Source organism: Aliiroseovarius lamellibrachiae, assembly GCF_018599245.1.
GTDB classification, from domain to species: domain Bacteria; phylum Pseudomonadota; class Alphaproteobacteria; order Rhodobacterales; family Rhodobacteraceae; genus Aliiroseovarius; species Aliiroseovarius lamellibrachiae.
Window position 1 is genome coordinate 114,409 of record NZ_JAHEVJ010000008.1, and the last position, 56,654, is coordinate 171,062.

At 57.3% G+C, this 56,654-nt stretch carries 57 protein-coding genes, 1 tRNA gene and 1 riboswitch (1 of these 59 running past the window's edge); of the genes, 27 read left to right on the forward strand and 31 right to left on the reverse strand.

All coding sequences use genetic code 11. From position 1 onward, the window contains the following. From dapF to KKW20_RS14460, 10 genes are all read left to right on the forward strand, one after another. A protein-coding gene (gene dapF / locus KKW20_RS14415) for a diaminopimelate epimerase (RefSeq protein ID WP_214568604.1) crosses the window boundary here: on the forward strand, positions 1-730 show its 3' portion. Its footprint begins 104 nt before the window's first position; the window shows 730 of its 834 coding nt (coding positions 105-834); the start codon falls outside the window, past its left edge; it ends in the stop codon at positions 728-730. After that, positions 731-1,993, forward strand: coding sequence for a tRNA (N(6)-L-threonylcarbamoyladenosine(37)-C(2))-methylthiotransferase MtaB (gene mtaB / locus KKW20_RS14420; RefSeq protein WP_214568605.1), 1,263 nt, complete (start codon positions 731-733; stop codon positions 1,991-1,993). A gap of 54 nt (positions 1,994-2,047) precedes the next feature. Beyond that, a complete protein-coding gene (locus tag KKW20_RS14425; RefSeq protein WP_214568606.1) occupies positions 2,048-2,665 on the forward strand; it encodes an FMN-binding negative transcriptional regulator in 618 nt (205 codons plus the stop codon). A 58-nt stretch (positions 2,666-2,723) separates the two neighbouring features. Beyond that, complete coding sequence (locus tag KKW20_RS14430; protein WP_214568607.1) at positions 2,724-3,002, forward strand: hypothetical protein; 279 nt, start codon at positions 2,724-2,726, stop codon at positions 3,000-3,002. A 119-nt stretch (positions 3,003-3,121) separates the two neighbouring features. Further along, positions 3,122-3,721, forward strand: coding sequence for a glutathione S-transferase (locus KKW20_RS14435; protein WP_214568608.1), 600 nt, complete (start codon positions 3,122-3,124; stop codon positions 3,719-3,721). 90 nt (positions 3,722-3,811) lie between these two features. Then, positions 3,812-4,138, forward strand: a complete 327-nt coding sequence (locus KKW20_RS14440) for a type II toxin-antitoxin system TacA family antitoxin (protein ID WP_214568609.1) — start codon at positions 3,812-3,814, stop codon at positions 4,136-4,138. After that, positions 4,131-4,661, forward strand: a complete 531-nt coding sequence (locus tag KKW20_RS14445) for a GNAT family N-acetyltransferase (RefSeq protein WP_214568610.1) — start codon at positions 4,131-4,133, stop codon at positions 4,659-4,661. Before KKW20_RS14440 ends, KKW20_RS14445 begins: the two co-directional genes overlap by 8 nt. Positions 4,662-4,989: 328 nt before the next feature. Continuing rightward, on the forward strand, positions 4,990-5,553 hold the full coding sequence (gene petA / locus KKW20_RS14450; RefSeq protein WP_214568611.1) for a ubiquinol-cytochrome c reductase iron-sulfur subunit: 564 nt from the start codon (positions 4,990-4,992) through the stop codon (positions 5,551-5,553). A gap of 11 nt (positions 5,554-5,564) precedes the next feature. Continuing rightward, positions 5,565-6,878 carry a cytochrome b gene (gene petB, locus KKW20_RS14455; protein ID WP_214568612.1) on the forward strand — a complete coding sequence of 438 codons (1,314 nt, stop codon included), beginning with the start codon at positions 5,565-5,567 and terminating at the stop codon, positions 6,876-6,878. A gap of 14 nt (positions 6,879-6,892) precedes the next feature. Further along, positions 6,893-7,699, forward strand: coding sequence for a cytochrome c1 (locus KKW20_RS14460; RefSeq protein ID WP_214568613.1), 807 nt, complete (start codon positions 6,893-6,895; stop codon positions 7,697-7,699). Between the two features lie 363 nt (positions 7,700-8,062). Here KKW20_RS14460 and KKW20_RS14465 read toward each other — a convergent pair whose 3' ends face one another. From KKW20_RS14465 to KKW20_RS14485, 5 genes are all read right to left on the reverse strand, one after another. After that, positions 8,063-8,548, reverse strand: a complete 486-nt coding sequence (locus KKW20_RS14465) for a tRNA (cytidine(34)-2'-O)-methyltransferase (RefSeq protein ID WP_425514280.1) — start codon at positions 8,546-8,548, stop codon at positions 8,063-8,065. 174 nt (positions 8,549-8,722) lie between these two features. Further along, a complete protein-coding gene (locus KKW20_RS14470; protein WP_214568614.1) occupies positions 8,723-8,899 on the reverse strand; it encodes a hypothetical protein in 177 nt (58 codons plus the stop codon). A 58-nt stretch (positions 8,900-8,957) separates the two neighbouring features. Beyond that, positions 8,958-9,662 (reverse strand): thiamine ABC transporter ATP-binding protein, encoded by a 705-nt coding sequence (locus KKW20_RS14475; RefSeq protein ID WP_214568615.1) that lies wholly within the window; start codon positions 9,660-9,662, stop codon positions 8,958-8,960. Continuing rightward, positions 9,649-11,217, reverse strand: coding sequence for a thiamine/thiamine pyrophosphate ABC transporter permease ThiP (locus KKW20_RS14480; RefSeq protein WP_343207599.1), 1,569 nt, complete (start codon positions 11,215-11,217; stop codon positions 9,649-9,651). Before KKW20_RS14480 ends, KKW20_RS14475 begins: the two co-directional genes overlap by 14 nt. Before the next feature lie 22 nt (positions 11,218-11,239). Then, positions 11,240-12,223: a thiamine ABC transporter substrate-binding protein gene (locus tag KKW20_RS14485; RefSeq protein WP_214568616.1), complete on the reverse strand. Its 984-nt coding sequence runs from the start codon at positions 12,221-12,223 to the stop codon at positions 11,240-11,242. A gap of 42 nt (positions 12,224-12,265) precedes the next feature. Beyond that, a riboswitch (TPP riboswitch) is annotated at positions 12,266-12,373 on the reverse strand. 254 nt (positions 12,374-12,627) lie between these two features. On the opposite strand from KKW20_RS14485, the gene KKW20_RS14490 reads away from it, so the two are divergent. The 3 genes from KKW20_RS14490 to aroC all read left to right on the forward strand — a co-directional run bounded on the left by KKW20_RS14490 (position 12,628) and on the right by aroC (position 15,650). Then, positions 12,628-13,425 (forward strand): SDR family oxidoreductase, encoded by a 798-nt coding sequence (locus tag KKW20_RS14490; RefSeq protein ID WP_246534624.1) that lies wholly within the window; start codon positions 12,628-12,630, stop codon positions 13,423-13,425. 85 nt (positions 13,426-13,510) lie between these two features. After that, on the forward strand, positions 13,511-14,473 hold the full coding sequence (locus tag KKW20_RS14495) for a DMT family transporter (RefSeq protein ID WP_214568617.1): 963 nt from the start codon (positions 13,511-13,513) through the stop codon (positions 14,471-14,473). A 55-nt stretch (positions 14,474-14,528) separates the two neighbouring features. After that, the gene (gene aroC / locus KKW20_RS14500; RefSeq protein WP_214568665.1) at positions 14,529-15,650 is read left to right on the forward strand and encodes a chorismate synthase; all 1,122 of its coding nucleotides are present in this window, start codon (positions 14,529-14,531) and stop codon (positions 15,648-15,650) included. A 127-nt stretch (positions 15,651-15,777) separates the two neighbouring features. On the opposite strand, the gene KKW20_RS14505 is transcribed toward aroC, so the two are convergent. From KKW20_RS14505 to KKW20_RS14535, 7 genes are all read right to left on the reverse strand, one after another. Continuing rightward, positions 15,778-16,188, reverse strand: a complete 411-nt coding sequence (locus KKW20_RS14505) for a thioredoxin family protein (protein ID WP_214568618.1) — start codon at positions 16,186-16,188, stop codon at positions 15,778-15,780. A gap of 10 nt (positions 16,189-16,198) precedes the next feature. Beyond that, positions 16,199-16,912 (reverse strand): cytochrome c biogenesis CcdA family protein, encoded by a 714-nt coding sequence (locus KKW20_RS14510; RefSeq protein ID WP_214568619.1) that lies wholly within the window; start codon positions 16,910-16,912, stop codon positions 16,199-16,201. A gap of 73 nt (positions 16,913-16,985) precedes the next feature. Then, entirely contained in the window at positions 16,986-17,867 is an 882-nt protein-coding gene (locus tag KKW20_RS14515; protein WP_214568620.1) for a DMT family transporter, read from the reverse strand. A 231-nt stretch (positions 17,868-18,098) separates the two neighbouring features. Continuing rightward, positions 18,099-18,386 (reverse strand): HU family DNA-binding protein, encoded by a 288-nt coding sequence (locus KKW20_RS14520; protein ID WP_214568621.1) that lies wholly within the window; start codon positions 18,384-18,386, stop codon positions 18,099-18,101. A 137-nt stretch (positions 18,387-18,523) separates the two neighbouring features. Then, positions 18,524-20,008, reverse strand: a complete 1,485-nt coding sequence (locus tag KKW20_RS14525; RefSeq protein ID WP_214568622.1) for an AMP nucleosidase — start codon at positions 20,006-20,008, stop codon at positions 18,524-18,526. Between the two features lie 3 nt (positions 20,009-20,011). Further along, on the reverse strand, positions 20,012-21,838 hold the full coding sequence (gene ade, locus KKW20_RS14530; protein WP_214568623.1) for an adenine deaminase: 1,827 nt from the start codon (positions 21,836-21,838) through the stop codon (positions 20,012-20,014). A 63-nt stretch (positions 21,839-21,901) separates the two neighbouring features. Continuing rightward, positions 21,902-22,819, reverse strand: a complete 918-nt coding sequence (locus tag KKW20_RS14535) for a GlxA family transcriptional regulator (RefSeq protein ID WP_214568624.1) — start codon at positions 22,817-22,819, stop codon at positions 21,902-21,904. Positions 22,820-22,922: 103 nt separating this feature from the next. Between KKW20_RS14535 and KKW20_RS14540 the strand changes: the two genes are divergently transcribed. The 6 genes from KKW20_RS14540 to KKW20_RS14565 all read left to right on the forward strand — a co-directional run bounded on the left by KKW20_RS14540 (position 22,923) and on the right by KKW20_RS14565 (position 28,397). After that, the gene (locus tag KKW20_RS14540) at positions 22,923-24,083 is read left to right on the forward strand and encodes an acyl-CoA dehydrogenase family protein (RefSeq protein WP_214568625.1); all 1,161 of its coding nucleotides are present in this window, start codon (positions 22,923-22,925) and stop codon (positions 24,081-24,083) included. 1 nt (position 24,084) lies between these two features. Then, positions 24,085-24,393 (forward strand): Rdx family protein, encoded by a 309-nt coding sequence (locus KKW20_RS14545; protein WP_214568626.1) that lies wholly within the window; start codon positions 24,085-24,087, stop codon positions 24,391-24,393. Positions 24,394-24,477: 84 nt separating this feature from the next. After that, positions 24,478-24,654, forward strand: a complete 177-nt coding sequence (locus KKW20_RS14550; protein ID WP_214568627.1) for a hypothetical protein — start codon at positions 24,478-24,480, stop codon at positions 24,652-24,654. Continuing rightward, positions 24,654-26,681 (forward strand): acetate--CoA ligase family protein, encoded by a 2,028-nt coding sequence (locus tag KKW20_RS14555; protein WP_214568628.1) that lies wholly within the window; start codon positions 24,654-24,656, stop codon positions 26,679-26,681. Before KKW20_RS14550 ends, KKW20_RS14555 begins: the two co-directional genes overlap by 1 nt. Beyond that, a complete protein-coding gene (locus tag KKW20_RS14560) occupies positions 26,659-27,468 on the forward strand; it encodes a carnitinyl-CoA dehydratase (protein WP_425514281.1) in 810 nt (269 codons plus the stop codon). Before KKW20_RS14555 ends, KKW20_RS14560 begins: the two co-directional genes overlap by 23 nt. 89 nt (positions 27,469-27,557) lie before the next feature. Continuing rightward, on the forward strand, positions 27,558-28,397 hold the full coding sequence (locus KKW20_RS14565; RefSeq protein WP_214568629.1) for an SDR family oxidoreductase: 840 nt from the start codon (positions 27,558-27,560) through the stop codon (positions 28,395-28,397). 16 nt (positions 28,398-28,413) lie between these two features. Here the strand turns inward: KKW20_RS14565 and KKW20_RS14570 are convergent, their stop codons facing one another. From KKW20_RS14570 to KKW20_RS14600, 7 genes are all read right to left on the reverse strand, one after another. Further along, positions 28,414-28,608 (reverse strand): hypothetical protein, encoded by a 195-nt coding sequence (locus tag KKW20_RS14570; protein ID WP_214568630.1) that lies wholly within the window; start codon positions 28,606-28,608, stop codon positions 28,414-28,416. Positions 28,609-28,805: 197 nt separating this feature from the next. Then, positions 28,806-30,734: a 1-deoxy-D-xylulose-5-phosphate synthase gene (dxs, locus tag KKW20_RS14575; RefSeq protein ID WP_214568631.1), complete on the reverse strand. Its 1,929-nt coding sequence runs from the start codon at positions 30,732-30,734 to the stop codon at positions 28,806-28,808. A gap of 15 nt (positions 30,735-30,749) precedes the next feature. Then, positions 30,750-31,616, reverse strand: coding sequence for a polyprenyl synthetase family protein (locus KKW20_RS14580; protein WP_214568632.1), 867 nt, complete (start codon positions 31,614-31,616; stop codon positions 30,750-30,752). Next, entirely contained in the window at positions 31,617-31,859 is a 243-nt protein-coding gene (locus tag KKW20_RS14585; protein WP_214568633.1) for an exodeoxyribonuclease VII small subunit, read from the reverse strand. Further along, entirely contained in the window at positions 31,856-32,791 is a 936-nt protein-coding gene (locus KKW20_RS14590) for a histone deacetylase family protein (RefSeq protein WP_214568634.1), read from the reverse strand. The genes KKW20_RS14585 and KKW20_RS14590 overlap by 4 nt, the downstream gene beginning before the upstream one ends. Positions 32,792-33,134: 343 nt before the next feature. After that, a complete protein-coding gene (locus tag KKW20_RS14595) occupies positions 33,135-33,833 on the reverse strand; it encodes a response regulator (RefSeq protein WP_214568635.1) in 699 nt (232 codons plus the stop codon). Continuing rightward, on the reverse strand, positions 33,826-34,341 hold the full coding sequence (locus KKW20_RS14600; protein WP_214568636.1) for a MarR family winged helix-turn-helix transcriptional regulator: 516 nt from the start codon (positions 34,339-34,341) through the stop codon (positions 33,826-33,828). The genes KKW20_RS14595 and KKW20_RS14600 overlap by 8 nt, the downstream gene beginning before the upstream one ends. Before the next feature lie 248 nt (positions 34,342-34,589). Here KKW20_RS14600 and KKW20_RS14605 point away from each other — a divergent pair, with 248 nt between their 5' ends. Continuing rightward, positions 34,590-35,456, forward strand: a complete 867-nt coding sequence (locus tag KKW20_RS14605; protein ID WP_214568637.1) for a branched-chain amino acid aminotransferase — start codon at positions 34,590-34,592, stop codon at positions 35,454-35,456. Positions 35,457-35,770: 314 nt separating this feature from the next. On the opposite strand, the gene KKW20_RS14610 is transcribed toward KKW20_RS14605, so the two are convergent. Both KKW20_RS14610 and KKW20_RS14615 read right to left on the reverse strand, forming a co-directional pair. Beyond that, positions 35,771-36,544, reverse strand: a complete 774-nt coding sequence (locus KKW20_RS14610) for a GNAT family N-acetyltransferase (RefSeq protein ID WP_214568638.1) — start codon at positions 36,542-36,544, stop codon at positions 35,771-35,773. A gap of 85 nt (positions 36,545-36,629) precedes the next feature. Continuing rightward, on the reverse strand, positions 36,630-37,052 hold the full coding sequence (locus KKW20_RS14615; protein ID WP_214568639.1) for a cupin domain-containing protein: 423 nt from the start codon (positions 37,050-37,052) through the stop codon (positions 36,630-36,632). Between the two features lie 50 nt (positions 37,053-37,102). Here KKW20_RS14615 and KKW20_RS14620 point away from each other — a divergent pair, with 50 nt between their 5' ends. From KKW20_RS14620 to KKW20_RS14630, 3 genes are all read left to right on the forward strand, one after another. After that, on the forward strand, positions 37,103-37,918 hold the full coding sequence (locus KKW20_RS14620) for an AraC family transcriptional regulator (RefSeq protein WP_214568640.1): 816 nt from the start codon (positions 37,103-37,105) through the stop codon (positions 37,916-37,918). Between the two features lie 138 nt (positions 37,919-38,056). Then, positions 38,057-38,491, forward strand: a complete 435-nt coding sequence (locus tag KKW20_RS14625) for a hypothetical protein (RefSeq protein ID WP_214568641.1) — start codon at positions 38,057-38,059, stop codon at positions 38,489-38,491. Between the two features lie 12 nt (positions 38,492-38,503). Further along, complete coding sequence (locus tag KKW20_RS14630; RefSeq protein ID WP_214568642.1) at positions 38,504-38,917, forward strand: hypothetical protein; 414 nt, start codon at positions 38,504-38,506, stop codon at positions 38,915-38,917. A gap of 402 nt (positions 38,918-39,319) precedes the next feature. Here KKW20_RS14630 and queG read toward each other — a convergent pair whose 3' ends face one another. From queG to KKW20_RS14655, 5 genes are all read right to left on the reverse strand, one after another. Then, the gene (gene queG / locus KKW20_RS14635; protein WP_214568643.1) at positions 39,320-40,378 is read right to left on the reverse strand and encodes a tRNA epoxyqueuosine(34) reductase QueG; all 1,059 of its coding nucleotides are present in this window, start codon (positions 40,376-40,378) and stop codon (positions 39,320-39,322) included. Next, positions 40,375-41,040 carry an FtsZ-binding protein FzlA gene (gene fzlA / locus KKW20_RS14640; protein WP_214568644.1) on the reverse strand — a complete coding sequence of 222 codons (666 nt, stop codon included), beginning with the start codon at positions 41,038-41,040 and terminating at the stop codon, positions 40,375-40,377. Before fzlA ends, queG begins: the two co-directional genes overlap by 4 nt. 54 nt (positions 41,041-41,094) lie before the next feature. Continuing rightward, positions 41,095-41,850 (reverse strand): monofunctional biosynthetic peptidoglycan transglycosylase, encoded by a 756-nt coding sequence (gene mtgA / locus KKW20_RS14645; RefSeq protein ID WP_214568645.1) that lies wholly within the window; start codon positions 41,848-41,850, stop codon positions 41,095-41,097. A gap of 125 nt (positions 41,851-41,975) precedes the next feature. Next, the gene (gene gltB, locus KKW20_RS14650; protein WP_214568646.1) at positions 41,976-46,514 is read right to left on the reverse strand and encodes a glutamate synthase large subunit; all 4,539 of its coding nucleotides are present in this window, start codon (positions 46,512-46,514) and stop codon (positions 41,976-41,978) included. 65 nt (positions 46,515-46,579) lie between these two features. After that, positions 46,580-48,013, reverse strand: a complete 1,434-nt coding sequence (locus KKW20_RS14655) for an NAD(P)-dependent oxidoreductase (RefSeq protein ID WP_214568647.1) — start codon at positions 48,011-48,013, stop codon at positions 46,580-46,582. A 246-nt stretch (positions 48,014-48,259) separates the two neighbouring features. On the opposite strand from KKW20_RS14655, the gene KKW20_RS14660 reads away from it, so the two are divergent. Then, positions 48,260-49,063: an undecaprenyl-diphosphate phosphatase gene (locus KKW20_RS14660; RefSeq protein WP_214568648.1), complete on the forward strand. Its 804-nt coding sequence runs from the start codon at positions 48,260-48,262 to the stop codon at positions 49,061-49,063. Between the two features lie 64 nt (positions 49,064-49,127). On the opposite strand, the gene KKW20_RS14665 is transcribed toward KKW20_RS14660, so the two are convergent. Beyond that, positions 49,128-50,108, reverse strand: coding sequence for a complex I NDUFA9 subunit family protein (locus tag KKW20_RS14665; protein WP_214568649.1), 981 nt, complete (start codon positions 50,106-50,108; stop codon positions 49,128-49,130). 166 nt (positions 50,109-50,274) lie between these two features. Here KKW20_RS14665 and KKW20_RS14670 point away from each other — a divergent pair. The 3 genes from KKW20_RS14670 to KKW20_RS14680 all read left to right on the forward strand — a co-directional run bounded on the left by KKW20_RS14670 (position 50,275) and on the right by KKW20_RS14680 (position 52,013). Further along, a tRNA-Leu gene (locus KKW20_RS14670) sits at positions 50,275-50,361 on the forward strand. Positions 50,362-50,524: 163 nt separating this feature from the next. Then, positions 50,525-51,715 carry a tyrosine-type recombinase/integrase gene (locus tag KKW20_RS14675; RefSeq protein WP_214568650.1) on the forward strand — a complete coding sequence of 397 codons (1,191 nt, stop codon included), beginning with the start codon at positions 50,525-50,527 and terminating at the stop codon, positions 51,713-51,715. Positions 51,716-51,812: 97 nt separating this feature from the next. After that, the gene (locus tag KKW20_RS14680) at positions 51,813-52,013 is read left to right on the forward strand and encodes a helix-turn-helix transcriptional regulator (RefSeq protein WP_214568667.1); all 201 of its coding nucleotides are present in this window, start codon (positions 51,813-51,815) and stop codon (positions 52,011-52,013) included. A gap of 31 nt (positions 52,014-52,044) precedes the next feature. Here the strand turns inward: KKW20_RS14680 and KKW20_RS14685 are convergent, their stop codons facing one another. The 4 genes from KKW20_RS14685 to KKW20_RS14700 form a co-directional block, all read right to left on the reverse strand. Then, a complete protein-coding gene (locus KKW20_RS14685) occupies positions 52,045-52,935 on the reverse strand; it encodes a replication-relaxation family protein (RefSeq protein ID WP_214568651.1) in 891 nt (296 codons plus the stop codon). 19 nt (positions 52,936-52,954) lie between these two features. Continuing rightward, positions 52,955-55,030 carry a helicase HerA domain-containing protein gene (locus tag KKW20_RS14690; protein ID WP_214568652.1) on the reverse strand — a complete coding sequence of 692 codons (2,076 nt, stop codon included), beginning with the start codon at positions 55,028-55,030 and terminating at the stop codon, positions 52,955-52,957. 13 nt (positions 55,031-55,043) lie between these two features. After that, entirely contained in the window at positions 55,044-55,403 is a 360-nt protein-coding gene (locus KKW20_RS14695; RefSeq protein ID WP_214568653.1) for a hypothetical protein, read from the reverse strand. A 183-nt stretch (positions 55,404-55,586) separates the two neighbouring features. Then, a complete protein-coding gene (locus KKW20_RS14700) occupies positions 55,587-56,264 on the reverse strand; it encodes a hypothetical protein (RefSeq protein WP_214568654.1) in 678 nt (225 codons plus the stop codon). Between the last annotated feature and the right edge of the window lie 390 nt (positions 56,265-56,654).

Sequence of the window (56,654 nt, forward strand, 5' to 3'; positions counted from 1 at the left end):
ACGCGCTTTGGCGGCACGCCTTGGGGATCGCAATCGCGGGGTTGGGTTTGACCAATTGGCCGAGATCCGAACCTCCGACGCCGCTGACATTGATCTGGATTTCTGGAACGCGGATGGGTCGCGCGCCGGGGCCTGTGGCAATGCCACCCGATGCGTTGCACGCTATATGATGGACCAGACCGGCAAGACCACCCTGACCATTCGCACCGCGCGCGGCATTCTTGAGGCCCGCGAAGATGGGGATGAGGTCTGCATCAACATGGGACAACCACAGACGCATTGGTCTGAGGTGCCGCTTTCCAAGGACGTCGACACCGCACATCTGCCCATCAAAGGTGACCCGGTCGCTGTGGGCATGGGCAATCCCCATTGCGTGTTTTTTGTCGATGACGCTGACAGCGTGGACGTGGCGGGCGTTGGCCCGACCATAGAAACCCACCCGCTGTTTCCCGAACAAACCAATGTGGAATTTGCCACCATCCGCTCGCGCAGTGACGTTCGTATGCGCGTCTGGGAACGGGGCACAGGCATCACGCTTGCCTGCGGATCCGGCGCCTGCGCCACCGCTGTTGCGGCCCACCAACGGGGCCTGACCGACGCCAAGATGCGGATGGAACTGGACGGTGGCTGGCTGACCCTTGATATCCGCGACGATGGCGTCTGGATGACCGGCCCCACCGCTTTTGTGTACGCGGGCCAATTGACCCCCGCCTTTCTTAAGAGCCTGTAAATGAACGCCAAACCGCCCGTCTTTGCGACCATGGGCTGTCGCCTGAATGCCTATGAAACCGAAGCCATGAAACGGCTGGCGGCCGAGGCTGGCGTTGAGGGCGCGGTGGTGATCAACACCTGCGCGGTGACGGCGGAAGCGGTGCGAAAATCCCGTCAGGAGATCCGCAAACTGCGCCGCGACAACCCGGACGCCAAGCTGATCGTCACCGGATGTGCCGCCCAAACCGAACCGGAAACCTTTGCCGCAATGGGCGAGGTCGACGCGGTGATTGGCAATGGCGAAAAGATGTCGCCAGAAACCTGGGCCGGGCTGGCCCCTGATCTGATCGGCCAGACCGAACGCGTGCAGGTCAACGACATCATGTCGGTGACTGAGACCGCCAGCCACCTGATTGACGGCTTTGGCACAAGGTCGCGCGCCTATGTTCAGGTGCAAAATGGCTGTGATCACCGCTGTACCTTTTGTATCATCCCCTACGGCCGTGGAAACTCGCGTTCCGTACCTGCGGGTGTGGTGGTCGATCAGATCAAACGCCTTGTGGGTAAGGGGTTTAACGAGGTTGTGCTGACCGGCGTAGACCTGACCAGCTGGGGTGATGATCTGCCCGCGAAACCGCGCCTTGGCGATCTGGTAATGCGCATTTTGAAACTGGTGCCCGACCTGCCGCGCCTGCGGATTTCGTCGATCGACAGTATTGAGGCCGACGACAACCTGATGATGGCCATCGCCACCGAACCGCGCCTGATGCCGCATCTGCATCTGTCCCTGCAACACGGCGACGACCTGATCCTGAAACGGATGAAACGCCGCCATTTGCGCGACGACGCGATTGCCTTTTGTGAAGAGGCGAAACGCCTGCGTCCGGGCATGACCTTTGGCGCCGATATCATCGCGGGGTTTCCAACTGAGACCGACGAACACTTCGCCAACTCCTTGAAATTAGTGGAAGATTGCAGCCTGACATGGCTGCACGTCTTTCCCTATTCCAAACGCGAAGGCACCCCGGCGGCAAAGATCCCCACGCAGGTCAACGGCAACATTATCAAGGACCGCGCGGCCCAATTGCGCGCCCTTGGCGATGCCGCCGTCACCCGCCACCTGACCGCACAAATCGGCCAATCCCATAATATCCTGATGGAAAATGCGTTGATGGGCCGGACCGAGCATTTTGCCGAAGTCAAGTTCTCCACGCCTCAAATTGAAGGCGAAATCGTGATCGCGACCCCAACGAAGTCACTGGACGGCCAGCTGATTGTCTGATCCTGTAGACCGATTGATACAAGGTTAAGTTGCAACGAGTCGCACGAGGTCGCCATGCACCCGAATCCCAGTTTTAGAAATGTCGCAGATGCGGCCAGCCTTCGCTTTGCCCAGACCCGTAGTTTTGGGGTGATCAGCGTGAACGGATCGGTTGGTCCTGTGATGGCCCATCTTCCGTTTTTGTTGAATGATAACGGCAAGATAGCCGACATGCACCTTGTCCGCTCCAACAAGATTTCAACATTGTTGACCCAACCCCTGCCGGCCACTTTGGCGGTGTCTGGCCCCGATGGCTATGTCTCGCCGGATTGGTACGGGGCCGACGATCAGGTGCCGACGTGGAACTATGTCGCGGTGCATTTGCGCGGCCATCTTGAGGCGCTGCCGGATGAGGATTTGCGCGATATTTTAGAGCGTCAAAGCAACGCCTATGAGGCGCGCACCCAAGGCAAAGCCCCGTGGACGCTGGACAAGCTGACGGATGAGACATACGCCCGGATGGCGCGCATGATCCGCCCTGCTCGGTTGCATATTGAACGGGTCGAAAGCACATGGAAACTTGGGCAAAATAAAGGGGTTAGCGCCCGTTTGGCCGCCTCGGAACAGCTGGACAACGGCTTTGGACACGAGCTGCAATCGCTTGCCGAGATGATGCGCAATCCCCCCGAATAAGTGGACATTTGCCCGCAGCGTTCCTACATTTAAGTCAGGACACGTAAAGGAGGATCCCATGGCTTTGCCCCTTGCCCCCATCGCCGCTGTTGCCCTGCGCTATGGCACTGTGGCTATGGCCACCTATGCCCTTGCACGCACAGTCGAAAAAGGCCGTCGGGACCAACGGGTTGAGGATGCTTTGGACGATATTGACGAAGGTATCACCACCCGTCGTGACCCGGAACAAGTCAACGCCACCGCGCGCATCATTCGCACCATCCGGTTGGGAAATACCGGCCCTGGCGTGGAAATTGACCTGACCAGCCTGACCCGAATTCGCTTTCGAAAACTGTAAACACTTTACAGTTTCAAATCCGCAAACTTTAAACTGTTTAAAGGTCTGAATCCGGAAACTTTAAACTGTTTAAAGGCCCAAAACGCAAAACTTTAAAGTTTTTACAGACCGGACATACCATGAAACTGATCTCTTCCCCCGCATCGCCTTTTGCGCGCAAAGTCAAAATCCAATTGCTGGAAACCGGCCAAGAGGATGTGGCGATCGACGAGGTGATGTCGACGCCAACCGCGCCCAATCCAGAGCTGACGGCGGCCAATCCGATGTCGAAAATTCCCGCCCTCATCCGGCCTGATGGTTGCACGCTTTATGACAGCCGGGTGATCACGCGGTTTCTGGACGCGCGCTCGGGTGCTGACATGTACCCGGACAGTCGCATTTGGGAAGTGCTGACGCTGGAGGCGACGGGCGATGCGATCATGGATGCGGGCGTGCTGATGGTTTATGAGAATCGCTGCCGACCTGAGGATATGCAATTTGGCGGCTGGATGGACGCACAATGGGGCAAGATCGAAGGCGCGCTGGACGCGCTGAACACCCGTTGGATGAGCCACCTTGCCGGGCCTTTGGATATGGGGCAGATCGCCGTGGGCTGCGCGCTTGGATACCTCGATTTCCGCCATGACGACCGCGGCTGGCGCGTGGGGCGCGATGCGCTGGACGATTGGTTCGCGGTGTTTTCACAGCGTGAGAGTTTTGTGGCGACGAAGCCGGGGTGAGGGGGACGTTCTTATAGTTCATAAATCTCGAATAAATTTTCTCTAGCAACGAAATATTGACACGTACATTCATTGTACGTACATTTATCCATGGAGTGGAGAGAGAAGATGATACAAATCGCAGATTATACTGCGTCTTTGCGCGAGAGTAAGAGTGTGCGCAAAGACCTAAGAATGAAGCCTTCCGTAGTCGCAGCCATTGAACGCGCTTCAACCTGTGTCGGAATGGATACAAGCACCTTTATTGCATCCGCAGCTTATGATGCGGCTCAAAAAGTTGAGAAGGCACAATTTCGAACCTCTTTGAGCGACGAAGACTTCGATACATTTGCGAGTGCCGTCGATCGGCCTGGTCGCCGAAATGAGGCATTAGGGCATTTACTTAAGTTACGGAGCGAGCTCCTTACAGATGACTGAGACAAAGTATGTAGTGCAAAAATTTGAAAAAGCCCTGCATGATCGCGGGGCTTTTTCTTGTGGCATCCCAGAAATGGACAAATGGTTTAAGACCTCGATCTCCCAACAAATAAAGGACTATAGGGTTCGAGTATGGTGCGCAGTCGACACGGAAAAAAAAGTCGTGGGCTTCTATGCTTTGAATGCACACGCCATTGAACCTAGCGAAGCTACCGCACTAGCCAAAAAAAGTGACCGAAACCCAATACCAGTTATTTACCTAGTAGCAATTGCAACCGACGTAACCGCTCGGGGTGCAAATCTTGGGAGTGCTCTTATGGGACATGCTCTCGAAAAGGCGCTGAGTATATCGAAAGAGCTGGGAACTGCAGCAGTAGTTCTTGATGTTTTGGAAGATGAAAACTTTCAAAGGCGCAAAGATTTTTACGAGAGGTTGGGCTTTGCAAAAATCGACCCAGAGAACGAAAAACGCTTCTTCTTATCAATGAAAGACATTGCAGCAGAGTTTGTGGCCACCGCGTGAACTTGCGCTCCACCGAACCAAGTGTATCCCAGCGTGACCGATCGCCGCGCGCGCGTGACTTGAGCAATGTCATGACACCCGGCGCAAATATCGGCAGAATCACCCGAAAATCAGGGAAAAACCCACGCATCATTCAGACTGTCAGCGCCATCAACCGGGGGCATTAGTGTATTTTCTGCACATCAACCGGTTGAAAAGCCGCCCCTGCGCCCTAATGACGTCTGGACTGGGGCGCGATCCTTGGCTAAACAGCCGCGAAGCGGGCCGCATTTATGCGGTCTCAAGTCGTGTTGGTCGCCTTAAGCGGCCCAGCTAAGGAGATGCTCACGTGTCACACGCCGACGACCATAAAGGAACCCGCCGGGATTTCCTTTATTATGCAACAGGTGGCGCCGCAGCCGTTACGACCGGTGTAGCGGTTTGGCCCCTCGTCAACCAAATGAACCCTTCTGCCGATGTGCGGGCGCAAAGCTCGATCCGCGTTGATGTCGCTGACATCGTTGTGGGCAGCCAGATCACTGTGAAGTGGCTGGGCAAGCCGGTGTTTATTCGCCGCCGCACGGAAGAAGAGATTGCACAGGCGCGCGCCGACAATGACGCCGCGCTGGTGGATCATCTGGCCCGCAACGACAACCTCGATGCGACGTTGTCAGCGGATGACCAGAACCGCGCGATGGATGACACCGGCGAATGGCTGGTGATGATGGGTGTGTGTACGCACCTTGGCTGTGTGCCATTGGGCGACGGGTCGGGTGATTTTGGTGGCTGGTACTGTCCCTGCCACGGGTCACATTACGACACATCTGGCCGGATTCGCAAAGGTCCGGCACCACGGAACCTTCCGGTTCCGGTTGCAGAATTTGTCGACGAAACAACGATCAAACTCGGATAAGGGAGGCGTAAATGTCTGGAATTCCGCACGATCACTACGAACCCAGCTCGGGTTTCGGTAAGTGGATGCACAAGCGCCTGCCTGTTATTGGTCTGGCCTATGACACCTTGATGGTGCCCACCCCCAAGAACCTGAACTGGTGGTGGATCTGGGGCATCGTTTTGGCGTTCTGCCTGGCGTTGCAAATTGTCACCGGTATCATTCTGGCGATGCATTATACCCCGCATGTTGATATGGCGTTCGCGTCGGTTGAACATATTATGCGTGACGTGAATGGCGGCCCTATGCTGCGTTATGTTCATGCCAACGGCGCATCAATGTTCTTTGTGGCAGTGTATGTTCACATCTTCCGCGGGTTGTTTTACGGGTCATACAAGGCGCCGCGCGAAGTCACATGGATCATCGGTATGCTGATCTATCTGATGATGATGGGCACAGGCTTTATGGGTTATGTTTTGCCTTGGGGTCAGATGTCATTCTGGGGGGCCACCGTTATTACCGGCCTGTTCGGGGCGATCCCATTGATTGGTGAGCCGATCCAAACGCTGCTTTTGGGCGGACCAGCTGTGGACAATGCCACGCTGAACCGTTTCTTCTCGTTGCACTATCTTCTGCCCTTCGTGATTGCCGCTCTTGTGGCGCTGCACATCTGGGCGTTCCACCACACGGGCAACAACAACCCAACTGGTGTAGAAGTGCGTCGCGGGTCGAAAGAAGAAGCCGAGAAAGACACCCTGCCGTTCTGGCCATACTTCGTGATCAAAGATCTCGTGGGCCTGGGCATGGTTCTGATCGCGTTCTTCGCCATCGTTGGCTTTATGCCGAACTTCCTTGGCCATCCCGACAACTATATCGAAGCGAACCCGCTGGCGACCCCGGCACACATCGTTCCTGAATGGTACTTCTTGCCGTTCTACGCGATCTTGCGGGCGTTCACAGCCGATGTTTGGGCGGTGCAATTTGCCTCCTTCATCACCGGTGGCATCGTCGACGCCAAATTCTTTGGTGTGCTTGCGATGTTCGGCGCGATTGCCGTGATGGCACTGGCCCCCTGGACCGACACCTCGTCTGTTCGTTCGGGTGCCTACCGCCCCGCCTTCAAATGGTGGTTCCGTCTGCTTCTGATCGACTTTGTCGTTCTGATGTGGGTCGGGGCCCGTGACACGAATTTCCCGCATGACTGGATTTCGCTGATCGGCGCCACCTATTGGTTCGCATACTTCCTCGTTGTCCTGCCGCTTTTGGGTCTGTTTGAGAAACCCCAAACGCCGCCGGCCTCTATCGAAGAAGATTTCAAAGCCCACTATCCCGGCGCAGCCGAGTGAGAGGATCTAGCAAAATGATCAAGAAACTCACAGCAACCGCCCTTTTGGCTCCTGTCCTGGCATTTGGCCTGACCGCTGGTGCGGCCCAGGCTTCGGGCAGCGAAGGTCACATCGAAGACATCGCGTTTTCGTTTGAGGGTCCCTTTGGCACCTACGACAAAGAACAGCTTCGTCGTGGCCTGAAGGTCTATACCGAAGTCTGTTCCGCCTGCCATGGCCTGCGTTACGTGCCTCTGCGGACCCTGTCCGACGCTGGTGGACCTGAATACACCGAAGATGAGGTCCGCGCCTATGCGGCCGAAAACTTCTCCGTGTATGACGAAGAGTTGGAAGATGACCGCCCCGCGCGTCCGTCAGACCATTTCCCGCATATCACATCTGCGGGCGCACCAGACCTTAGCCTGATGGCCAAGGCGCGTGCGGGTTTTCATGGCCCCGCTGGTACCGGTCTGAACCAATTGTTCCGTGGCATCGGTGGCGCCGAATATATCGCCAACTTCCTGACCGGGTTCACCGGTGAGGAAAGCGAAGTGGCTGGCAACATCCTGAACGAAAACCACGTCTTTCCCGGCGGCTGGACCAAAATGACCCCCCAGCTTGAGGATGGCACGGTTGAATTCGATGACGGGCACGCCAACGACGCCCACCATCTTGCAGAAGACGTGGCCGCATTCCTGATGTGGACCGCGGAACCGAAGATGATGGCGCGTCAGCAAACCGGCTTTGTCGCCGTGCTGCTGCTGGTTGTCCTGACCTCGCTTCTGTATCTGACCAACAAAAAACTCTGGGCCCCACATAAGGGCAAGAAAACCGAGCTGTAAGCCGGTTTCATCAGATGAGAGAAGGGCGCCTGAAAGGGCGCCCTTTTTGTTTGGGGCGCCACCCATGTTTGATCACGCGTTGTTCCATTGCACAAAACAGGGTTTGAACGTGAATACATTTCGGGGTTTCTCGCCCTAAAGCGTCCCGCCTTTAACCTGAGGCAGGTCAAAAAGGCGGGGCGCGGCGGAACCTCTCGATGTTGTGGGTGTTCCGCCAGAAGTGCGCATGTCTGAGATGTTTTTTGTGAACGGCTATCTTTCTGTCCTGACAGAGACTCCAATGGTCACAAAAGGCTTGACGAAGCTACCGGAAAACACAGCTCTCTCTTGCGAACATTCCGAGGGATGGCAGAGAAAGGACCCTCAGCCCCCCAACTTCCCCCGCATCGCTTGATACACCACCGCCGTGGCGACATTGGCGAGGTTTAAGGATCGCACCTTGGGGCTAAGCATCGGCAGGTTAAAGGTGCGGTCTTCCATACCGTCCAAAACCTCAGCCGGAAGACCAGCGCTTTCGCAGCCAAACACCAGATAGCTGTCCTCGGGATAGGCCGGGGCATACAGCGTCTCGGCGCCATGCTCTTCAAAGAAATGCAGCTTGTCGCGCGTGGGCTTACGCGCGGTCAGAAAATCCTGCCAACTGTCATATTCACACAGATTAACGTGCTTCCAATAATCGGTCCCCGCGCGGCGCACCGCCTTTTCATCCAGGGAAAACCCGTATGGCTTGATCAGGATCAGCTCGAGGTTCAGCGCCACACAGGTCCGCCCAATCGCGCCAGTGTTATAGGGGATTTCCGGGGTCACCAGAACCATTTTCAAGCACGGTTCAATCATGGGATCAGACATGGGATGTGGCCTTTTTACAGTGTGTCACATCCTGTTAGCCCAACTCCACATCGCCGAACAGCACCAAGTTTGTCCCCTGCGGCTGATCACAGAGCAGGGCGAGGCGGGCAAAAGGCCCATAGGCCCATAGGCCCATGATGGGCCGTGCCCTCGCATCCAACGTGCCACGCGCAATCACTTCTTGTCGCGCGCGGCTTTTTCTTCTTTGGTCAAATTGGCGTTCCAGACATTGTTGCTCAGACCCAGTTCAGGCGGGTTGGGCTTTGTCTTGCCTTTGGTGATCTTGCCGCCCTTGTTCAGATACTCCTGAATAAGCGCGTCATCGGTGTTTTCTTTGGGCACATGTTTCATGGGAAAAGCCTAGCGGGTGGGGGAGATTGGGGCAATAGGATCCTGTGGCGCTGCGCTGTTACGTCCGTGGGTGATCGCCCAAATAGTCGCGTAACACCTCTGGCGGGTTGGTGAAAATCTCTGCCGTCTCCACCGGGGCTTCGGCGCGCCCATCTGCGACCAACACCACTTGATCACAGATCAACTTGGCATCTTCCGGCGCGTGGCTGACCATCAACAGCGTGGCTTGGGTTTCGTCCAACAGCTCCGCCACAAGGGCCAGCATTTCCGATTTCAACGCCGGGCCAAGCGCGCCAAAGGGTTCGTCCAGCAAAAGCAGTGGCCGGTCGCGCAAAAGCACTCGCGCCAGCGCCACACGGGCCATTTGCCCGCCGGACAATTGCGCCGGTTTGCGTGGGGCTAGACCCGACAGGCCAACCCGGTCCAACGCCCCTTTGACACGGACCTGTTCCCGATCGGACAGTTTCAAATCCGCCCGCAGGCCCAGCCCGACATTCTGTGCAACCGTCATGTGCGGAAAGAGGTTATTGTCCTGAAACACCATACTAATGGGCCGTGCGGCAGGCGCGCGCGCCATCCCCTGCCCGTCCCAAAGAATGCGCCCAGAGGTGAGCGCTTGAAACCCGGCGATCGCCGCCAACAATGTGGATTTCCCCGCCCCTGACGGACCAAGCACCGCCACCCGCGCGCCCTGTGGCACGCTTAGGTCAGCGGTCAATTGGAAATCTCCCAGATCAATAAAGCCCTGCTCAATGGTCAGCATTCACACGCCCCCCTCGGTCAAATATCCAGAAAAGGGCAAGCGATAGCCCCATCAAAAGCACGGCGGCCCCGGCGGCATCCTCCATCCGGTAGGCCCCCATCAGACGGTAAAGTTGCAAGGGCAAAGTGGCGGCGTCACCATCGGCAAACATCGTAATCACCCCAAGGTCGCCCATCGAGAGTGCGGCGGCAAGACCCAGTGAAAACCCGATCGGACGGCGCAAACGTGGCACCCACAACAGGCGCAGGCGCGCCATGCCGGTCAGCCCCAGCCCATCGGCAAGCGGGCCGTAATCCCGCTCGACCCCAGCCAGCGCAGGCACAAGGATGCGCAGCGCAAAAGGCAAGCTCATCGCCGCATTCACAAGGCCGGTAACAGGCAACGCCAATTTCGACGGCGACATAATGGGAAAGATCACAATGAACAGCCCCGTGCCGATCACCAAGGGCGAGGCGGCGATGGTCAGATAACCGATACCCTCCACCCATTTTGACCGCCTCCGCACCGCAAGGGCCGCGATCGGCAGGGTCAGGATCAGCGTAAATATCGCCGAGCCAAGCGCCACGGTGACAGAGCGCGCGGCGGCAGTCCAGACGCTTCCCGGCAGGCTCATAAGGCTCGGCAAACCCTTCACAAAGATCATCGCAAGCGGCAGGATCAGGAAACCGGCGGCAAGGCTGATGACAAGCCCGTCAAAGCCGCGCTGAACCGGTGTGCTGTCCCAGCGCATCACCGCCCGATCCAGCCCCGCCCCCGTGTCATGCGGGATCGCCACGCGAAACGCGATCAACGCCGCAGCGCCCCCCATGGCAAATTGCACGAGGGCGAGCATGGCGGCACGGCCAAGGTCAAAATCAAAGCGGAACGCTTCATAAATCGCCAGTTCCACCGTGGTCGCGCGCGGCCCGCCACCAAGGGCCAGAGCGACCGCAAAAGAGGTCAGGCAAATCAGGAAAATGACCAGAAACGCGCCGGGCAGCACCTCGCGCAGCATCGGGCGTTCCAACGTGCGGGCAATATCGCGGGGCGTCATGCCAAGGGACGCGGCAAGGCGAAAACGCTCCGCCGGGATCATAAGCCAACCCTGCAGGATCAGCCGGGTGGCCAGCGGCAGATTGAAAAACACATGGGCCAAAAGCACGCCGTGATAGCCATAGATCGAGATCGGCTCATACCCGAAAAATCCCAGCGCTTGTGACACAATTCCGCGTCCACCAAACACCGAAATCAGCCCAAAGATCGCAATGATCACCGGCAGAATAAACGGCGCGCCCAACAGGGTGATCAGTGCCGCACGACCCCGGAACTGACGACGAGACAGCGCACGCGCAACCGGGATGGCAAAAAGGGTCGAAAGCGCGGCCGAGGCCAGCGCCTGCCACAGGGTAAACCGGATCGCGGCAAAATCATGCGGACCAAGCGACAAAAAGGCAAACACGCCGCCCGTGGCCTTGGTCATCACCGCGATAAGCGTGCCCAAAGTCAGACATAAAACCACCCCCAGCGCGAGAACGCCAAGGGCGGTGGTGCGGGTGATCCTCACAAGATCACCCACCGGTTCATCTTATGTCGCGGGATTATTTCCACGACACCGAAAGCCATTCGTCCAGCGCGGGTTTGCGCAGGGCTTCGGCCTCTTCTTCCGTATAGAAAAGCGTCTTTGCAGGCACCGGAAGTTTGGCAAACCCTTCGGGCAGCTTGTCATCCGCCAGTTTGGCCGGGAACGACCAGTTTGAGGTTGGGATCGCGGCCTGGAACTCTTCGCTCAGCACATATTCAAGGAACTTATCGGCCAGTTCGGGCTGATCCGTACCTTTGATTTTCCCCGCCAATTCCACAAAGAAATAATGGCCTTCGTCAAAGATCGCCGCCGATTTGGTCAGATCTTCTTCGGCGATGATGTGATAGGCGGGCGAGGTCACAAACGACAGCACCATGTCGGCTTCGCCATCGGTGAACATGCCGTAGGCTTCGGACCAGCCTTTGGTCACGGTGACGATTTTGGGCGCAAGTTTGCCCCAGGCCTCCGCGGCTTTGTCGCCGTAAATCGACTTGACCCACAGCATCAAGGCAAGACCGGAAATCGAGCTGCGCGGGTCCTGGATCACGATTTTGGTGTCATCGGGCAAGGCCAAAAGCGCATCAAAGCTGGTGGGGGCGTTGTCCATTTTGGTGTTGTCGTAAATGAACGCGGTGTAGCTGTAGTCAAACGGCAAAAAGGTGTCGTCTGTCCAGTCGATCGGCATGGTCAGATCGTCGGTGTTCTGGCCGTGTGGCGCAAACAGGCCGGAGGCGCGCGCGCGGGCGGTCACGTCGGTGTTCAGACCGATCACAACATCCGCTTCGGTCCGTTCGCCTTCCAGCAACAGGCGGGGCAGCACGTCGCCGGTGACAAATTTCAAATCGCACCCGCATTGCGCCTCGAACCCGGCTTCAATACCGGGACCGGGGCCCCATTCCGATGCGAAATAATCGGGGGCGTAAACTTGCAATACGGGGGTTTCAGCGTGGGCGGCGCTGGCCAGCAACAGGGTGCTCGCGGCGAAAAATGTGGTCTTCATATCATCCTCCAAGATGGCGGCGAAAAGTCAGACGGTGTTCGGGTGGGATGATCCGACCTTCCCTCCGCCGGTCTTAACCGGTTCAGGTTCTACGGGTTTGCGTAATCGCGTCTCAGCCGCGCACATGGCACAGCACCCCGAGGTGCGCTTTGTTTGCCCGCAAAACGGGGGGCTTGGCAAGGGGGCAATTTCCGGCGGCGGATCTGGCGCACATCAAACTGGGCGAACCTCTTGAAAATATGGGAAAAACAACGTATATCCTGTTTCATTCAAGGAGTAGGTCCAGTGATCAACTAACACAGCCCAATACCGGCACCGCTGTTTTTCTGACGCTTTTTGCGCCGTCAATCCCACCATTTTGGGGCGGGATTTCTAGGTGCGACCTATGACCCATGAGGATTTCCATGAAAGATTTACACCTGAAACGGTTGCAGCAAAAACGCTGTGTTGTGACCGGAGCGGCGCGCGGTATTGGCGCCGAAATTGCCCGACGGTTTGCCGCTGAGGGCGGTGATGTGATTGTCACCGACAAGGATTTTGCAGGCGCGAACGCCATTGCCGATGAGATTGGCGGCACCGCGCGATTGCTGGATGTTGCAGGTGAAGATCACTGGGCCGACTTTGCGAAGGAATTTCCACAGATTGACGTCTTGGTGAACAACGCGGGCATCACCGGGTTTGAAGAAAGCACCCGCGCGCAGGACCCGGAACATGCCACGCTCGCCGATTGGCGCGCGGTGCACCGGACAAATCTGGATGGCACGTTTTTGGGCTGTCGCTACGCGATTGGGGCGATGCGCGCGAAAGGATCAGGCGCGATCATCAACATCTCGTCCCGCTCGGGTCTGGTGGGTATTCCAGGGGCGGCGGCCTATGCGTCATCCAAGGCGGCGGTGCGCAATCATTCAAAATCCGTAGCACTTTATTGTGCCGAACAAGGCTTGGCCATTCGCTGCAATTCGGTGCACCCCGCCGCGATCCTGACCCCGATGTGGGACCCGATGCTGGGCGACGGGCCGGACCGCACGGACCGGATGGCGGCTTTGGTTGCGGACACCCCCCTGCGCCGGTTTGGAACGGTCAAAGAGGTGGCCGCGGTTTGCGCCATGCTGGCGTCAGATGAGGGTGCCTATATGACCGGGGTTGAGATCAACATTGACGGCGGGCTTTTGGCCGGCAGCATTGCCGCCCCTGTGCGTTGATTGAAGGCGCCCACCCTTGACCTACGCTTCGATATCCGCAATGTGAGCGTTAACAACGCCCACCCGATCAGACACGGAGCCCACCATGCCTGACACCGTCAGATCCCCGCTCAGCGGCCTTGGCTATGCCTTCACTGGCTTTGCCATTTTCGCCACCCATGACGCCGCCATCAAAGTGTTGGGTGCGGAATATTCGGTGTTCCAGATCATCTTTTTCGCGATGCTGTTTGCCTTTGTACCGATGGCGGTGATGATGCTGGCCGACCGTCAGGTGGACAATTTCCGACCGCATCATCCGTGGCTGATCCTGCTGCGTGCGATGATGACCATTCTGGCGATGTCCTCGGCGTTTTATGCCTTTACCGTGCTGACCCTGGCCGAGGTTTATGCGCTTTTGTTTGCAACCCCACTGATCATCACCGCGATGTCGGCGCTGTTGCTGGGGGAACCCGTCCGCGCGCAACGCTGGGCGGCGGTTCTGGTTGGGCTGATCGGCGTTTTGGTGGTGCTGCGCCCCGGCGTGACGGCGATCACTTTGGGGCATGTTTGCGCGTTAACGGCTGCGTTCTGCTCGGGCTTTGGGTCGATCATCATGCGTAAAATCGGCGGCGAAGAACGCACCGCGGTGATGATCCTTTACCCCATGCTCGGATCCATTGTGGTGATGGGCGGCAGCCTGCCCTTTGTCTATCAACCGATGTCGCTGGGCGATTTGGGATTGGCGGCCTCCGTTGGGTTAATGTCGGTGCTGGCGCAGGTGTGCATCATCATCGCCTATCGCGCCGCCCCTGCCGCCGTGGTCGCCCCCACGCAATACAGCCAGATCCTGTGGGCCACTGCCTTTGGTGTGCTGTTTTTCGGCGAGTTTCCGGATATTTGGGTGGGCGTTGGGGCATCGATTATTATCGCCTCTGGCGTCTTTATTGTCTGGCGTGAAACCCGCCCACAAGTGTCAAATCGCAACCCCATTCTGCGCAATCCAAACATGCGCTATGACGCGGGTGTCAGCCCCCAGCCGAAACACCGCAGGCCAGAAAACAACAGCTAACTTTCCTTTCCAAACACATCGCGCTATCACACGCATGAGCAAAAGGGATACGCGCATGTCGATGAACAGCTTTGGCCATATCTTCCGTGTCACCACTTGGGGTGAAAGCCATGGACCCGCCCTGGGCGCCACCGTTGATGGCTGCCCCCCCGGTGTGCCGCTTGAGGCGGAGATGATCCAGGTGTGGCTTGATAAACGCCGCCCCGGTCAGAACAAACATACGACGCAGCGCAATGAACCAGATCAGGTGCGCATCCTGTCGGGAGTGTACGAAGGCAAAACCACCGGCACGCCGATCCAGCTGATGATTGAAAACACCGATCAGCGGTCAAAAGACTACGGCGACATTGAGAAAACCTTTCGCCCCGGTCATGCCGACATCACCTATCACCTGAAATACGGCATCCGCGATCCGCGCGGCGGGGGGCGATCTTCTGCCCGCGAAACCGCGGCCCGTGTGGCGGCTGGCGGTGTGGCGCGCGAGGTGCTGAAGGCGCTGGCGCCGGACCTTGCGATCAAAGGCTATATGACCCAGATGGGCGAGCTGCATCTGAACCGCGACAACTTCGATTGGGACGCGATTGACGCAAACGCCTTCTGGCTGCCCGATGGCACCGCTGTCGCCGAATGGGAAGCGTATCTCACCATGTTGCGCACCAAGGAAAACGACTCCGTTGGCGCAGCGGTTGAGGTGGTCGTGCGCGGCGCACCAGCGGGTCTGGGCGCGCCTGTATACGCAAAACTCGACACCGATCTTGCCGCGGCGATGATGTCGATCAACGCGGTGAAAGGCGTTGAGATTGGCGAAGGCATGGCGGCCGCTGGATTGCGCGGCACCGAAAACGCCGATGAGATCTTTATGGGCAATGACGGCCAGCCGGTCTATTCGTCCAACCACGCGGGCGGCATCCTAGGTGGGATTTCCACCGGGCAAGACATCGTTGTGCGTTTTGCGGTGAAACCCACCAGTTCGATCCTCACCCCGCGCCAGTCAATCACCAAAGAAGGTGACGCCATCGAAGTGATCACCAAGGGTCGCCACGACCCTTGCGTGGGCATCCGCGCCGTACCCGTGGGCGAAGCCATGGCCGCTTGTGTTGTGCTTGACCACCTGATGCTGCACCGCGCGCAAGTTGGGGACGGCCCACGCGGCAAAATCGGCCCGCAAGACGGCTGACCCCACGCATCTAACTTTCTTGCCTTCGGCGAGGATATTTTTAGAAAGAGGAAGGCAGCAGTGGCCTTCTTTTTCTTGCATTAAATATCTCGGGGGCCCGAAGGGCGGGGCAGCGCCCCTCTGACCTTTAGGCTTGCGCGGCGGCCAATGCGGTGTCCAACAACGCTTTGATCTCTGCTTCGCCGGTGCCGGCCACGATGCGACCCAGCTCTGCATCGCCTTTCAGCACCACAAGCGTTGAACGGCGCGGGATGTTCAGGGATTTGGTGAATTCGTGGCGGCCGTATTGGTCCCAATCCACGTTCACAAAGGTGATGGCCGCGCCGTAAGCGGGGTCTGCCGCTTTCAACGCATTAATCACACGTTCTTGCCGCGCGCAGGTGGAACACCAGCTGGCTTTAAAGTCCAGAAACACGGTGTCGCCTTTGGCCAGCGCCTCTTTCACGAGGCCGGGGGCATAGTCGAACACGGCGGCTTTTGCCCCGAGTGGGGCCACAAGGGCGGCGGCGGTGAGGGTGATAAAGTCACGACGTTTCATGTGTGTCTCCTTAAAGCGATACGGATAGGTCGACGAGCCAGGTGGGCAAGCTGTCGACCGCCCAAGCCTCGATGTAGTGGTGAAGTTTAAACAAGATGGCGATGCCAACCGCGATGAACACCGCGCCCATGATGGGGCGGGATTTCTGGGCAATGCTGCGCATCAACGCTTGGCGGCGCATAATGGCGGCGCGGGCACCATAACCAAGGGCAAGGATGATGGTCGACACACCAAGGGCAAAGGCAGCCATGATTGCGCCCGCCCAAAGCAGGCTTTGCCCTTGCGAGGCAAGCGCGATGGCACCGCCCAACGTGGGGCCGATACAGGGGCTCCAGACCGCGCCCAGAAGCATCCCGCCAAGGAATTGACCGCGCAGCGATCCGCGATCGACGTCGTCCAGCCCTTGATCGGCACGGGTGGAAAACCCGGCGGTGAGGGTGGAAAAACGGTTTGACAGCGCGGGGATCAGCAGGATCAGGCCAAAGGCGATCATCAGCACGGCGCCTGCGCTGGCGATATGCCCTTCGTCCAGCCCAACCAGATGGCCAAGCACGGTCACGAGCAAACCAAGCGCCACAAATGACAGGCTCATGCCGGCCGCCAAAACCACCGGCCCCCAGACGCTGGCGTTTAACGCGGTGGCCAGCACAATCGGCAGGACCGGCAAAACGCAGGGGTTGATCAGGGTCAGCAGCCCCGCGAGATATCCAAATACAAGTTCCATGGCGCCACCTTATCTTTGGCGCGGGAAATGTCACTTCACGATGGGGCCTTGCCGCTTCACGTCCGCGTGGGAATTATTTCGAAGCCGGCGAAGGGGATTGTTTGGACAATTGCACCATCAGGATGCCGAGGGTGATGATGGTCACGCCGACGATATCCAACCAGCCCAACGCCTCGCCCAGCAGGACCGCCGCCACAGCCACGCCGAAAAACGGATTGAGAAAATGGAAGGTCGCGGCCTTGACCGCACCGATGCGGGCGACAAGCGCAAACCAGACAAAGGTGGCCAAAAGGCCGGGCACAAGCACCGTATAGCTGAACGCCATCGCCAGACGCAGGCTGGGGGTGAAGGTCAGGGTTTCAAAGAAGGGCGCAACCAACAAAAGGACGAAGGAACCCACAAACATTTGCAGCCCAACTATCATCATCAGGTTCCCGCCCGCGCTGGCCTGTCGCACCGAAAGCGTGGCCACGGTCAGGGCGGCCGCCCCGATGAAACACAGCGCCACCCCGGTCAGATCCACACCGCCAGACATGCGCGCGCCCATAATGATCGCCACGCCAACCACGCCCGCCACAAGGCCCAGCGCCGTCATGGGGCGCAGTCGATCGCCAAACAGGGTCCACCCGGCAAAGGCCACCATCAACGGCATGGTGGAGGCGATGATCGCGGACAAGCTCGCCTCGATCCATTGCATCGCCACAAAATTCAGACCCAAATAAAGCGCGTTTTGGCACACCCCAAAGATCAGCACCGCCCGCCATTGCCCCCGCGACAGGTTCCAGTTCTGGCCCAGCGCGCGGGCAATCGCGACGCCAATCACGCCCGAGATAAAGAACCGAAGCGACAGCGAGTAAAGCGGCGGCGCATCGGCCACAATAATCCGCGCAGAGGTGAACGCCGAGGACCACATAAAGGCAAACGCCAGCCCCATAAAAATCGCGCGAATATCCATGCTCATTCCTTGAAAAATTGCCAGGGCACCTCAACCCTTTCAGCCATATACGCTATGGCCGTTGGTTGGAAATATCTGACGCCCCCTTGGGATAAGAAATTCGTCGCAATTGCGTCATCTGGTGCTGATTTTCAGACCGCCCCTCGCCACACAGCTTGATCGCCGCGCGCAACAAAAAAGGGCCACCCAAAGGCGACCCTTTTCTTAATGCAGTCCAAAGACGTAGAAGGCTTAGCCGTTCACGCTGTCTTTCAGAGCTTTCGCAATGGTCATTTTGACCACTTTGTCAGCTTCTTTTTGGATTTGCTCACCGGTGGCAGGGTTGCGCACGGTGCGTGCTGGACGTTCGCGGCAATAGATTTTGCCAACGCCGGGCAGGGTCACAGCGCCACCACCGGAAACTTCTTTGGTGATGATTTCAATAACCGCATCCAGCGCAGAGCCAGCGGTTTTCTTGTCAGCGCCCATTTCTTCAGCCAAAGCGGCCACGAGTTGGGTTTTTGTCATTGGTTTCGACATGTATTACACTCCTCAAATCACCCATTCCTAGGGCTTCATTGGCGGCATTTAACTGTATGTAGCGGGGCGACACAACGATTTGTTGCAGGAAATTAAGGCGAAAACAGCGTTTTTTTGCCAGTTTACCAAAGGTTGATTTATAAAAACGCCGTTTCCTCGAAACTTCTGAGCTTTCGCGAGTGAATCCGTTCAATCGGCATTTCGCGTAAAAGTTCCATCGCATGGATGCCGATCAACAGGTGCCGACCGACCTGATCTTTGTAAAAATCAGACGCCATACCGGGCAATTTCAGCTCGCCATGCAGCGGTTTGTCCGACACACATAGAAGCGTTCCGTAAGGCACCCGAAAGCGAAATCCGTTGGCGGCGATGGTTGCACTTTCCATATCCAGCGCAATGGCGCGCGATTGGCTAAGGCGTTGCACCGGGCCGGTCTGGTCGCGAAGCTCCCAGTTGCGGTTATCTAATGATGCCACCGTGCCGGTTCGCATGATGCGTTTCAGCTCATACCCCTCAAGGGCGGTGACTTTCGCCACGGCCTGTTCCAGCGCGATCTGGATTTCGGCCAAGGGCGGAATGGGCACCCAGATCGGCAGATCATCATCCAGCACCTTGTCTTCGCGTAGGTACGCGTGCGCCAGAACAAAATCCCCCAGACGTTGCGAATTTCGCAAGCCCGCGCAATGCCCCACCATCAGCCAGGCATGAGGGCGCAACACGGCAATATGATCAGTCGCGGTTTTGGCGTTTGACGGCCCCACCCCGATGTTGACCAACGTGATGCCCGACCCATCCGGCCGCGTCAGGTGATAGCTGGGCATTTGCGGCAGTTTCGCGGGCACCGGCAGCACATCCTCGGCCCCGGTAATCTTGTGATAGCCCGGCCCCACAAACCCGTCATAGCCACTGTCAGGGTCGGCAAGCATTTTGCGCGCGTAGGCCTCAAACTCTTCCACGTAAAACTGATAGTTGGTGAACAGAACGTGGTTCTGAAAATCCTCGGGCGTGGTCGCGGTGTAATGCGACAAACGCGCAAGCGAGTAATCAATGCGTTGCGCAGTAAACGGCGCCAAAGGGGCGGGCTGGTCGTGGTCGCGTTCGGCCACACCGTTCACAATGTGATCATTGGTGGTCGCCAGATCCGGCACGTCAAACACGTCGCGCAGCGGAAATTCCATCGCGCCCTCTTGCGGCACGGTGATGTCCGGGTTGCGCGCCACGGCGAAATGCACCGGGATCGGCGTGTCGGATACCCCAATTTCCACCGGCACGCCGTGGTTGCCCAACAGCAGGCCGATCTGCTGTTCAAGATAATTCGCGAATAAATCCGGACGGGTGATGCTGGTGGCATAGGTTCCGGGTGCCGAGACATGGCCAAACGACAGGCGCGTATCACCTTGCGCATGGCTGGTCGTGGTCAGACGGATTTCGGGATAAAACGCCCGAAACCGCGAGGTTGGTTTGGCGCCATTGGCGTTTTCCTCAAACCGGTCACACAGAAACGCACAGGCCGTGTCATAAAGTTCGGTCAGGCGGGCAACGGCAAGGGCCGCATCGGTGAACACCTCATGTGTCACAGCTTTGGGGGTGATCACGGGGATCGACATATCACTTGCGGGCATTCTTTATTCCTCAAACAAATCGGTCAGCTCGAACTTGGTCACATCAACGAGACCCAGATCGGAAATTCGTAACGCGGGGATGACAACAAGCGCGAGAAAGCTGTGCTGAATCGACGCGTTATTCAGCGTACAGCCACAGACCTCCATCGCCTTGATAATGCCATGCGCCTTTGCGGCAACTTCGGTGGCGGGGGCATCAGACATAAGCCCGGCGACCGGCAATTCAACCAGCGCCAGCTCAACGCCATCTTGGTAAATACACATGCCACCGCCAACTTCGCCCAGCCGGTTGGCAGCCAACGCCATGTCCTCGCGCGAGGTGCCGACCACAATCATGTGGTGGCTGTCATGGGCCACGGTGGACGCCATCGCCATGCGCCCCTGATAGCCAAACCCGTTCACAAACCCGTTCTGCACGATGCCGGTGCCTTTGTGACGTTCCACCAATGCGACCTGCGCCACATCTTGCGCCTCATCCGGTTCCACAATGCCATCAATCACGCCTAAATCGCGGGTAAGCGCCTTTGTTGGGGCCTGGTTTTCGACAATGCCAATGACCTTGGCCGTGACCGAGTTCTTGCCGTCAGGGGCATGAACCTCAAAATCCTTGGCCGAAAGCACGCGCCCCATATGCATGGTGGCTTTCGCATGATCCGGCCAGACCAGATGCGGGCAATCAACGGTGATCTTGCCCCCCTCTGCCACGCTGACCCCACGCGCAAACACGCGGTTGATCGGCAGGGTGGCCAGATCGTCGGTCAGGATCATATCGGCACGCCGTCCGGGCGTAATAGAGCCTATTTCGCGCTCTAACCCGAAATGCGTCGCGGTGTTGATCGTCGCCATTTGCAGCGCCACAAGCGGGTCACAGCCATAGCTGATCGCGTATTTCAGCGCGCGGTTCACATGCCCCTCTTCCACCAAGGTGCCAGAGTGGCAATCATCGGTGCAGATGATGAAATTGCGCGGGTCCAACCCCCGTTCCGTCACCGCCGTGATCTGCTTTTCCACATCAAACCACGCGGACCCCAACCGCATCATCGACCGCATCCCCTGCCGCACCCGCGCCACCGCGTCATCCTCACAGGTGCCCTCGTGATCATCGGCCGGACCGCCCGCCACATAGGCGTGGAAATTCGGGCCCAGATCGGGGCTGGCGTAATGCCCGCCGATGGTTTTGCCGGCGTTCTGCGTCGCCGCCATTTCCGCGAGCATCTTGGGATCACCGTGGATCACACCGGGGAAATTCATCATCTCGCCCAGCCCAATGATGCCCGGCCAGGTCATCGCCTCGGCCACATCTTCGGGGGTGATTTCATAGCCAGTGGTCTCTAATCCGGGCGCAGAAGGCGCACAGCTGGGCATTTGGGTATAGATATTGACGGGCTGCAACATCGCCTCGTCATGCATCAGTTTGACACCTTCGATCCCCAACACATTGGCAATCTCATGCGGGTCGGTGAACATCGACGTGGTGCCATGCGGAATGACCGCACGGGCAAATTCTGCCGGGGTCAACATGCCGCTTTCGATATGCATATGCCCGTCGCACAAGCCAGGGATCAGATACTGCCCGCCGCCGTCGATCACCTGCGTTGTGTCCCCGATACAATGGCTGGCGTCCGGACCCACGTAAGCAAACCGCCCCTCGGCCACGGCCACTTGCCAATCCAGCACCTCGCGCGTGTGCACATTCACAACGCGTGCGTTTTGGATCACCAGATCAGCGGCCTCGCGCCCTGCGGCAACAGCAATCAGACGCGGGGCGGTTTCAGACCATGTTTTTACGGGCCAAGTTTTTACGGGGGTGTTCGTTGTCGTATTATCCATGGACCAATTGTCGACAAATCCGATGTTAGCGCAACCCCTATTTCACCTGCCGGTCATTCCCCACTAACGCACCTCTAAGCGAAGCGCGCGGGGCGAGACGCCAAACTCTGACTTAAACGCGCGCGTCATCGCTGATGCGTTCTCATACCCTGCCCGCACGGCAACCTCGGCGATGGACAAATCAGTCTCTAACACAGCCTTTCGAGCCGAAATAAGCCGCAATCTGCGATAGGTGGTTGAGGGGGTTTCACCCAGTTCTGTCCGAATGCGCTGCTCAAGTTCTTTCACCGTGCAGCCCGCGATTTTTGCAATCTCAGGAATGCTGTGCGGGTCTTCGATAGCACCGCGCATGGCAGATAAGGCGCGTGCCACGATCCGCGACCGGGCCATCGGCGGTAAGACAGACGCCGCCGCCCCCGGCGCCATAAAAAGCATCGCAAGTTCCAACCGAAGGGCTGCGCCATGATCACTTCCGATCCGGTCCAGCACCATGTCAAACGCCGCCAATGCCCCCGTACAGGTCAGGCGATCGCGGTCCAGCACATGGCGCTGGCGCACGGTACTAACGTCCGGAAAATGCTCTTCAAACCGCGGCAACTCTTCCCAATGGATGGTGGCGCTGTAGCCGTCCAAAAGCCCCGCCTGCGCCAAAAGCCAAGCCCCCGTATCAAACCCCGCCATCTGACCATATCGTCGCGATGCAGCCGCAAGCGCCCGGCTTGTTTTGGGGGTCGCGTGGGTGCGGTAGTTGTAAGACGGCATGGCCACCAAAAGATCACCGCGATGATCGGACAACCGCCCATCTGCTTGCACCTGCATCCCCGAGGAGGAGCGCACGTTCTCCCCATCAATGGTCAAAAATCGCCAGGAATAGAGACGTTTTCGCGCCAAATCATTGGCCGCCCGCAAAGGCTCAACCGTGTTGGCAAGGCACAGCCCTGAGAAGTGGTCAAACAAAAGGAGGTCGATCGTTTCTGTCATTTTCTGCACAGTTTAGGATATTTCTGCATGATCAAGCCGATTTGCCGCCCTAACGTCAACCCTCAGACCCGACCGGGTAGATGAGCGAACAGGGAAAGATGCCATGCAATACGGCCTGACTGAAGAACAAGAGATGATTGTCGCAACCGTGCGCAGTTTTGTGGAGAACGAGATTTATCCGCATGAAGCGCTTGTGGAGCGTGAGGGCCATGTGCCGGCTGAAATCGCAGCGGACATCAAGAAAAAGACCCTAGACCTGGGGTTTTATGCCTGTAACTTCCCCGAAGAGGTCGGCGGTGCGGGGCTCAATCACATGGAATTTGCGCTGGTGGAACGCGAGCTTGGGCGGGGGTCCATGGCGCTCAATCACTTCTTCGGGCGCCCGCAAAACATCCTGATGGCCTGCGAAGGGGAACAGCGCGAAAAGTATCTTTTGCCGGCGGTGCGCGGTGAACGCATGGACGCACTGGCGATGACCGAACCGGGCGCGGGATCGGACGTGCGCGGCATGAAATGCTCGGCGGTGCGCGACGGGGGCGATTGGGTTCTGAACGGCACCAAGCACTTTATCTCGGGCGCGGAGCACGCCGATTTCTTTATCGTATTTGTGGCAACGGGCGAGGATCAAACCCCGCGCGGTCCGAAAAAACGCATCACCACATTTCTGGTCGATCGCGGCCATCCCGGGTTCACCGTGCGCGACGGGTATAAATCCGTCAGCCACCGGGGATACCTGAATATGGTGTTGGAATTTGACGATTGCCGCCTGCCTGATGCGCAGGTTTTGGGCGAGGTTGATGGCGGGTTTGAGGTGATGAACACCTGGCTTTATGCCACCCGCATCACCGTTGCGACCATGTGCGTGGGCCGCGCGCGCCGGGCGTTTGATTATGCGCTGGAGTACGCCGCACAGCGCGAACAATTTGGCCAGCCGATTGGCAAATTTCAGGGGGTGAGTTTTCAAATCGCCGACATGATTACCGAAATCGACGCCGCCGATTTGTTGACCCTTGCCGCCGCCGACCGGTTGGACAAAGGCCTGCCTGCAAACCGCGAAATCGCTTCGGCCAAACTTTATGCCTCGGAAATGCTCGCCCGCGTGACCGACAAGGCCATCCAGATCCATGGCGGCATGGGGTTGATGGATGATTATCCGCTGGAACGGTTCTGGCGCGATGCGCGTGTGGAACGGATCTGGGACGGGACAAGCGAGATCCAGCGTCATATCATTTCCCGAGATCTTCTCAGACCCCTCGGAGCGTAAAATGACCCAGACCAATCCCACCAAACCAGTCGTCACCATCACCTATTGCACGGGCTGTAACTGGCTGCTGCGCGCCGGATGGATGGCGCAGGAACTGTTGCAAACCTTCTCGACCAATTTGGGTGGGGTCACGCTGATTCCTGGTGAAATGGGAGGCGTTTACGAGGTGACGGTGGACGGCACGCTTATCTGGGAACGCAAACGCGATGGCGGGTTTCCCGAAGCCAAGGAATTGAAAGCGCGTCTGCGTGATCACATCGATCCGACCCGCGACTTGGGGCACATCGACAAACATTCTGACGGGGCATGACCTTAGACCGCGCAGCGTGCGGCACGGTCATGCCAGATCGTCTTGCCTCCGGCGGGGATATTTTTGGAAAGAGGAAGACACGATTTGTTAACCATGACCTGCGATTTTAAAACGGCGGTACAGGCGGGGACGCCGATGACCGTGAAAGGGGAAGAGACGACGCTCTCTTTCTTGGGGACGGCCCGCGCGGCCTCCCCTTTTCCTCTTTCTAAAAATATCCTCGCCGAAGGCATGAAATCTCTTTCAAAGGGAATGCCGTAATGCGCGATCTTTCCAGACTATTGCAACCACGGACCATTGCCATCATCGGCGGTGGGGCGTGGTGTGCGGCTGTTGTGGATCAATGCCGGAAGATGGGATTTTCAGGCGAGGTTTGGCGCGTACATCCGAAGGGGGGCGACGGGGTTTTCGCGGCAATCGAAGATCTGCCCAGCCCACCTGACGCCAGCTTTATCGGCATCAATCGCCATGCGACACTTGAGGCCATTTCGGTGCTGGCATCCCTTGGCGCTGGTGGTGCGGTGTGTTTTGCCAGCGGATTTTCTGAGGCGGCGGCCGAGGATGAAAGCGGGGCGGATCTTCAGGCAGCGCTGCTTCAGGCCGCCGGGGACATGCCCATCCTTGGGCCAAATTGTTACGGGTTTATCAACGCGCTGGACGGAGCGCTTTTGTGGCCTGACCAACATGGGTGCACACGGGTGGAGCGGGGGGTTGCGATCCTGACGCAAAGCTCAAACATCGCGATCAATCTGACCATGCAAACCCGCGGCCTGCCGATTGCCTATACGGTCACCTGTGGGAATATGGCACAGACCTCGCAGGCCGCGATTGCCGCGGCGCTTTTGGACGATCCGCGCGTGACGGCCATTGGGGTGCATATTGAAGGTTTCGGTGATTTGGCCGCTTGGGAAGTATTGGCCCAAAAGGCCCGCGACAAGGGTGTGCCAATTGTGGCGCTAAAGGTCGGGCGATCGGATCAGGCGCAGGCGGCGACCGTTTCCCACACGGCATCTTTGGCGGGGGGGGATGCGGGTGCGCAGGCGGTATTGGACCGATTGGGCATCGCGCGCCTGTCCAGTCTTCCGGCATTTTTGGAGACACTAAAACTGCTTCATGTCACCGGTGGGCTGTCTTCAAATCGCATCGCATCCATCAGCTGCTCCGGCGGCGAGGCGAGCCTTGCGGCGGACACGGCCTATGGGCGAAATGTTGTATTTCCGCCGCTGAATGACCGCCAGCGGGGCGATCTGGCCGCGGCTTTGGGGCCGATGGTCGCGCTTGCCAATCCGCTCGATTACCACACTTACATCTGGCGCGATTTGCCTGCGATGACGCGGGCATGGTCTGCGATGGTCGACCCTGATCTGGCGCTGACGATGATCATTCTGGACATTCCCCGAGGTGACATTTGTGATCCAACAGATTGGGACATTGCACTTGAGGCGGCGATAACCGCGCGGGCGCAAACCGGGGGGCAGGTTGCCATTGTCACCACCCTGCCCGAATTGTTGCCCGAAGCGGTATCCAAGCAATTGATGCAGGCCGGCGTTGTGCCGCTGCATGGGTTAGACGAGGCAATCCTGGCGGTCGAAGCCGCGGCCAGATCCCACCCGCCCACGACGGCAGCACTGCTTCCCCCTGGTCCCAATCGCTTGGGTGAGGTTCTGCGCGAGGCCGCGGCCAAGGCGCGCCTTATGTCCTATGGGGTGGTTGTACCGAAGTCAGCATCAGGGACCGACCCTGTTGTCTTGGCCAAAGCCGTCGGTTTTCCGCTGGCGCTTAAGGGCGAAGGCATCGCCCATAAGACCGAAGCGGGGGCTGTGGTGCTGGGGTTGATGGACGTCGAAAGCGTGTCTAATGCGGCACAAAACATGCCATGCGATAGCTTTTTGGCCGAGGAAATGATCGACGGCGCGGTGGTGGAATTGCTGATTGGGGTGACGCGCGACCCCGCGCATGGCTTTGTGCTGACCTTGGCCGCGGGCGGTGTTTTAACCGAGCTGATGCAAGACAGCGTGAACCTGTTGGTGCCAAGTGACCGGGACATGGTAAATCAGGCTCTAAACGGCCTCGTAGTCTCTAAATTGATCCATGGATACCGCGGCAAGCCGGGCGCAGATTTGGATGGTATCTTGGATGCGGTGATGGCCGTGCAAGCCTATGTGATGGACAATGCCGCGCGTATTGAAGAAGTTGAAATTAACCCGCTTATCTGTACGGCGACCCGCGCGGTTGCCGCAGATGCGCTGATGAAGGAGGCCCCAAATGGCGGCAACACAGATGAGTGACAGAACCGATGGGCCGGTGAAAACCCGCCGCGATGGCATGGTGCTTGAGGTCACATTGGACCGCCCCAAGGCCAATGCAATCGACCTTGCCACCTCGCGCATCATGGGCGAGGTGTTTGCGGGGTTCCGCGATGATCCCACCTTGCGTGTGGCGATCCTGACCGGCGGCGGCGAGAAGTTTTTCTGCCCTGGATGGGATCTGAAGGCCGCCGCCGATGGCGACGCGGTGGATGGCGATTACGGTGTTGGCGGCTTTGGTGGATTGCAAGAACTGCGCGATATGAACAAGCCGGTGGTTGTCGCGGTGAACGGCATTGCCTGTGGCGGCGGGTTGGAGCTTGCGATTTCGGGCGACATCATTTTGGCGGCGGAACATGCCAGCTTTGCCCTGCCTGAAATTCGCTCTGGCACGGTTGCGGATGCGGCCAGTGTAAAGCTGCCCAAACGCATCCCTTATCACATCGCGATGGAGCTTTTGCTGACCGGGCGCTGGTTTGATGCTGAGGAAGCCAACCGCTGGGGATTGGTCAATGAAATCCTGCCCGCAGATCAGCTGATGGACCGCGCGTGGGAACTTGCCCGCCTGCTCGCCTCGGGGCCGCCTTTGGTTTACGCGGCGATCAAAGAGGTGGTGCGCGATGCCGAGGACAGCAAATTCCAAGACGCGATGAGCCGGATCACCCAGCGAAAGTTACGCACGGTGGATGAGCTTTATGCCAGCGAAGATCAGTTGGAGGGCGCGCGCGCTTTTGCGGAAAAACGCGATCCGGTTTGGAAGGGGGAATAGGCGCCGCCATAACATCGGCCACAACATCGACCACGACAAATTCAGGGACGGGGCTTTCACTGCCCCGCGCCCACCGCTACAACCGCGCTATGGATAAGAACCTTTTCATCTTTGGATACGGCTATTCGGCGCAGGCTTTGGCGCGCGTGTTGATGGCTGATGGTTGGCAGGTCACGGGGACCTCTCGTGAGGGGCGCGAAGGCACGATGATGTGGCCGGGCGCCGACATCTCGGGCGCGCTGTCACAGGCCAGTCATCTGTTGATTTCCGCAGGGCCAAATGCGGCGGGCGATCCGGTTTTGGCAGGCGCGCGCGATATGATTGCCGACCACGCGCCACATCTGAAATGGGTTGGGTATCTGTCCACCACTGGCGTTTATGGCGACCATCAGGGTGGATGGGTGGATGAGGCCACGGCGCTGACCCCCGCGACAAAACGCGGTCAATGGCGGGTCAGGGCGGAAGCGGCATGGCAAGCGCTGGCCAAGGATCTGGACTTACCGCTGCATATCTTTCGTCTGGCGGGAATTTACGGCCCCGGACGCGGGCCATTTGCCAAAGTGCGTCGTGGCACCGCCCGGCGTATTATCAAGGAAAATCAAGTGTTTTCGCGCATCCATGTTGCGGATATCGCGCAGGTTCTGGCCGCCTCTATTGCGCGCCCAGATCCCGGTGCCATTTACAATGTCTGCGACGATGAAGCGGCCCCGCCCGAGGATGTTTTGGCCCATGCCGCTGAACTTTTGGGGATGGAAATTCCGCCTTCAGAGGATTTCCTGACCGCCGAAATGACCCCGATGGCACGCAGCTTTTACGCGGAAAGCAAGCGGGTTTCGAACGCCCGGATCAAGCGCGATCTGGGCGTTGCTTTAACCTATCCCACCTATCGCGAAGGGCTGGCGGCACTGCTGGCCTCCGAGCCCAAATAGGCACGATCCGCGTGACTTAACTGGCGAGACCGGCGCCAAACATCAAAATCGTCATGGCCGGGACCAACCAATCGTGGCTGGCTGAACCGGCGGTGTCGACTTCGATCATCTCTGGTGTGATGTTTGGTTCAACGATGGGGTCGGAAACGGCACCGGCAAAGGCGGGCGCTGTGAGGGTTGCAAAGACTGCTGCGATAATGGCCGTTTTCATGGCTCTCTCCTTGGGTTTTTTCAAGCCATAGCGAAGGGCGCCCCCTTTTGTCTACAAGCAAAATGTCGCGCAAACGTCAATGTGATAAGGGGTTTTAGAGCGTTTCCAGTTTTTCATTGAAGCATCTGTCATCGCTTTTTGCGTTTGAGCGAAGCGAAAGGCCGCGAACAAGCGATACAATGCGAACTGGAAACGCTTTAGGCGCGTTTGGCGTCGATCTGGGCAATTCCCAAGACGTCCAAGACCTTAGCCTCGATCCCTGCCGCGCTCAGCCCGGCGTCTTCATACATCCGGTCGGGGGCGGCGTGGTCAACAAACGTATCGGGCAGCACCATCGAGCGGAATTTCAGCCCGGTATCAAACACCGCCTCATTGGCCAAAAGCTGGGCGACATGGCTGCCGAACCCACCAACGGACCCCTCTTCGATGGTGATCAGCGCTTCGTGATTGGCGGCAAGATCCAGGATCATGTCACGGTCCAGCGGCTTGGCGAACCGGGCGTCTGCAATCGTCGGCGTGATGCCTTTTGCGGCGAGTTTCTCTGCGGCCTTCTCGACCTCGGACAAACGTGTGCCAAACGACAGGATCGCAACACGCGCGCCCTTTTGGATCATCCGGCCCTTGCCGATTTCAAGCACCTCACCACGCTCGGGCAACTCAACCCCAACGCCTTCGCCGCGTGGGTAACGGAACGCCGACGGGCGGTCGTTGATCGAATGCGCGGTGGCGATCATATGCATCAGCTCCGCCTCATCCGCGGCGGCCATCACCACCATGTCCGGCAGGTTGGCCATAAAGGCGATGTCAAAAGACCCCGCATGGGTGGCACCATCGGCCCCAACCAAACCGGCGCGGTCAATTGCAAAGCGCACGGGAAGGCGTTGCACCGCCACATCATGCACAACTTGGTCATAACCACGCTGCAAAAACGTCGAATACATCGCGCAAAACGGTTTCATCCCGCCCGCCGCCAAAGCCGCCGAAAAGGTCACCCCATGCTGTTCAGCAATGCCCACATCAAAGGTACGCGAGGGGTAGCGTTCGAGCATGGGATTCAGGCCCGTGCCATCCGGCATTGCGGCGGTCACAGCGCAGACCTTGTCATCCTCGCCCGCCAGATCGACCAGTGTTTTGCCAAAGACGGATGTATAGCTGGGCGCGTTTGAGGGCGATTTATGCTGTTTGCCGGTGGGCACGTCGAATTTTGCCGTGGCATGGCCGCGATCCCGCGCGGCCTCGGCCGGGGCGTATCCTTTGCCCTTTTTGGTGATCACATGGATCAGCATCGGCCCACTGGCGCGTTCGTGCACGGTGCGCAGGATTGGCAACAGGCTTTCCAGATCGTGACCATCAATGGGGCCGACATAGGAAAAGCCAAGCTCTTCAAACAGGGTGCCGCCAACGGTCATGGATTTGACCATTTCCTTGGCCCGGCGCGCACCTTCCTGGAAGGGTTCGGGCAACAGGCTGACGGCCCCTTTGGCGGCGGCTTTCAATTCCTGAAACGGCTCCCCCGCGTAAAGGCGCGACAGGTATGACGACATGGCGCCAACGGGCGGCGCAATCGACATTTCATTGTCGTTGAGAACCACAAACAGGCGGCGGCCAAGGTGGCCTGCGTTGTTCATCGCCTCAAACGCCATGCCGGCCGACATCGACCCATCACCAATCACCGCTACCGCGTCACCCAAACCGGGGTCTGGTGCGCCGCCCAAATCGCGGGCAACCGCAAAGCCAAGCGCTGCCGAGATCGAGGTGGAGCTGTGCCCCGCGCCAAACGGATCAAACGGGCTTTCGGTGCGTTTGGTAAAGCCAGACAAGCCACTTTCCATGCGCAGCGTGCGAATACGATCCCGCCGGCCAGTCAGGATTTTATGCGGATAACATTGGTGGCCCACGTCCCAGATCAGCCGATCCTTTGGTGTGTCAAAGACGGCGTGCAAGGCCACGGTCAATTCGACCACACCAAGCCCTGCGCCCAGATGCCCGCCGGTTTCCGAGACGGCCGAAATCGTCTCGGCACGGACCTCATCCGCCAGCTTGATCAGCTCAGCATCCGTCAGCGCCTTTAGGTCGGCGGGGCGGTCAATGCGGTCAAGGGTCGGGGTCACGGGGCGCTGGGACATTTGCTTACTTTCGGGCTACCTGTCGCGTTGGATAACGAAACGTGCGGCGTCTCGCAAGACATCCGCCCGCGCACCATAGATCCACAGAGCGTCACAGGCATCATTAATCAAATCGTTTGCGCGGGTCTTTGCCGCATCCAATCCCAAAAGCGAGACGAATGTGGCTTTTCCAGCACCTGCATCTTTGCCCACGGCTTTGCCCACAGCGGCGGCGTCCCCTTCGACATCCAGAACATCGTCCCAGATCTGAAACGCAAGGCCCAGCGCGGTGGCGTAATCGGTCATCGGTTTGGTATCCGCCCCCGCCAGCATTGCGCCCGCTTCTGCCGACCAGGTGATCAGCGCACCGGTTTTGCCCGCTTGCAGATGGGTGATTTCATCCAAGGTCAGCGGCGTGGCAGCGGTTTCCGCCGCGATATCCAGCGCTTGCCCATGCACCATGCCAAGTTGCCCAGCCGCCACAGACAGCGACCGGATCAAGGGAATGCGCACATCGCCTTGCGCGCCTTGCACGATGGGATGGGTCAACAGCTCAAACGCCAAGGTCTGAAGCGCGTCACCGACCAGAACCGCCGTCGCCTCGTCCCACTTTTTATGCACCGTGGGCAGGCCGCGACGCAGATCATCATCATCCATGCAGGGCATATCATCATGCACGAGCGAATAGGCGTGGATCGCTTCAATCGCCGCCGCCACCCAGACGGATCGGTCATCGGCGACACCGTGCATATGCGCGCTTTCCATCACCAGAAATCCGCGCAGACCTTTGCCGCCCGCCGTCGCATAACGCATCGCATCCGCAAGCGCGCCCTTGGCGCTGATCTCACCATGCAAACAGGTGCGCGCCGCCAAAGCGGTCGCCGTTAGCCGTGCCTGAAACATTTACGCGCCTTCGACCGGAGTAAGCCCGGCGGGCACGCCATCAGCGCTCAAAGTGATTGCCGCGACTTTTTCCTCGGCTTCTTTCAGCTTGGCTTCGCAGCGCGCTTTTAATTCCGCCCCACGTTCATAAAGTTTGATCGAGGCATCCAGCGCCACGTCACCGCGTTCAAGCTGGCCCACCACGCCCTCAAGCTCGCGCATGGCCTCTTCAAAACTCATCTCTGCAACTGGTGTTTCGCTCATGCGCCCCGCTCCATCATCACTTCTACATAGGCGCCGACACTTTCGCCCAGCGCATCCAAATCATAGCCCCCCTCAAGCGAGGATACCACCCGGCCCGCGCAAGTTTGATCGGCCAGATCACAGATGCGGCGGGCAAGCCACGCGAAGTCATCGGTGTGCCAGTTCAGCCCCGCCAAAGGATCGTCGCGATGGGCATCAAAACCGGCGGACACCAGGATCAGTTCTGGTTCAAAATTGGTCAGCGCCGTGTCGATCGCCCGATCCCAGACCGCGCGCATTTTCACCGACCCTGACCCGCCCTCCAGCGGTTTGTTCAGAATCTGACCATGTGCGCCCTGTTCAGCGCGCGACCCCGATCCGGGATACAGCGGGCTTTGATGGCTAGACACAAACAGCACGCGGTCCTCATTCCACAACACATCTTGGGTGCCATTGCCGTGGTGCACGTCGAAATCCAACACAGCAATGCGGGTAAGCCCGTGGTGTTCGGCCGCATAACGCGCGGCAATGCCCACGGTGGAAAACAGGCAAAACCCCATCGGCGTTTCCGTTTCGGCGTGATGTCCGGGCGGGCGGCAGGCAACAAAAGCGTTCGCCGCCTCGCCCGCCATCACCGCATCAATCGCCGCAAGGTTGCCGCCAATGCCCCGCATCGCGGCCTCCAACGATCCCGGCGCCATAAAGGTATCGCCATCCAATTGCCCCCAACCCTCTTGGGGTTCAGCTGCAACAATCCGGTCATAATGGCTGCGCGGGTGGCACAGTTCGACCCGGTCTGGGGTCGCCTCGGGCGCGTCCTTTCGAACAAGCGCATCAAACGCCGGCGCGGACAATGCCGCCTCAATCGCTTTCAGGCGCGCCACCTGTTCGGGATGGCCGGGGGGCGTGACATGATCATGGCAAACGGGATGGGAATAGAGAAATGTTGTCATGGCGTGACGCTAGGATACTGTGGACCACATCACAAGGAAGAGCCTATGCGCCCATATCTTTTTGCCCTCACCACCGCCTTCATTCCGCTTATCGGACAGGCCGACAGCCAAGACGCGGTCGAAGAACCATCCGCCTGACCACAAAATCGCACCCCGTCACCGACTGGCCCAACGACATGCCCAGCGAATGCGCTGCGGTTTACAACTAACCCACGGAGGGGCCGCTTTTTCTTGCCAAAAATACCTCGGGGTTCGAGGGCAGCGAAAAACGGTCTGGGGGACCGTTTGCCCGACGAACGGGCGGAGCCCTACCCGAAGGGCGGGGGCAGCGCCCCTTTGCCAATCAGTCAGGCGCCAACATATATCCCGCACCGCGCACGGTTTGCAGGTAACGCGGCTGTTTGGGATCCGCCTCTAATTTGCGCCGCAACCGAGTGATCTGAACATCCACCGCGCGCTCTTGCGCTTGGCCCTGATCGCGGCCCAATTGCTCCACCAAGGACGTGCGTGTCACAGGTTCGCCGGGCTGGGCGGCAAAGATCTTCATCAGCTGGTTTTCAGTGGCGGTCAGCCGGATCAAATCCTCGCCTTCCCACAGCTCGCCACGTTCAATGTCATAACGCAAACCGCCCAGCCCAAGCGACGTTGGCACCGCCTCTTCCACTGCCGGCATTCGGCGCAGGATGGCATTGATCCGCAACAAAAGCTCTTTGGGTTCAAACGGTTTGGCCAGGTAATCATCGGCCCCGGCCTCAAGCCCCATAATCCGATCATCGGTCCCGCCCTTCGCTGTCAAAAGCAGGATCGGCGTGCTCATGGTTTCACGCAAAGATCGCGTCAGGGAAATCCCATCTTCGCCCGGCATCATCACGTCACAGACAATCAGATCAAAATCCAACCCCGACAGGATCTTACGTGCATGTTCGGCGTCGCGCGCCGCCGTCACCCAAAACCCACTTCGGATCAGAAACTTGCGCAACAACGTGCGAATGCGTTCATCATCGTCGATGATCAACAGATGTGCGTCGGCCAGATCAGCCATCTTGCGCCTCCTTCAACTGGTTGAAATGGCGCCGCAGTTCCGGATCCATCATTGCTTCTAGCACAGCGCGAAACCCTTGCACCGCTTCTGGCCCCGCCTCGCGATAGGCCGCGCGCATCCGCGTGCGCTGTGCATCCGACAGTTCACGTTCCAACGCTTCGCCCACTTCGGTCAACACCAAATGCCGTTCGCGTTTGTCGCGCGTGCCCACGCGGCTTTCCACCAAGCCATCTTCGATCAAGGTTCTTAACACCCGGTTGAGCGATTGTTTGGTGACCCCAAGGATCGACAACAGATTGTTCACCGTGGTGCCGGGGCTGCGTGAAATAAAATGGATCGCCCGGTGGTGCGCCCGTCCATAGGCTTTGTCTTCCAAAATCCGGTCCGGGTCGGCGGTAAATCCGCGGTAGGCAAAAAACATCGCCTCGATGCCCTTGCGCAGCTGCTCATCCGTCAGAAACAGCAACGCCTGCCCCCCAGGTGCCGCCGTGGCGCGCGTGTCATTCATGCCGTCCCCTTTTCTGTGTCGCCATTTCTGACCCGAATTGCGCCCCTGCTTTGGCGCGCGGCGGATCACTTCACGAAATGTGTTACAGTTTTTGATTTTATGTCAGTGTTGTTGACTTTCCAAGAATCAATTGTTAGCGATGCTCAGTTTTTACGCAACATTATGTCCGAACCGGACCTATGGCGCGCAATAATTGCAAATCCGACCCAGCCACACACGGCGGGCGCACAAGATGAAAGGAACGGAACATGAGCGGATATGATGACCGCGACGGTAAAATCTGGATGGATGGCCAACTGATCGAATGGCGCGACGCAAATGTCCACATCCTGACCCACGCACTGCATTACGCCAGCTCGGTGTTTGAAGGCGAGCGCTGCTATGACGGCAAAATCTTCCTCAGCCGCAAACACTCGGAACGCTTGCTGCGATCCGGCGAGATGATGGATATGCCGATCCCCTATTCCGTGGATGAGATCGAGGCCGCCAAGCGCGACGTGCTGGACGCCAACGGCTTCACCAACGCCTATGTGCGCGTGATTGCATGGCGGGGCGCTGGCGAAGACATGGGTGTGTCCGCCGCGCGCAATCCGGTGCGCATGGCCGTGATTGCCTGGGAATGGGGCAGCTATTATGGCGACGCAAAAATGCAGGGCGCCAAGATCGACATTGCGAAATGGAAACGCCCGTCGCCCGAAACCATCCCAACGGCCGCAAAAGCCGCCGGTCTTTATATGATCTGCACCATGTCCAAGCACGCGGCCGAGGCCAAAGGCTGTTCGGACGCTTTGTTCATGGATTACCGCGGTTATGTGGCCGAGGCGACCGGCGCCAATATTTTCTTTGTGAAAGACGGCGAAGTGCACACCCCTGATCCCGACGCGATCCTGAACGGTCTGACCCGGCAAACCGTGATCAAGATGCTTGAGGAAAAGGGCATCAAGGTTCATGTGCGCCACATCATGCCCGAAGAGCTGGCCGATTTTGAACAATGCTGGCTGACCGGTTCCGCCGCCGAAGTGACGCCCGTGGCCCAGATCGGGGATTATAAGTTTGAGGTCGGCGCGCTGACCCGTGACATCGCCGAAAGCTATGACAAGCTGGTGCGCAGCTGATCACGGATCAACGCAGGCCGACGTTAGAACGCCCGATCTTTTGATGCCGCATACCGCGTGGTCAGGCACATCAACAAAACAACCTGTCGCGATCATCGCGGCAGGTATTTTTTGAAACAACAAAGCTGCATCGTCAGGACAGCGGACCAACGCCGATGTCTTTGACACAAGCGTCTTGTTCACCCAAATGCGCGGCCCACGGAGGTTTCCGCCATAGCCGCGCCAAACCGCGAATGCGTTCTGCGTTCCGGGCGGAAAGACACCGCGGGGCAAAGCCCCAAGAGCACACGAGTTGGCCCGCAGTCTCCGCCGTTTTAAGCGCGCCGTTCTCCGGGTTCATCAATGTCGCGCCGCGACGGCAGACGATCCTGCATGGATTGCGACAAGGATGACAAAGCCCCACCAGAAGCATCAAAATTCTTTGCCGAAAGCCAATCGCCAGTCTTTTCACGCACCTCGGGCCATTCGTCATCAAGGATCGAATACCAGGCGGTGTCCCGGTTTTGCCCTTTCGCGATCATGTGATTGTAATGGATGCCCTCAAAACGAAAGCCCAAGCGCAATGCAGCTGCGCGCGATTTTGCGTTCAACGCGTTGCATTTCCATTGCATGCGTCGATAATCCAGATCGTCAAACGCATGACGGATCATAAGATAAAGCGCCTCGGTTGCCCCGCGTGTCCGCTGTAATTCTGGGGCAAACCAGATATGCCCAACTTCGGTCACGCCATTCTGAGGATCGGTGCTGAGGAAGCTGGCCTGACCAACGGCGCGCCCGGTTTTGTTAGACCGAATGGCATAGAATGTTGGATCAAAGCTTGCTGATTGTGCGCGCAAGGTCGACGCGTAAGAGGCGACATTTTCCCAAGGCCCATAAGGCAAATAGTCCCAAATCCGCAGTTTGTCTTCGTCACCATGGCCCGCTTCAAAGAGCTCTCCTGCGTGTTTTTCCGCGTCCATCCGCTCCAGCACAATATCCTGCCCCACCAGATTTTCACGCGTTGGTGTCAGCGCGGAGGGTAGGTTTTTGACCGGGCGCCCCGACAAGGGACGTGGGAAGAGGGCTTCGGTGTCATTGGATTTCATCATAGCACGTTTCACTTTCAGCTATTAAGTAATGTGGCCGGTGGCACATTTTGGCACGGCCAAATCGGGCGCGCGATTACGTTCGGATCTATTCGCCCGCAAAGCCGGGCCCAGCGACATTCTCGACGCTTTCACCTTCGCCAAGCCGCACAAACACGTATCGGCAGTTTTCCGGTGTATCGATGATCTGGGCGCGGTGGATCACCTTGCGACCAAAGAAACCATAGTCACCGGGGCCCATCTCGAAGCTCTTTTCGCCGTTCTCACCCCAATCAACACGAATACGCCCCTCAAGCATATACATGATGCTGTCGTAGTATTTGTGATGATGCCACTGACTTGGAATATCACGGGCGGTCACTTCACATTGGCCAATCCACAGCCCGTCCCCAGCGTAAGCAGTTTGGCGCGGTTGGCCGGGGGTGTTGGGGCCATCGACAAGCGTGTCTTGTGTGGTGTGGATGATGGTCGGGCCAAAGATGCCTTCGTGTGTTTTCTGGTCTTCATTCATCTGCGCGCAGGTCCATTTGATTTCTGTCGTGAAAGACCTATCATGTCGTTATGAAAACAGATGGACAATTCCTGTCGCCAAGCAGACAAGCTGAAATTCGACCGGTCGAAGAGGCAGATCGCCCCGTTGTCGGCTATGCGAAAGATTACCCAGCCGGGCTCATGGCCGATACGCACAGCCACCCCAAAGCACAGTTGATCTATGCCGTGTCGGGGGTGATGCATGTTGAAACAGTGGACGCCGGGTATGTCATCCCACCAAGTTCGGCCTTGCTGATGCCGGCAGATCTGGACCACTCCATCTATATGGATGGCCCGGTGGCAATGCGGGTTTTGTTTCTCAGACCCGCCGAAGTGAATGGCATCTGCGACGACTGCAGGGTCATCTCGGTTACGGCGTTGTTGCGCGAACTTATCCTGGCCGCCTGTTCGGAACCTCTGGACTGGGATGTCGACGGGCGCGGGCACCATGTGGTGTCTCTCGCGCTGGACGAAATCAGTCGATCAACGGTGTTGCCTCTGGATCTGCCACTCCCGAAAGACGCCAGATTGCGGCGCGTGATAGATGCGCTGCGAAAACACCCGGACAGCCCGAATTCGCTTTCAGATTGGGCCGATATCGCCAATGCATCGGAACGAACACTCGCCCGGCTGTTTCGCAAGGAAACCGGCCTGAGTTTCCGACAATGGCGTCAACAGTTGCGCCTTACCTCGGCGATGAATGCGCTTTCACTTGGCGAGAGCCTTGCCAAGGCAGCGGCCGTTGCTGGCTTCGACAGCCAACCCGCCTTTGGTGCGGCGTTTCGCGGTTTCTTTGGCATGACACCCGGTCAGGCGCGCGCGGTTGTGGGGGCGTCTTCGCAATAGGCCCGGAATACAGAGTGCATCGGTCAACTGGTTGGGCAGCGATCTTTAGCACGTATTTCACCCAAATTTCTCTCGCATTTTAACGCTTCTTGAACAGCTGCACCCTAGGCTGAAGGCAGGTTTAGAAAGGCCAACGCCATGGACGCACATTTGGACAAACCCAAAACTGTCACCACGCTCGCGATGGTGGTTTTGGCGGTGTCTTTGCCGACGTTCCTGTCTTTGCTATGGCATTACCTAAGCGGCGATCCCACCATCCGCCCCCTCGGCATCACCCGCGAGGCATTGATCGACAGCGGGGATCTTGAGGGGTTGGTGATTTACGCCAATGTCGCCTGGGATCCAACCGACACCAATTACACCTCGGACAAAAGTTTTGCCCAAGCGCTGAAAAACGGGTTTCGCGCAAAAGGCCTGGATCTGAGTGTGAAAACCCACCTGTCCAATCAGGGGTCTTATGTGACCTATCAAGTTGGCCCCTCAACCATGGGCCCCTTCCCTGCAAGTGCTGCCGCGCGGGGCATCAATGCCGCTGTTGCCGCCTACCGCATGAATGTTCCGTATAAACCCTAACTAGGCTGAAACATGACCCAGAACCTGAATTACATCCTTGCCATCATCGCGGTGGTCGTCACGCCAACCGCATCAATGCTGGGGTATTTTGCCGCAACCGGCGACCCCAGTCTGCGCCCCCTGTCCGCCACGGTGGACACGTTGCGCGGCTTTTTTGGCGGGGCAAACGACATTCTCATCGAAGTGGATTGGGGCGATCGCGCCAAGGCCAACATGTCGGAGAGCGAGATGAAATCCACGTTGCGATCAGCGTTTCTATCCAAAGGGATTGACGCCCATGTGGTGATCACGCCGCGCGAAGGGTCTAACCGGATCATCGTGTCTTACAAAGTTGGGGCTTCTCAATTCGGCCCAATGCGGTTGGCCGAAACGCCGCGCGCAGTGCAAAGCGTTGTGGCGGCTTATCGCATGGGAAAGCAATCTTAGTGGCAAACATCAAGGGTTGGCCGAGCCAGCCCTTTTTCCAGCCCCTTTTCCGTGTAAACGCTTCATGTGCGGCCGACAGAAGATCTGCGATCGGTCGCGGAGTGGTTGCCGCCTCGGCTAGCGACAAAGGCACGCTCCCTCGGATACCCCTAGGGCGTTTGATCAGACACCAGCATCAGTATTGCGATCACATAGCCAGGCATCTTGGTCGTTTCAAACCCAGTCATCTTAAACCCGGCCAACTCGACCCCGCCCGTGTCGGACCTTTGGTAACAGCGGCCAGATCATCGCGCGTCCGCCCCTGAACGGCGCCTCATTCCACTCAGAACTGCCATTTCCGAAGCTATAGTCACAATAACTCCGGTCTTCATTCATTAACAACAACTCCAACATTTACACTTATTAAGCCATTGAGTTACTTAACTTTTCAACGGCCCAACGCGCGGCATCCGCCACGGTTTCATCCGCAGAGTGAAGATGCGGAACGGCCAAAGCCTTCAACTCTTCCCGACCTGAGTTGCCAATCGCGTAAAGCACATTGCGCATAAACCGTCCCCAGCCGATCCGCTTTACCGGGCTGCCTGAGAATTTCGTGCGAAATTCTGCGTCATCCAACCCCGCCAAATGCGCAAGGTCCGGCGCGGCCAAATCATCCCGCGCGGCATAGCGGATTTCATGGGCTTCAACTGCAAATTTATTCCACGGGCAGGCCGCCAAACAATCATCACAGCCATAGATGTGATTGCCCAATTTTCCCCGCAGCTCATGATCCACGGGGCCTTTATGCTCGATCGTCAGATAAGAAATGCACCGCCGCGCATCGACCTGAAACGGGGCCGGAAACGCATCCGTCGGGCAGGCGTCCAGGCAGGCACGACAAGTGCCGCAGTTTTCAACCCCCGGCGCATCCTTGGGCAGGTCCAGCGTGGTGAAAATCGCCCCGAGGAAAAACCAATTTCCCAGATCACGACTGAGCAGGTTTGAGTGTTTGCCCTGCCACCCAAGCCCCGCCGCCGCCGCCAGCGGCTTTTCCATCACGGGCGCGGTGTCGACAAAAACTTTGATCTCACAGCCATAGGTTTCAACCATCCAGCGCCCCACGCGTTTCAGCCGTTTTTTCACGATATCATGATAATCGCGGTTCTGCGCATAGACGGAAATCGCGCCCTTTTCAGGCTGCTGCAACACGTCCAAAGGGTTGTGCGCCGGGGTGTAAGGCTCGGCGAGCATGATGACGGATTTTGCCTCTGGCCAAAGGGCGGCGGCACTTCCGCGCCATGTCATCCGCTCTTCCATCCACGCCATATCGCCGTGGCGCCCCTCGGCGACATATTGCGCCAAACGCGCGGCGGTGTCGGGGGTGGCATCGGGGCGACAAACGCCAAAAGCCGCAAACCCTTCGGCGCGCGCCTTGTCTTCGATCGCGGATTTGGTGGCAGCGGTGTCGTCAGATTGGTTCAAAAGTCCAGATCCGCGTAATGCGCGGGCGGCGGAAAGCCCGGCACATTATCCGCCAGAAGCGAGCGGAACGCCGGACGGGATTTGATCTTGGCGTACCATTCGCGCACATTCTCGTTTCGGTTCCAATCCACGTCGCTGATGTAATCCAGGGACGACAAATGCGCCGCGGCGGCAAAATCCGCCAGTGACATCGCGTTTCCTGCAAGCCAGCGGCGCTGATCCAACAGCCAGCCCATGTAATCAAGGTGGTATTTCACCGCTTTGGCCCCGGCCTTGATGGCGCGGCTTTCGGGATAGCCCGCCCCCATGACCTTTTTATTCACCCGCTCGTACAGCAGATTTGCGGTGACTTCATTGTGGAATTTATCGTCAAACCAATTGACCAACCGGCGCACTTCGTACCGGCCTTCGGGGTCATTGGGCATCAACACCGGGGTCGGGTGCATTTCCTCAATGTACTCACAGATCGCGGCACTTTCGGTCAGGATCTTCCCGTCCATCTTCAGCACAGGCACTTTGCCCGCCGGATTGCGGCGCAGGAAATCGGTGGATTTTTCCCAATACCGCTCTTCAACCAGCTCAACCTCAAGCTTTTTCTCTGCCAAAGACAGGCGGACTTTGCGGCAAAACGGCGAAAGGGGAACGTGGAACAGACGGATCATGAGCATTTCTTCAATTAGGGGTTGCCCCCCTATTGCCAATTTTGGCGCTGAGGATCAATCCTCGAAACACGCGGCGCGGCCATCTCGGCGGATCGTGGCAGCCCCGTCCAGGATGGATGCGGCCCGTTTTCGAAGCGCGGTTGAGGGTTTTGCGGCGGAGCGTTCCTTGGGGTTTGGCAAGACCGCCGCCAATCGCGCCGCTTGTGTCGGGGTCAGTTTTTCAGGGCCGATGCCGAAATAATGACGGCTCGCCGCTTCAACCCCAAACACACCTTTGTCAAATTCGATCACGTTCAAATAGACCTCAAGGATGCGTCGCTTGGTCCAGACCAGTTCAACGGCGGGGGTCAACACCGCCTCTAGCGCTTTGCGCGGCCAGGATCGCCCCTGCCACAGATAGGTGTTTTTCACGGTTTGCTGGCTGATGGTCGACGCCCCACGATTGGCACCGTGATCAATCGCCAGCCGGATCGCGCGCATATCAAACCCCCAATGCTGACAGAAATTTGCATCCTCTGCCGCCACGACAGACCGCACCATGACCGGGGCAATTTCATCATAGGCAACCCATTGATGATCCACCCACCCAAGGCGCATTCTCTCGGCGATGATATAGGGGGTGGTCGGCGGGTTCAGCACCGCATAGCCCGCGACACCAAGGGCAAATACCGCAAGGGAGAAAAGCACGAAACGGCGCAACCATTTGCGCAGCCAAAGAACCGGATGCACCCCCGTGTTCGCTTTGGCGGCTTTGGCCGATTTCGTCGGTTTGCCCTTTTTGGACGCTGTTTTTTTCGCTCGTTTTGCCACGTATCTTTCAGACCATGTTGCAGCCTGCGGGGTCAAGGCCGCGCTTGGGAATTTACGTGCCTGTGGTGAGAATGCAAAAACGCCCACCGAAATGGCGGGCGCTTTTAGATCACATGTGGCGGGGGTTATTCCGCCGGGATGGCTTCGGCCTCGATCCCCAGGGGGGCGGGTAGTTTATCAAGCATTTCCTTTGGGCAAACCTGAAGGAAGTTGCGTTTTTCGCTGTCCCAATGGCGCAGGATTTCGGTGGCTTTGGCTGATCCGGTTTCCTCGACATGACGTTCCACCAGGGTTTTCAGTTGGTTTTCCCAATGCGCCACAGCGACCGGGCAGGTCGCCAGCCCCTCCATGTTCATCAGGTCCGTTGCGGTCCCTTCAGGGTCATACAGATACGCCATGCCGCCGGTCATGCCCGCGCCAAAGTTCGACCCGATGGATCCCAAGATCACCGCAACACCGCCGGTCATGTATTCGCACCCGCAGGCACCACAGCCTTCGATCACCACTTTGGCACCCGAATTGCGCACCGCAAAGCGTTCGCCCGCGCGGCCTGCTGCAAACAGATATCCATCGGTGGCGCCATAAAGCACCGTGTTGCCGATGATGGTGTTTTCCGATGCTTCAAGCGGGCTGGACATGGGCGGACGCACCACAATGGTTGCCCCGGACAGACCTTTTCCAACGTAATCATTGGCGTCCCCCGACACTTCGATCTTAAGACCCGGCGCGGCAAACGCGCCCAGCGCCTGACCCGCGGACCCGGTCAGCTTTACCGTCAGATGATCTGGCTGCAGGTTGTTGCGCATGCCAAATTTCTTCACGATATGGCTGGACGTGCGTGTGCCCACAGTCCGGTGCGTGTTTTGCACCGCATAGGAAAGTTGCATCTTTTCACCATCTTCCAAGAAGCGGGCCGCGTCGCGCACGATCTCAGCATCCAGCGTGTCTGGCACCGCATTGCGCGGTTTGTTGCGATCATATGTGATGCGGTCCGCCCCATCGACGGTGATCAAAAGCGGGTTCAGATCGAGGTCATCAAGGTGGGCAGAGCCACGCGACACCTGGCTCAGAAGATCGGCACGGCCAATCACTTCGTCCAAACTGCGCGCGCCGATACGGGCCAGAATTTCACGCACCTCCTGGGCGTAAAACGTGATCAGGTTGACCACTTTATCCGCAGATCCCGAAAACTTCGCACGCAGGTCTTCGTCTTGCGTACAGACCCCCACCGGGCAAGTGTTCGACTGGCACTGACGCACCATGATACAGCCCATCGCGATCAGGGCCGCGGTGCCAATGCCGTATTCTTCGGCGCCCAACATGGCGGCCATCACAATGTCACGCCCGGTGCGCAAACCACCATCGGTGCGCAGCGTGACGCGTTCGCGCAGGTTGTTCATCGACAGCACCTGATGCGCCTCGGTCAGGCCCATTTCCCACGGCAGGCCCGCGTATTTTATCGAGGTCGCAGGCGACGCGCCCGTCCCGCCATTATGGCCCGAAATCAGGATGATATCTGCCTTGGCCTTGGCCACTCCGGCAGCAATTGTGCCCACGCCAGAGGACGCCACCAGCTTCACCGTCACCTTACAGCGCGGATTGATCTGTTTGAGGTCATAGATCAGCTGGGCCAAATCCTCGATCGAATAAATATCGTGATGCGGCGGCGGTGAAATCAGCGTGACCCCTTTGGTCGAAAGACGCAGGCGGGCAATCAGATCCGTGACCTTCATACCGGGCAGCTGGCCACCCTCGCCGGGCTTGGCCCCTTGCGCCACTTTGATCTCAAGCTCTTCGCATTGGTTCAGATATTCCGCCGTCACACCAAACCGGCCGGAGGCGACCTGTTTGATCTTGGCCGACGGGTTGTCACCATTGGGTTCCGGGTGGAAATGCGCGGGATCTTCGCCGCCTTCACCACTGTCGGATTTCGCGCCAATTCGGTTCATCGCAACGTTCAGCGTTTTATGCGCTTCGGGCGACAGCGCCCCCAGCGACATGCCCGGCGTCACGAACCGTTTGCGGATCGCGGTGATGCTTTCCACCTCTTCAATCGGCACCGCCGCGCCCATTGGTTTGATGTCCAGAAGGTCACGCAAATGGATCGGCGGGTTGGCACGAAGACGTGCGGAATATTGCTTCCACATCTCGTAACTCGCGCGGTCACAGGCGCTTTGCAACAGGTGCATGGTCTGTGCTTCCCACGCGTGTTTTTCGCCCGAGCGGCGCGATTTGTAGAAACCACCGACGGGCAGAACCATATTGCCTGCACCAAACCCAGCGGCGTGAACCTCTTCCAGTTTCTTCTGGATGCCGCCCACACCAATGCCGGAAATCCGCGAGGTCATGCCGGGGAAATATTCCGCCACCATCGCGCGCGACAGGCCCACCGCCTCAAAGTTCAAGCCACCGCGATAGGATGAAATCACCGAGATGCCCATCTTGGCCATGATCTTCAAAAGACCTTGGTCGATGGCTTCACGATACCGGCGAATGGCTTCGGTCAACGAGCAATCCAAAAGGTTGCGATCAATGCGGTCGGCCAAAGAATCCTCGGCCAGATAGGCGTTTACCGTGGTTGCCCCACAGCCCACCAACACCGCAAAATAATGTGGATCAAGACATTCGGCAGAACGCACATTCAGCGATGTAAAGGTCCGCAGCCCCTTGCGCACCAGCCACGAATGCACGGCGGATGTGGCCAGGATCATCGGCATCGCAATGCGGTCTTCGCCCTGTGCCTGATCGGTCAGAACCAAATGGCCCGCGCCCGATTGCACGGCCTCTTCGGCCTTTTGACGGATCTCGGTCAGGGCCGCTTGCAGCGCACCATTGCCCGCATCTGCCGGGAAGGTACAGTCAATTTCAACCATCGGCGCGTTGAACGCGTTGATCATCTGGTCGAACTGTTCATTGCCCACAAAAGGGCTGTCCAGCACGATGATTTCCGTCTGACCACCGCTTTCATCCAGCACGTTTTTCAAGTTGCCGAACCGGGTCTTCAGCGACATCACCCGGAACTCGCGCAAACTGTCGATCGGTGGGTTTGTCACCTGGCTAAAGTTCTGACGGAAGAAGTGGCTGAGCGGCCGGTATTTGGTCGACAGAACCGCCGATGGGGTGTCATCGCCCATCGAGGCCAGTGCCTCTTTGCCGTCCTCAGCCATCGGCGCAAGGATCTGTTCCAGCTCTTCCAATGTATAGCCCGCAGCCACCTGACGGCGGCGCAGCTCATCGCCAGAATACAGCGCTTTTTCCTCAATCCCGCTCAGGTCTTCGTCAAGATTATGGATCTTGCCAACCCATTCGCCAAACGGCAAAGCGGCAGAGAGTTTATCTTTGATTTCAGTGTCATGATAGACTTTTCCGTCCGCCATATCGACGGCAATCATCTGCCCCGGACCAAGCGCGCCTTTTTCCACAACGCCCGCCTCGTCAATCGGGACCATGCCCGCCTCGGACCCGGCAATCAGCAACCCGTCACCTGTCACAACATACCGCATTGGGCGCAGACCGTTGCGGTCCAGACCCGCACAAACCCAGCGGCCATCGGTCATCGCCAAGGCGGCGGGGCCGTCCCAAGGTTCCATCACCGAGTTGCAATAGGAATACATGTCTTTCCACGCATCCGGCAGCTCTACCGCTTGCTTGGACCAGCTTTCGGGCACCAACATTGTTTTCGCCATCGGGGCCGAGCGACCCGCACGCACCATCACTTCGAACACCGCATCCAAAGCCGCGGAGTCGGACGACCCAGAGGCCACAATCGGCTTGATGTCCTCCGCCAGCTCGCCAAAAAACGACGAGGCCATGCGGATTTCATGCGATTTCATCCAGTTCAGGTTGCCCTTCAGCGTGTTGATCTCGCCATTGTGGGCCAGCATGCGGAACGGTTGGGCCAACCACCATTGCGGGAAGGTATTGGTCGAATACCGCTGGTGGTAAATCGCGAACGATGACTTGAACTGTTCGTCCATCAGATCGGGGTAAAACACCGCCACCTGTTCGGCCAGCATCATGCCCTTATAGATGATCGACCGGCAGGACAGCGACGCGATATAAAGCCCGGAAATCCCGGCGCTGGCGGCCGCTTTTTCAATGCGGCGACGGATCACGTAAAGCTCACGTTCAAAGGTTTCTTCATCGACCCCCTTGGAGTTTGTGATCATGATCTGTTCAATCTCGGGCCGGGTCGCATTGGCTTTTTCACCCAAACAGGTGATGTCGACCGGAACGTGGCGCCAGCCGTAGATGTAATAGCCCATCTTGAGGATTTCGGTTTCCACGATGGTTCGGCAGGTTTCCTGCGCACCGAAATCCGTGCGCGGCAGGAACACCTGACCCACCGCAATCAACTGATCCTCGCGCGGTTCATGCCCGGTGCGTTTTACTTGGTCATAAAAGAACGGCACTGGGATTTGTACGTGAATGCCTGCGCCATCGCCGGTTTTACCATCCGCATCCACCGCCCCGCGGTGCCAGATTGCCTTGAGCGCATCAATGCCCGCCTCGACCACTTTGCGCGAGGCTTTGCCGTCGGTGGCCACCACAAGGCCAACCCCACAAGAGCTGTGCTCTTCTTCTTCGCTGTAAAGACCGTTTTCGGCCATATACGCGCGTTTGGCTTCTTCTTGGGCAACCCATTCTGCGTCAAATTTTGTCATATCTCTGTCTCCTCTCAGGGCGTGGGCGCGGCCATTTGGCGGCCCGGCATACCCGGATTTATTGATTACTCGGCGGCCACAGCGGCGCGTTCAGACAAGGTGGCCAAAATATTGGCCCCCGCTTCGCGACCGTCCCGGATGGCCCAAACCACCAAAGACGCCCCGCGCACGATGTCGCCCACGGCCCAGACCCCATCCATATCGGTCTTGTGGGTTTCAAACGCCGCCTTGACGGTGCCCCAACGGGTCACGGGCAGGTCGGGCTCATTCCACAGGGTTGGCAGGGCTTCGGGTTCAAAACCCAGCGCCTTGATCACCAAGTCAGCCTCTTCGACATAATCCGCGCCCTCAATCACTTCGGGGCTGCGACGACCAGAGGCATCCGGCGCGCCGAGGCGGTTTTTCTGCACCATCACACCGGTCACAGGATCACCCGCGAACCCTTTGGGCGCGGCCAGCCAGACGAATTCCACGCCTTCTTCTTCGGCATTTTGCGTCTCACGTTGTGAGCCCGGCATATTGGCGCGGTCGCGACGATAGAGACATTTCACCGAAGTGGCCCCTTGGCGAATGGCGGTGCGCACGCAATCCATCGCGGTGTCGCCGCCACCGATGACCACAACCTTTTTGCCTTCTGCGTTCAGCTCGCCGCTTTCAAATTCGGCAACCTTGTCGCCAAAATCGGTGCGGTTGGAACAGGTCAGATAATCCAGCGCATTGACGATACCAGCGGCGCCCCCGCCCGGACCTTGCAGGTCGCGGGTTTTGTAAACGCCTGTGGCAATCAGCACCGCGTCGTTCTCTTTGTGGATGTCAGCAAAGGTGACGTCTTCGCCCACATTACAATTCAGTTTGAAGGCAACGCCCGCACGCTCCAACAGCTCAACCCGGCGCATCACCACGTCTTTTTCCAGCTTAAAGCCGGGGATGCCATAGGTCAAAAGCCCGCCCGCGCGGTCGTGACGGTCATAGACGGTCACAGACACACCCGCGCGCACCAGCACGTCAGCGGCGGCGAGCCCCCCGGGGCCGGCACCAATGATCGCAACCTTTTCGCCGGTCGCTTTGCCGGGCGTGATTTCTTCGACCCAACCGTTTTCCCAGGCGGTGTCGGTGATGTATTTTTCAACCGCGCCGATTGTGACGGTGCCATGGCCGGATTGTTCAATCACACAATTGCCTTCGCACAGGCGATCCTGCGGGCAGATGCGACCGCAGATTTCCGGGAAGGTGTTAGTGGCCTGCGACAGCTCATACGCTTCTTTCATCCGCCCAGTTGCTGTCATGCGCAGCCAGTCGGGGATATTGTTGTGCAACGGACAATGGGATTGGCAATAGGGCACACCACATTGGCTACAGCGGCTTGCTTGCTCTTCGGCCTTGGTGGCTGAAAACTCTGCATAGATCTCATGAAAGTCTTCTTTGCGTGTTTCCGCCGACCGCTTTTGCGGCATATCGCGGTCTACGTTCACAAATTTCAACATCGGCTGCTTTGCCATAACCTTGCTCTCCGTCACATCGCGCGTTTATCTTGAAACGCATAGCTGGGAATGCCCTTTTAAAAAAGGCTGGGAGAAATGAAAAGTCAGCAATGCTGACCTAATGTCGCATTTATCCACCTTTTCTCGGGGTGATTTCGTATTTATTGCATATTTTATGCCAGCATTACTGACCTATATTTTCCTCTTCCCTTTCAAACTCGTTTCAGTAGGTTGCCCACAACCGCAGTTTTCAAGGGTTTAGCCATGTCCCTCGCCCATCTTTTCCTTGTCGCCATCATTCAGGGAATCACCGAATTTTTGCCCGTCTCGTCATCAGGACACCTTGTGTTGGTGCCGATCCTGACCGGTTACCCGGACCAAGGTCAGGTGATTGATGTGGCCGTGCATATGGGCACGCTTATGGCGGTGGTGATCTTTTTCTGGTCGGATGTGAAGATGGGGCTGATGGGCACTCCGCGCATGTTGACCGGGCGGATTGATACGGCGGGGGCGAAGCTGGCGTTTCTGTTGATGGTCGCGACCATTCCGGCCGTGCTGTTTGGGCTGATGCTGAAACTGACCGGGCTGGATGATGCAATGCGGTCGGTGAAGGTAATCGGCTGGACCATGCTGATCTTTGGCATCGTGCTTTATGTGGTGGACCAACGTGGCGGACACAGCAAGAAAGCGGACGATTGGAGCCTTCGCGACGCGCTGATTTTGGGGGTGTGGCAAGCGGTGGCCCTGATCCCCGGCTCCTCCCGCTCTGGCACCACCATTTCCGGCGCGCGGGCATTGGGGTACAATCGAACCGACAGCGCCAAAATCTCGATGCTGATGTCGATCCCGGTGATCTTTGCCTCGGGTGTCCTTTTGGGCAGCGAAGTGGTGGCGACGGCCAATGCACAGGCCGCGCGAGACGGGGCCATTGCGGCGGGGTTTTCCTTTGTCTCGGCCTTGCTCGCGCTCAGCCTGATGATGCGGCTTTTACGCTCGGTCAGCTTCACCCCTTACGTGATCTATCGAATTATTCTGGGTCTGGCGCTGCTGGGCATTGCCTATAGTTAAAGCCCCCCGAACGAAAAAGGGCGCAGCCCGCGGCCACGCCCTTTTTCAAATCTAACTGCTGATATCAGCTTTTGAGGTTTTTCGCCGACGCTGTGATCGCCGCATATTCACCACCGGTGCGGAAACGCCATAGGTAGTCCGGCAAAATCGCGTCCATCGCCATCGGTTGAATGTCCAGATCAGCAAAGCCTTTGGCCCCCTCATGCACAACCGTATCCGCGCGCAGACTGCGCACCTGGTCACGGCTGAGAAGCGCCGGCACCAGACCGCCCGACAGTTTCTGGATCATGTCAAAGAAGAACGCATTGATGCGCGCAATGCCAAACGGGATGTTGATCACACCGCGACGGCGCTGAACATGTTTCAACATCCGCTTCATCAGGTCACGGAAGCTTTCGACATCCGGCCCGCCAAGCTCATAGATACCAGCCTCAGCCGTGCCCAACACGCCCTTTTCGGCGGCGGCGGCCACATCATCCACATAGACAGGTTGGAACATTGTATCCACACCCACAAGCGGGATCACCGGGCTCATGCCTGTCATCTTGGCGAAGCGGTTAAAGAACTGATCTTCCTGACCAAAAATGATCGAAGGGCGCAGGATAACAGCACCTGGGAAGGCGGCCTGAACCGCGGCGTCACCGCGCGCTTTACTGCGGCCATACATGCTGGGCGCATCTTCAGCAGCAGCCAATGAGGACACATGCACCAACCGGTCCACGCCCTCTTCTGCTGCAATCTTGGCGATCCGTTCGGCGGCCACAGTATGCACCTGATTAAAGGTGTTTTTGCCAATCGCCAACAGCACACCCACGCAGTTCACAACCGCATCAGCGCCCTGCATCGCGGCGCGCACCGAGGCGTCATCGCGAATGTTGCACAAGATTGGTTCGACCTGACCCACCGCGCCATAAGGCTTTACAAAAAGCGCCTCATTGGGGCGACGCACGGCCACGCGCACGCGCCAGCCTTGCTTGGCCATACGACGCGCCACATAACGCCCCACAAAACCGGATCCGCCATAAATGGTCACTAGCTTGGACATCCGTGTCCTCCTTGCAAATCTCGCGCAAATGCATATCGCATATCTCGTGCAATGGCATAGCTTTCTCGGGTCGATTGAGCAAGACAGAAAGCCTTTTTGGACAAAAGACAGTTTAAGCGCTTGACGCCCTGCGCGGTTCACATTACATCGCCCCTCACCAACCCGTGCCCAGATGGCGGAATTGGTAGACGCGCTAGCTTCAGGTGCTAGTGTCCGTATGGACGTGGAGGTTCGAGTCCTCTTCTGGGCACCATTTATCCCCGACATAGCTGCCCATAATGCTCCAAAAATATTGATTTTTGGATGTTTATGTGTATGGTTCTGAACATAGCAGAACACTCGATACCCCCAGAAAACAAAGCATGTGGGGGTATCATTGGGGGTATTCCTCCGCAGTTAAAGGGTTGATACCCCCAATGGCACTTTCAGACCTGAAAATTAGAAAAGCAAAGAAGTTAGAAAAGCCGTATAAGCTGTCAGATGCTAGCGGCCTCTTCCTATTGGTAAAACCGAACGGCTCAAAACTCTGGCAGCAGAAATATCGGTACAACGGCAAAGAACGGCTTTTATCACACGGGCCTTATCCCGACGTGTCATTGGCCCAGGCGCGACAAAAGCGAGATGAAGCTCGAGCTCTCCTCTCAAACGGCACAGACCCCTCCATCCAGAAACGGCTTGATCATATCGAAGCCGAAACTCAGTCCAGAACAACTTTCCTTTTGGTCGCAGAAGAATACTTGCAAATGGCTTATGATCGTGAGCTTGCCGACGCAACGATGCGAAAAAAGTTATGGCACATTCATACCTTGGCCGAGCCGTTGCATAATCGCCCCATCAACGAAATCTCCCCCGCCGAAATACTTCATCTGCTTAAGAGTATTGAACGAAGTGGGCGACGAGAAACCACCAAAAAATTGCGCGGCACTTTGTCGGGTGTCTTTCGTTTGTCTATCGTCACGTTGCGTGCAGACAATGATCCAACTTATGCAGTGAAAGGTGCCCTATTACCCGTAAAGGTAACCAATCGCGCTGCAATCACAGATGAAAAGATGTTTGGCCAATTTCTCAGGGATCTGGATGAATATTCTGGCGCGGGCATAATAAAAGACGCCATCCTTTTTCAAATCCTCACGATGACCCGCCCCGGTGAAGTCCGAGGAGCCAAGCAAAAGGAATTTAGTATTGAGCGCCAAACCTGGAGTATTTCCTCTGATCGCACCAAAATGCGCCGAGATCACATCATCCCTCTCTCAGTACAGGCGCTGAATTTGGTCAAAAGAAATTGGATTGATGTGAATGGCGTTGAGTTGATCTTTCCGTCGTTGAATTCAAACCGGAAATGGCTTTCCGAAAACGCCTTCAACTCAGCCCTTCGCCGTATGGGGTATTCAAAGGAAGAGGCAACAGCGCATGGGTTTCGATCAACCGCCAGCACTATTCTTAACAATCGAGGATTCGACGGAGACGTAATTGAAGCCGCCCTTGCGCATCAGGACAAAAATGCAATTCGTAGAACTTACAACCGAGCCACATATTGGGATCAGCGCGTGCAGCTGATGAACGGTTGGGCAAGTTTGGTCGATCAATTCCGGCAAGACGCGCCCTAGGTCTCGCCATACTCGCCAGGCCCTGCTAGGCTTTTTTTGCCTAGGTATTGTCGTAACCTTGGGCATCGCGATGCTCTTCATTCTTGGAGAGATCGTGATGCGGATTTTATCGAAACGTCAATTGAGAGAGCTGGTCTTGTATTCGCCACAACACATTGCACGTCTGGAAAAGGCAGGCCTATTCCCATTGCGGGTACAGCTGGGCCCGAACAGAGTGGGATGGGTGGAAAGCGAAGTGCTGGAGTGGCTTGAACACCGTTTGGCCAATCGGGAAGCCCCAACCGGCACTCCTGTTTAGGAGTTTGGGTGACCGGAGGTGCACACTTCGGTCACCCTTTTGAAATCATTACCGGCGTCCCGTTTGCACGGTTCCAAGGTTTTGAGAAGAGCCCTGCCCAAACACTATTATTCATTGATCGTTCTCGCTGCGCGGGTATGGCCGTTGTCAAAAATGAGGCGATTGCGGCACCATGATACTTGCTTAGTAATTCTAAGAAGCGTTGTTCTTTTGCGCGGCTGGTAAACACCCACATGGTGAGCATATTTGCAGTCAGCCCATAGTGAGCTTTGTAAATGTTCAGCTCTATAACCTGCAGATATTGCTCAATAGACCGTGACCAGTTTTTGCGCTGTGTTGGGGATGTCTTCGGTTCCGTGCCTCGATCAACTTCCAGCGCAAATGCGCGAAAGCTGCCGCCATAATTCAGCGCAAAGAGTTGGTCCGGGATTAGTTTGGCACCCGCAACGGGAAGAGCCAACTGTGCTTTTTTCTTGGCCAGAATTTGATGCGCCGGAATATAACCCACACCCTCGCGGGCTGCAGCAATATCGATGGAACTGGTCACACAAGACGTCATGTAACCGTGCCACCAATGGCCTGTTGGGCAAACAGTGGGTTCAGCAAGCCCAAGGTCAAAAAGATGGTCTTTGGCTTTGGGCGTCAGATCATAAATATATGGATTAAAATCCGCATGTTCTGCAAAGCGCTGCTGTCGGGGCAGCGTCAAATACCCACCTGCCCTGAGTTTTCTCAACTGCCTCAAGGCCGTGTCGCGGCAAGAATGTGTATCGCGGGTCAGCTCATAGAGATATTGTGACGATTGCGGTCCGTGGCGCTCAATATGTTTAAACCACCGGACCTCGCGTTTGGTCGGCTTAACACCCACTTGTGGCGCTATGTGATCAAATGTTGATCTGCCTAGTCTATCTGTCTGTACCATACAGATAGACTAGCCGAACTCAGAGCTCCGGCGAAGAGCTTGCTGGGTCATCACCCTGTTTTTCATCATCTTTCTCAGGATCTTCGTTCTCTCCTGGTTCGCTATGATCATCCTCGTTCTGCCATGGTTCAGCGTAAGTTTTTCGGCTGTGTTCGCGGATTGCATCGAGCTCTTGCTTGCTTGCTTTGGGCAGATTTTCCAACACAAAAAATGGAATGGATATCGGCACTGCGCGATCCGTAAAGCCTCGCACAAAAGTGGCATAAGTGCCTTTTGGTTGCTTCTGGATCATATCAGCGTCCACACCCATTTGACCCGCCAAAGCGCGTGCATCACGGGCTGAGACCCCTCCTGCCATTTTGATCGACGTGTTTGCCTCAAAGGCCTCTTGCAACCCATTTGAAAGCTGTCCGAGGTACTGATGCGCCATGACCATGCCGACCATGTATTTACGTGCTTGGCTGAGAATGATGCCAATGTTTTGATCAAAGTAATCCTGCGCCTCATCCACATACACCATCGCAGTCAGACGATCTCGCTCAGCCAAGGTGGCGCGTTCTTGGGCCGCTTGGGCAATCAAGGCGATGAAAAAGCGGCCAAAGATCTGGGTGCCCTGTTCTTTCAATAGTGATTTTGAGGTGTTGATCAGGATAAGTTTGCCCGCGTTGATCTCCGTGAACATATCGAACTTCGATTGCGGGTTGGTGAACATGCGCTCAAAGGTGCGGTTTTCGAGCACCCCGTAGAGGCGGCGCAAGACCTGCGTTTTGGTGTTGGTGAACTCTTTGCTGTCAAACTCGGTTTCAAAAAATCTGCGCGGAGTGCCTTCAAGTTTCGCAATATGCTCTTGGTATTTATCAGTGCCGCCCTCTTCCATCAGCTCCCGCAGCGTATGAATGGTGGCATCCGGAATATGGAACATCAGCCGCGTAACATAGCGAAACACAACGCTTTGCTTGGCCGTCATGCCAGCAGACAGAAGCGATCCCAGCACAAAATCATAAAGCTCAATGATTGAGTTGGTCAGCCGTTCACGCTCAAGATCACCGTAGTTTTGCAACCGATCCTGGCCAACAGAGAAGAGGTTGAGGCTAACCGGAAAGGCGATGTCTTCCGGATCAATCAGCACAATTTTTTCTGGAGGCAGTGTTTTGGCTTTCAGGATTGTGTTGATCAGGTCACCCTGACTGTCAATCACCACAACGGATTTGTTGCCAAGCGCGACGTCTTCAAGATCTCTGGCAAGAAAATACTGCAGAGTTTGAGTTTTACCGTGGCCGGAACCCGCAACAATATGCATGTGCTCAAACCGGCTCGCCTCAGGCGTTTCAAATGGGGTACGCAGATGAAAAAGGGATTTTAGATGGGTGCCAGCCAGGTAGGTGTCCACCACATCATCCCCTTTGTAGTCCGGTGGGAAGATCGGCTGCGTGCGGTGGGTGCGGCTAAGGTTTGCGTCAATCCGTTCGCGCAGGCGTTTGAAGTGGTTGTAGTCATTATCAGCAAAAAAGGGTGCAATGACATTTTGCACCGCCTGTCCCAATGGGTGCACAAACTGGGTCACATCCACCAGAACATCTCCTTCAATCGGCGGCACCGCCTGGGCAACGACCGCAAGGCTGTCGGAAATTGAAGACAGCGCCGCCATCACCATGACCCGGTCACTGAGCGCCTGACCGGACCTTGCCAACATGTCGCGATAGCGCGCGCCCTCAATTGTATTGCAGAGCGCTGGCATCGGTGGGATGTTCGGGCTTAAGCCTTCGTCGTGGAACAACGCGCGACCAATTTCCAGAAGTTGGATTTGCAGCGGCACAGGTGTGTCTGGTGGCCAATATTGCACCAAGGCTGCATCAATCTCATCATCACTCAGCTGCACTTGGCCAGACAGCGCATAGTTGTAGAGCAACAGGGTTTCTTCGCGGGCCAAGCGCTCGAGCCGCTTTGGGCTTTCCCTGTACAGTCGAAAGAAAATGTAAGCCGGAATACCGATGAGTAGAAACGGGGTTATGAGGACTGCTAAGGATAGAAACCCAGCGATAATCATAAAGGATAGAATAAGCCCGCCAAAATCATCTGAATTTGAACCTGCCATCCCGTCTTCCTTTTCAGAGTTCAATCACGGTTCGCGAACCTGTTTCTGCATTATCATCCAGCCAGGCTTTCATCTGGCCCATCACAGCCAAAATGCTCTCTTCATAGATCTTGGATTTGGACGGTGTGGCGCAGAGAAATCGATCAATCTGCCCATCCATCAGATGCTCAACGCGCAGTTCAAATTTCTCATCACGCGCATCGTTTTTTGCATCCGCCGGGCGACGATCCACCAGTTTTGTTTTCAATAGCCCGCGTTGTTTGATGATCTGCTTTTCTTCATGGGTAAACGCCACCATCAAATGGACCTCGTGATAGGTCTTCTTAAAGATGAACCCCTTTCGGATCACATGATGAGAGATGGAAACACGCATGGCGTTTTAATCTCGAACGAGCAATATGTCGCCGCCGTAGGCGACATAAATATCATCCGCAAAAGCGGATGAAGTCACGGGTTCAAAACAACGTATCATGTGATGCTATGCTCCCAAATGTTCAGCTATGTATCCCCATACGTGATCCCCATAGAGGTTGGGGGTCTACTATGGGGGTAACGGTCAGGTTTTTTGGTTCACTTCAGCCAGTGTTTTCTCCGGCAAAGGTGCAAATGAATCGATGTACTTTTCAGCCTCCGGAAGGGTGTTAAATGGGATGCCATTGTATAGAAATTTTCCTTTTTCGGCCCGGATCGTCTTGCCCTGATAAACTGTGGTCTTCGCAACAGGCGCTTCTAGCTTGGGTTCCTTAATTTCTCGACCAGGCTGTGAAGCTTCATTGGCTTGACCGGCGAAAGAACTCTTGGGATCTTGTGCGCCTTCCCTCTGAGCAGCTGCCGAAAAAGTCTGCGGTGCTGCGCTGTGAAGTTTCAGGCCTTGCTTGGAGACATCTAGCTGATCGCGCGAGATTTTTAGCATTTGTTGGGTGTATTCGGCAGTGTCAACATTGGCCCGGCCAATCTGGACAAAGGCAACAAGAAGAAATCCCGTGATAGCAATCCCAATGCCTGGAACCATCGCCAGAAGCCCCGCACCGCTTCCGCCGTATTGGGATGCTCCGCTGGCGCTGACCAGAGCGACTACGCCCCCAATGACCGCCACAGACCAAGCCAAAAAGGCTAAGAAACTGAAGAGTGAACGCGCCGCTTCGTATGATCTCATTTTCTCCGACATAAACTTGGTTCCTTCTAATGATGTGTTTTCAATACCTGCCACTCTGCACCAAAGATCATGTTTCACTCAATAGTTGAGTGAAACTTCCATTTGTCAGTTCAAAAATGGGCGCCAAACAAAACCGCCCAACAAGAGGACGGTTGAAAGACACATTAGCTTGGGTTTCGCGTTTGCCAAGTTCATCCCATAGCTGCAGCAAGCGTTGACGATGGGCCGCGCATCACGGTAAGCGCGAGAGACAGGGCTTCAAAGATCACGGTGTTACGTGGTTCGTTGTCCCAAATTCTACGCCTTTTCGGAACCCAGTTGTGTAGCTCTGGATATTGCTGCGCCTGTCTGACGTCAGCGCTTATGGGTCCAAATAGGGCAATTTGATAAGAGAGTGTTTCTGGCTCATCGTGACCACCGAGGAGTGGACGATGAGAAAGACAACCAAGAGCCCCGGCGAGAAGATCG

Coding starts and splice junctions, on each gene's coding strand:
- KKW20_RS14610 (WP_214568638.1), bottom strand. CDS start 36,544: ATGATGAAATCCAATGACACCGAAGCCCTCTTCCCACGTCCCTTGTCG.
- KKW20_RS14555 (WP_214568628.1), top strand. CDS start 24,654: ATGCGCGATCTTTCCAGACTATTGCAACCACGGACCATTGCCATCATC.
- KKW20_RS14470 (WP_214568614.1), bottom strand. CDS start 8,899: ATGAAACATGTGCCCAAAGAAAACACCGATGACGCGCTTATTCAGGAG.
- mtaB (WP_214568605.1), top strand. CDS start 731: ATGAACGCCAAACCGCCCGTCTTTGCGACCATGGGCTGTCGCCTGAAT.
- KKW20_RS14600 (WP_214568636.1), bottom strand. CDS start 34,341: ATGAATGACACGCGCGCCACGGCGGCACCTGGGGGGCAGGCGTTGCTG.
- KKW20_RS14545 (WP_214568626.1), top strand. CDS start 24,085: ATGACCCAGACCAATCCCACCAAACCAGTCGTCACCATCACCTATTGC.
- KKW20_RS14585 (WP_214568633.1), bottom strand. CDS start 31,859: ATGAGCGAAACACCAGTTGCAGAGATGAGTTTTGAAGAGGCCATGCGC.
- petB (WP_214568612.1), top strand. CDS start 5,565: ATGTCTGGAATTCCGCACGATCACTACGAACCCAGCTCGGGTTTCGGT.
- KKW20_RS14515 (WP_214568620.1), bottom strand. CDS start 17,867: ATGGATATTCGCGCGATTTTTATGGGGCTGGCGTTTGCCTTTATGTGG.
- KKW20_RS14630 (WP_214568642.1), top strand. CDS start 38,504: ATGACCCAGAACCTGAATTACATCCTTGCCATCATCGCGGTGGTCGTC.
- KKW20_RS14675 (WP_214568650.1), top strand. CDS start 50,525: ATGGCACTTTCAGACCTGAAAATTAGAAAAGCAAAGAAGTTAGAAAAG.
- KKW20_RS14665 (WP_214568649.1), bottom strand. CDS start 50,108: ATGTCCAAGCTAGTGACCATTTATGGCGGATCCGGTTTTGTGGGGCGT.
- KKW20_RS14430 (WP_214568607.1), top strand. CDS start 2,724: ATGGCTTTGCCCCTTGCCCCCATCGCCGCTGTTGCCCTGCGCTATGGC.
- KKW20_RS14695 (WP_214568653.1), bottom strand. CDS start 55,403: ATGCGTGTTTCCATCTCTCATCATGTGATCCGAAAGGGGTTCATCTTT.
- KKW20_RS14535 (WP_214568624.1), bottom strand. CDS start 22,819: ATGACAGAAACGATCGACCTCCTTTTGTTTGACCACTTCTCAGGGCTG.
- KKW20_RS14595 (WP_214568635.1), bottom strand. CDS start 33,833: ATGGCTGATCTGGCCGACGCACATCTGTTGATCATCGACGATGATGAA.
- dxs (WP_214568631.1), bottom strand. CDS start 30,734: ATGTCCCAGCGCCCCGTGACCCCGACCCTTGACCGCATTGACCGCCCC.
- KKW20_RS14680 (WP_214568667.1), top strand. CDS start 51,813: ATGCGGATTTTATCGAAACGTCAATTGAGAGAGCTGGTCTTGTATTCG.
- KKW20_RS14625 (WP_214568641.1), top strand. CDS start 38,057: ATGGACGCACATTTGGACAAACCCAAAACTGTCACCACGCTCGCGATG.
- KKW20_RS14490 (WP_246534624.1), top strand. CDS start 12,628: ATGAAAGATTTACACCTGAAACGGTTGCAGCAAAAACGCTGTGTTGTG.
- fzlA (WP_214568644.1), bottom strand. CDS start 41,040: ATGATCCGTCTGTTCCACGTTCCCCTTTCGCCGTTTTGCCGCAAAGTC.
- aroC (WP_214568665.1), top strand. CDS start 14,529: ATGTCGATGAACAGCTTTGGCCATATCTTCCGTGTCACCACTTGGGGT.
- KKW20_RS14615 (WP_214568639.1), bottom strand. CDS start 37,052: ATGAATGAAGACCAGAAAACACACGAAGGCATCTTTGGCCCGACCATC.
- KKW20_RS14590 (WP_214568634.1), bottom strand. CDS start 32,791: ATGACAACATTTCTCTATTCCCATCCCGTTTGCCATGATCATGTCACG.
- KKW20_RS14525 (WP_214568622.1), bottom strand. CDS start 20,008: ATGCCCGCAAGTGATATGTCGATCCCCGTGATCACCCCCAAAGCTGTG.
- KKW20_RS14460 (WP_214568613.1), top strand. CDS start 6,893: ATGATCAAGAAACTCACAGCAACCGCCCTTTTGGCTCCTGTCCTGGCA.
- KKW20_RS14465 (WP_425514280.1), bottom strand. CDS start 8,548: ATGTCTGATCCCATGATTGAACCGTGCTTGAAAATGGTTCTGGTGACC.
- KKW20_RS14435 (WP_214568608.1), top strand. CDS start 3,122: ATGAAACTGATCTCTTCCCCCGCATCGCCTTTTGCGCGCAAAGTCAAA.
- KKW20_RS14655 (WP_214568647.1), bottom strand. CDS start 48,013: ATGGCAAAGCAGCCGATGTTGAAATTTGTGAACGTAGACCGCGATATG.
- KKW20_RS14690 (WP_214568652.1), bottom strand. CDS start 55,030: ATGGCAGGTTCAAATTCAGATGATTTTGGCGGGCTTATTCTATCCTTT.
- KKW20_RS14620 (WP_214568640.1), top strand. CDS start 37,103: ATGAAAACAGATGGACAATTCCTGTCGCCAAGCAGACAAGCTGAAATT.
- KKW20_RS14520 (WP_214568621.1), bottom strand. CDS start 18,386: ATGTCGAAACCAATGACAAAAACCCAACTCGTGGCCGCTTTGGCTGAA.
- KKW20_RS14540 (WP_214568625.1), top strand. CDS start 22,923: ATGCAATACGGCCTGACTGAAGAACAAGAGATGATTGTCGCAACCGTG.
- KKW20_RS14565 (WP_214568629.1), top strand. CDS start 27,558: ATGGATAAGAACCTTTTCATCTTTGGATACGGCTATTCGGCGCAGGCT.
- gltB (WP_214568646.1), bottom strand. CDS start 46,514: ATGACAAAATTTGACGCAGAATGGGTTGCCCAAGAAGAAGCCAAACGC.
- KKW20_RS14510 (WP_214568619.1), bottom strand. CDS start 16,912: ATGGAACTTGTATTTGGATATCTCGCGGGGCTGCTGACCCTGATCAAC.
- KKW20_RS14685 (WP_214568651.1), bottom strand. CDS start 52,935: ATGGTACAGACAGATAGACTAGGCAGATCAACATTTGATCACATAGCG.
- KKW20_RS14605 (WP_214568637.1), top strand. CDS start 34,590: ATGAGCGGATATGATGACCGCGACGGTAAAATCTGGATGGATGGCCAA.
- KKW20_RS14660 (WP_214568648.1), top strand. CDS start 48,260: ATGTCCCTCGCCCATCTTTTCCTTGTCGCCATCATTCAGGGAATCACC.
- KKW20_RS14580 (WP_214568632.1), bottom strand. CDS start 31,616: ATGTTTCAGGCACGGCTAACGGCGACCGCTTTGGCGGCGCGCACCTGT.
- KKW20_RS14570 (WP_214568630.1), bottom strand. CDS start 28,608: ATGAAAACGGCCATTATCGCAGCAGTCTTTGCAACCCTCACAGCGCCC.
- KKW20_RS14445 (WP_214568610.1), top strand. CDS start 4,131: ATGACTGAGACAAAGTATGTAGTGCAAAAATTTGAAAAAGCCCTGCAT.
- KKW20_RS14560 (WP_425514281.1), top strand. CDS start 26,659: ATGGCGGCAACACAGATGAGTGACAGAACCGATGGGCCGGTGAAAACC.
- KKW20_RS14495 (WP_214568617.1), top strand. CDS start 13,511: ATGCCTGACACCGTCAGATCCCCGCTCAGCGGCCTTGGCTATGCCTTC.
- ade (WP_214568623.1), bottom strand. CDS start 21,838: ATGGATAATACGACAACGAACACCCCCGTAAAAACTTGGCCCGTAAAA.
- KKW20_RS14485 (WP_214568616.1), bottom strand. CDS start 12,223: ATGAAGACCACATTTTTCGCCGCGAGCACCCTGTTGCTGGCCAGCGCC.
- KKW20_RS14440 (WP_214568609.1), top strand. CDS start 3,812: ATGGAGTGGAGAGAGAAGATGATACAAATCGCAGATTATACTGCGTCT.
- KKW20_RS14505 (WP_214568618.1), bottom strand. CDS start 16,188: ATGAAACGTCGTGACTTTATCACCCTCACCGCCGCCGCCCTTGTGGCC.
- KKW20_RS14425 (WP_214568606.1), top strand. CDS start 2,048: ATGCACCCGAATCCCAGTTTTAGAAATGTCGCAGATGCGGCCAGCCTT.
- KKW20_RS14475 (WP_214568615.1), bottom strand. CDS start 9,662: ATGCTGACCATTGAGCAGGGCTTTATTGATCTGGGAGATTTCCAATTG.